The sequence below is a fragment of the Paenibacillus xylanilyticus genome, from assembly GCF_047246825.1.
GTDB classification, from domain to species: Bacteria; Bacillota; Bacilli; order Paenibacillales; family Paenibacillaceae; genus Paenibacillus; species Paenibacillus xylanilyticus_B.
This window is the reverse complement of sequence record NZ_JBFOLB010000003.1, coordinates 43,802-101,472: the sequence shown is the minus strand read 5'-3', so window position 1 is coordinate 101,472 and position 57,671 is coordinate 43,802. Positions and strand designations below refer to the sequence as shown.

Sequence of the window (57,671 nt, the reverse complement as noted above, 5' to 3'; positions counted from 1 at the left end):
CAAAAAAATATAAATTTGAAACGAAATTGTGTTCTTTTAAGTTCATCTGATTGAACGGAGGTAAACTATGGATTCAACCATTAAGAGTGGAAATTCTGGGATCACATCAATTCCTTCGCAACATACTAAGTCAAATGAGCTAGTGGGAATGCAAAAGGGAGCTACTAGAGATAACCAGTTTATTGGTGCTAGCGTGGCTGAACTGCATGAAGCTCAAGTACAGGCTCTTAAAGAACTTGAAGATGCGATGGAAGCTATTCAAGGGCCCCAAAAATCTTTGCAGATATCCATCCATGATAGGACACAGGCCATTGTAATTAAAGTAATGAATAAAGAAACTGGTGATGTTATTAGAGAAGTTCCATCAGAGAAGCTTCTAGATGTTGTTGCTAAAATGATGGAGTTAAATGGAATAATAATTGATGAAAAAGTTTAGGAGGTATATGTAATAATGGTTACACGTATAACAGGTCTAGCAAGTGGCATGGACATTGAATCAATGGTTAAGAAGTTAATGACCGCTGAGAGTGAACCTCTTAACAAAATGAATGCAACTAAACAACTGATGGAGTGGAAGCGTGAAGGGTATCGAGAAATAAGTTCAAAACTCGTGACGCTTGCTCAGACTAAGATAACTGATTTATTCTCCAAAGCTTCATCTTTGAATGCACAAACGACAAAAGTGAGTGGAAACACATCGGCTATAACAGCAAAAGCGGGGAGCACTGCAAGTGGGGTGATGGATATCAACGTTACGAATCTTGCTACCGCTGCTAAAACAGTTTCTACAGGTGCGCCTACTATGAAAAATGGAAGCACACCAAGTGACTGGGGAAGTGTAAAGCTGACTGATATTGATGGGATTTCCATCGATAGTACTACTGGAGGGACAATCACTATTGCTGGTCAACCTATTAGTGTAACTGAGTCGGATACGTTGAGCTCCCTAGTTAGCAAAATCAATGCAAATAGTAAAACAGGGGTATCTGCCGTATATGATTCGGCTTCAGGGAAAATTTCATTAACGAGCCGTTCAACAGGGTCGGCAGGTAACAGCATTTCATTTTCAGATAATAGCGGAATTTTTTCTTCATTAAATTTAACCGCGGCTTTTACTGGTGGAGATGATGCTAAGATATCAGTTAACGGTTTGGATATGACTCAGTCGTCAAATAGCTTTATGCTAAATGGGGTTGAGTTGACTCTTAATGGGGTTACTAATGGAACTGCAGTACACATTGAAGCGATAAAGGATACTGACAAAATCGTTGAGAATATTAAAGGTTTTGTGGATGCATATAATGATATTCTTGGTTCATTGAATTCGAAACTAGGTGAAGAACGTTACAGAAGTTATACCCCACTGACCAGTGAGCAAAAGAGTGAAATGTCAGAAACAGAGGTCACGCAGTGGACTGAAAAGGCAAAAAGCGGTATGCTTCGGAATGATAGTCTCATAGAGTCTACGGTGAGTCAGCTTCGGACAGCGATGATGGAAGGAGTTAAGCTCTCGACTCCGATTACTATCAATGGAGAGACGGTAGATAAAATTGATATGTCATATCTGGGTATAACTACAGGTACATGGGATACAAAAGGGAAACTAGTCTTTAACGAAGATAAGTTTAAAGCAGCCTTGGATGAAAATCCTGATATCGTAAATCAATATTTTGGTCAAAACTTTTCTTCCTCATTTTCCAACAATACGTATACTGAAACGGATGGTATTTTTGCAAGAATCAAAAAAATATCGACTGGAGCTTTGGCGAGTCTGTCTTCTACAGCAGGTACGTCTAAAGTAAGTTCCGATTTAACTACTTCATTTAATGCCAGTAGTACAATGGGAGAAACCTTGAGATTGTTAAATATTCAAATTAGTGATTTTCAAGCTAAGTTAAATAAAAAGGAAACAAACTATTACAAAAAGTTTTCGGCCATGGAGACTGCTATTAATAAATATAATAACATTTCTTCAAGTTTGTCGAGTTATATGTAAGGAGTGTGAATCGTGATTAATTCAGCTTATCAAAAGTATCAACAAACCCAGGCACAAACGGCATCCAAACCGAAGTTACTAATCATGCTATATGATGGGGCCATCCGATTTGTCCAAGCTGGAATAGAGGGAATTAGTGAACTGAATTATGAAAAGGCCAATAATAACCTTTGTAAGGCACAGGCCATTATCCACGAATTGATCTCGTCCTTAAATTTCGAATATTCCATTTCAAACGATCTTGTTCGCATTTATGAATATATGCTAGATTTATTGAAAAAATCTAACATTCAAAAACAATCCTTGTTTGCAGAGGAAGTTGTAGAGCATTTGCGTGAGTTGAGAGAAGCATGGTTTGGGGCCACCAAACAAGTCGGTGCAGGTTTTGGAGTATGAATACCGAAGACTCATCGCATGTATCTTGCTTGTTAGATAATCTGGAGTCTCTTTCTAACCAAACGGTTGCTCGTTTAGCGACAATGGAAGACGACGACTTCACCCTTTTCACGGAGCAACGTGCACAGCTAGTGGAGGCACTTGCTCCTTATCGTGAAGTTATGGATAACAATCACAAGGCCCGAATTGGAAGGATCTTAGATGATGATAAAGCAATACTTGCAAGAATGCATGCAATCAAAGAGGAAGCAGAACAATGGCTGGCAAAGCGTAATACGGGGAAGATACAACGTAATGCCTATCAACAAGTATACACAGCGGACAGTTTGTTTTTCGATAAAAAGAAATGAAAATGTATAATCTGCCGGTATACTTTAGGGTTACCGGCGTTTTTTTATTTGGTAAGCACTAAGGATAATAATGCTTCAAATATTTCATTATAGAAATGGTGGGTACTGCTTTGAGTTTGAAGGAAAGCAATTATGCTATTTTACGAGAACGTTTCTCGCATCTGAGATCTTTCGAAAAAGTCATTGAAAACACTCCGACATTTTCTGAGCCAATTGAACGTGATGAAGAATGGTTAGATGCAATTGAAAATTTAGTGGATGATGAAAAAGTCATATTTGTATATGGCTTTGAACGAGGCCTAGGCATAGCAGATTTGCTTGAACAATATCCGGATCGTTGGTTTATCGTTCATGAGCCCAATACAGAACTTTTCCAACGGGGTCTCAATGATTATGACATTACCCTAGTATTGCAGCATCCAAATCTACACTGGCTTTCCGTTGGTGAAGACCAATTACCGCTGTTATTTAATATCCTTAGTAGCTACATGCAAGATAGGTTGGTATTTATTGCGGCAAGGAAATATTTGCTTGATGAGATAGATCATCTACGTAAGATAAAAGATGATTTTGAGGAATATAGAATATCACACTTAACTAACAAATTTACAGAAGACCGTTTCAGCAGAGAATGGACTCAAAATTATTTGAATCATTTAGTAGATGCGGTTACGGTACCTAACATTGAGCAATTAGCTGGACGACTAAAAAATATTAAGACAGCGGTTGTTGTCTCGTCAGGACCTTCACTCGAAGATGATATTTCAGTTCTAAAACAATTATGCGGACATGCTTTAATAATATCTGCAGGTTCAAGTATTCAGGCTTTGCAAAAGCATGGTATTGATCCACACATTAGTGTCATAATGGATGGTCACGCTGTTAATGAGCGTATCTTTTCAAATCCTGGCACTTTAAATAGTCCTTTGTTCTTCACATCTTCTTCTTACTACCAAATCTCGGATCAGAAGAATAAAGGTAAAATTTACGGTATGTTACGTAATGATTTGGTTTCTCAGTATATGTTGGAACGTAAGGATAGCGATTGTGTTATTATTCCTACTGAGACGGTTGCGGGAACGGCAATTCAAGTTGCTGTAGTATTTGGAGTTCAGCAAATATTGTTTGTTGGCCAAGACTTATCTTTCCCGGATAAGCAGTATTATAGTTCTGGAATTGAGCATTTGTCAGTGGAAGCTCGTTCAAAACAATTAGAAACGGCATTGATTACTGTTCCAAATGTTCAAGGAGGGTTTAATCAGACGGATCGTTCCTTTCTTATTATGAAAAAAGCAATTGAAGATCTAGTAAGACAATACTCCGGTGTCGAATTTATTAATACTAGTGGACGTGGAGCAGTTATTGAAGGAGCACGCTATGTTCCGTTGGAAACCATGTTGCCGGTACTGCAAAAACAACCGATTGTTGAAAAAGGTATTGTTGAAAAGTTAATCGAGGAATACGAATCTTCTTTCCCGGTAATTAATGATCGTTTGCTTACCTTATACAGCAAGATCAGAGGAGTCTATAATGAGATTGCGGAATTACCTGAACAAATAAAGAAATTGAATTCTCAAATCTCAGATATGGAAAGATACAGTAGATCAAAACCGGCGAAAGCAGTAAAATCCTTTGAGAAAATCGGATATATGTGGGGCGATATTGCTAACAAAAGCTGGTTTTCCCCGCTTTTTGAAACGTTACTGCCAATTCAAATCTCGAATTTTGATCGTGTACTTCCGTTGATTTCTAATGAAGAGCGTTTAATTGAAAAATCTGCTCTCGTTTATAAACATCTTGGAGAGTTAGTTGGAAAAATCAAAGAACAAGTCCCGCTATTATTGGAGCGACTGGATGAGGCAAGTGAGCGTATTTCTCACAAAATAGAATCTTCTGATCGGATGAAATGAGGAATGGGCCATGTTTGAGGATAAAATCATACTCGTTACTGGAGGCACTGGTTCCATTGGTAGCGAAATCGTACGTATGCTGTTAAAGGAAAATCCAAGGGCTATACGAATCTATAGCCGTGACGAAAGTAAGCAATTTGCCATGCAACATGAACTTCGGGGGTTTTCTAACATTCGATATCTGATTGGAGATATTCGGGATAAACAGCGCTTAAGTTATGCTATGGAAGGTGTGGACTTTATCTTTCATGCTGCAGCACTGAAACATGTGCCTGCTTGTGAATATAATCCGATGGAAGCAGTTAAAACCAATGTGGTTGGAGTACAAAATATAATAGAGGCAGCACTGGAGAATGACGTTCAAAAAGTAATATCCATAAGTACAGATAAAGTTGTTAATCCTACTAATACAATGGGGGCAACAAAACTTTTATCTGAGCGATTAATATCCGCTGCCAACTTCTATAAAGGTAATAAACCTACAATATTCTCCTGTGTACGTTTTGGGAATGTTATGGGATCACGCGGCTCTGTTATTCCCTTGTTTCGAGAGCAAATTCAAAAAGGTAAAAGTGTCTCGGTAACACACCATGAGATGACACGTTTTATGATGTCTATTCCTCAGGCTGCAGAGCTGGTATTAAATGCAGCACGTTTATCCCAAGGTGGGGAAGTATTTGTTTTAAAAATGCCGATATTGAAAATCACTGATCTCGCTGAATGTTTAGTTGAATCATTTGAACAGGCAACAGGCAAAAGCTATGAGGCAACGATTGAAGAGGTTGGTGTGCGTCCTGGGGAAAAACTCTACGAAGAACTTATGACCCTAGATGAAGCAGAGAGAGCAGTGGAAAATACTAGTATGTATATTATACCAACTGTTTTTGATACTAAACGCCTAAACTATGAAGGATTTGTTCCGGCACTTCACCAGGAATACTCATCCCACACTGCACCAAGACTTCATAAGGAAGATCTGCGTGAATTACTTGAAGCAAATGGACTTGGTTTTGGGGGAGAAAATTGAAAGATGAAGAAGAGAATATCTGATTGTTTAGCCATTATTCCTGCCCGTGGAGTATCGAAAGGGTTACCAGGTAAAAATATTCGATTAATGAATGGGAAGCCTATGATTGTGTATACAATTGAAGCTGCATTTAAGAGTGGCTGTGTTAATGAAGTGGTCGTTTCAACTGATTCTGAAGAAATTGCAAAGGTGGCCCGTGAAGCCGGGGCTTCTGTACCTTTCTTACGTCCAACTGAGCTGGCTTCCGATGAAGCAAAAAGTATTGATGTTATAAAACATGCGGTTGCTTATTATGAGCGCGAATTAGAGCTCTCGTTTGATTCAATTTTGCTTTTACAGCCGACCTCTCCATTAAGGAATGCAAAGGATATCTTAGATGCCTATAAGGAATTTGTTTCCCATGATGCTGACTCGTTACAAAGTGTGACTTCTGCTCAGACACATCCATATTTGTTGCGATGTATCGATGAACATGGAAAGCTATCTTCCTATGTCAAGGCTGTTTCACATTTAAGGCGACAAGAACTGGAGAAGTTGTACGAGTTGAATGGAGCAGTGTATTTTATGAAACGTGATCTGTTGATGGAACAAAATCTGATAGTAGGTGAAAATAATTTGGGGTTTATCATGCCCAAAGAACGTTCGATTGACATAGACGATATTTGGGATTTCCGCTTGGCGGAGTTTGCTATGAAAGAATTTGAAAGAAAGGACGGCCAGAAAGGAGAAGAAGAATGGCAATAAATCAGTTGTTTAAATCTAAGGACCAACCGTATTTCTATGTTATTGCTGAAGTTGGAGTGAATCACAACGGTTCTCTTGAGCTAGCGTTGGAGTGTATTGACAAGGCAGTTGAAGCTGGAGCGGATGCAGTTAAGTTCCAAACTTTTGTCAGTGAAAATTTGGTCACTCGTGGTGCAAACAAGGCGGAATATCAAGAGAAAAACACAACGTCATCAGAAAGTCAGTTAGAAATGCTCAAAAAGCTGGAATTGAAATTTGAGGATTTTCGGTTATTGCAACACTATTGTATAGAAAAAGGAATTGATTTTCTATCAACGCCTTTTGATGAGCAAAGCGCAGCTTTTCTGGATTCTATAGAGGTGCAGGCTTTCAAAGTCGGTTCCGGTGATATGAACAATATTCCGTTTTTGCATCAACTTAATTCTTATCGTCGCCCAATACTATTGTCAACGGGCATGGCGAATTTAGAAGAGATTAAGGAAGCTCTCGTGGCAATCCCAGATTGTCAGGTTGCTCTCCTGCATTGTACCTCTGATTATCCTGCACCGCTTGTAGATGTGAATTTGGCTGCAATACAGACATTGCGAGATAAGTTTAACCAAGTAACAGGGTATTCCGATCATACAGAAGGCATAGAGATTTCTCTTGCAGCTGCTGCATTTGGGGCACAAGTGATTGAAAAGCATTTCACCCTAGATCGTCAACTTTCTGGACCAGATCACAAAGCATCGCTGGAACCTTATGAACTATCCAGACTTGTTAAGGCTCTGAGAGGGCTACAGTTGGCTTGGGGGGATGGAAATAAGCGTTGTATGCCGTCTGAGGTGAATACACGTGTTGTCGCTCGTAAGAGTATAGTTGCCGCACGGAATATTCCGTCGGGAAAAGTTTTAGAGAAAGCAGACTTAACTATTAAACGACCTGGAACGGGTCTTGCACCGAAATGTTATTATGAACTGCTAGGACAAACTGCGACACGAGAAATTGAAGAGGAAGAACTGCTTAGTTGGGACGATGTAAAATGAAGAAAATCATGGTTGTGACAGGCACGCGTGCCGACTATGGTATCTATCATCCGGTAATAGAACGTATTCAAGCTGATGAAGAACTGGAACTTTTAATTCTCGCCACTGGAATGCATTTATCGCCACAATACGGCTGTACTATTGAGCAGATTGAGCGAGACGGTTTTACTGTGAATTTTCGGGTGGATTCACTTCTTCATGGCGGGACTCATGGAAATATGGCCCGATCAATTGCTATGGGAATTTTAGGGATGACACAAACCTTTGAGCAGAGCAGGCCTGATGTGGTGTTGTTACTAGGTGACCGTGGAGAGATGCTCGCGGCCGCGATCGCTGCGACGCACTTGAATATTTTGGTCGCTCATTTGCATGGAGGAGAAGTATCTGGAACGATCGACGAATCTGTCCGCCACTCAATCAGCAAGCTGGCTCATCTGCATCTTCCGGCTACTCAAGGTAGTGCTGTGCGATTACGGCGTATGGGTGAAGATGAATGGAGAGTACATGTGGTTGGCGCACCTCGGATCGAGACGATTCGTCGAGAGAAATTGCCGGATATAGAGCAAGTCTTAACACGATATGAACTGAAAGGCATTGGTGAATATTCACTCTTTATTTATCATCCTGTCACGACAGAGGTAACGGCTGTTCATGAGCTGGAAAAAATGATTCTTGTTCTTTTGCAACACAGTCAACATGTTATTGCGGTTAGACCAAATGCTGATGCAGGCACTGAACAGATCGCTTCGGTATATGAGAGATTAAACCAGTATCCAAACTTAACCACAGTCACAAGTTTTGCACCGCTGGACTATTTGACACTTTTACGACATACACAGGTGTTGGTGGGTAATTCTTCATCAGGAATCATCGAAGCAGCGTCATTCGGGATACCGGTAATTAATATAGGAAGCCGACAAGCAGGACGGGAGCGTTCTGCAAATACAGTTGATATTGAAGAAAGTGCAACGGCATTAAGTCAGGCATTGGTACAAATAAGTTCTCAGTTATTTGTCGAGAATTTAGAGAACTTACACAATGTATACGAGTATCCAGGGACATCAGATCATATTGTACGATTGTTAAAGGAGACTCCCTCAAACAGAGAATGGATTCAAAAGACTATTTCCTACTGAGAAAGAAGGAATAGATGACATGAGTATAATCATATTCGGAACCGGTGGGCATGCCAAAGTTGTATTGGATGCAGTTAATGCTGCTCAACATGAGGTATGTGGTGTGGTCGACGATCGTTGGTCTTTACCTGTCTGGCGTGATGTTCCGCATCTAGGTAGTCGTTTAACGTTACCCAACATCGTCGCTATGCATACGGACGCAGCTTGGATCGTGGCGATTGGAGATGCTGAAATTCGTCGCCAAGTGGCCACCCAGTTGGAAAGCTTGGGGGCTGTATTTGCTACGCTGATCCATCCAACAGCTATAATTGGAACGGGAGTACAGGTAGGAAGTGGCAGTGTTGTGATGGCAGGAGCCATCTTGCAAGCGGATGTACAGGTTGGTCGCCATACTATTATTAATACGTCATCGACGGTCGATCATGATTGCCGAATTGCCGACTATGTACACTTGTCTCCTGGCGTCCGTCTAGCGGGAAATGTTTGTGTAGAAGAGGCCACACACCTTGGAATTGGGGCATGTTCCATTCCTGGTGTACGAATAGGACGATATAGCACAGTAGGTGCTGGCGCGGTTGTGATTGAAGATATTCCTTCTCATGTCGTTGCAGTAGGATGTCCCGCCAAAATCGTAAAGTGGAAGGAGAAGAACGATGCGGACTAAGCGTATTTATTTGGCCTCTCCGCATATGGGAGGGGGAGAGCAACGTTACATTCAAGAAGCCTTTGATACGAATTGGATCGCTCCTTTGGGGGCTAATGTTGATGAATTCGAGAAAATTGTGGCCAATTATGTAGGAGCAGCTGGGGCTGTAGCACTTAATTCCGGTACAGCTGCAATTCATTTAGCATTACGTTTATTAGGGGTGGGGCAAGGAGATTTAGTGCTGTGTTCCTCACTCACTTTCATTGCTAGTGCCAACCCTATTCTTTATCAGGGTGCGATACCGATCTTTATTGACTCGGAGCCAAACAGCTGGAACATGTCGCCACAAGCATTGGAGCGAGCACTATCTAATTATACTGCTATAGGTCAGAGGCCAAAAGCTGTTATAGTTGTCAATTTGTATGGACAGAGTGCTGATTATGAATCGCTCATGAAAATCTGTCAAAAGTACGAAGTTCCGATTGTTGAAGATGCTGCTGAATCGCTTGGGGCTTCTCACCAAGGTCGCAAGAGTGGTACATTTGGGGAATTTGGAATTTTTTCATTTAATGGTAATAAGATTATCACAACCTCTGGTGGTGGAATGCTTGTCTCCGAAGACAAAGTAGCACTCGAGAAAGCTAGATTTTGGGCTACACAGGCAAGAGATCAGGCGCGGCATTATCAACACAGTGAAATAGGCTATAACTATCGTATGAGCAATGTACTAGCGGGTATCGGTCGAGGGCAGATGGAGGTATTGGAGGAACGCATCTCACGTAAAAGAGAAATAAGGAATCGGTATGCTACAGAGCTCAATTCAATTACCGGAGTCACCGTAATTGGCGAAAAGCCCACTGGTCGTTCAACACATTGGCTCTCGGTAATGACAATAGATCCTAAGTTATGCGAAATATATCCAGATAAGATTATAAAAGCTCTTGCAGATCAGAATATTGAATCTCGTCCTATTTGGAAACCACTTCATATGCAACCGATTTTTAAGAATAATGTTTATTTCACTCATGATGAAGGTGAGGATGTGTCAGCTCGTATTTTTTTACAAGGGCTTTGTTTACCATCAGATACGAAGATGACTGATGAAGACATAGATTTAGTGCTTCAAATTGTACAATCAACGTTGAATGGAAAAGAAAAGTACAAAAGTGTGTTGAATTAGTTGTTATTTTTCGAGGTTAGTTGCATTTATAAGAATATAGCAGGTTTTTGGGACGTTTTATGAAATATATTCAGGGGTGATGATCATTTTAGGTGAATCTACAATTATAATTTTTAAAGGCCAGAGCCAGTATGACGTATTAAGACACTTTGCGGATGACCTTGGTGATGGATTTCTTCAATATGGTTACAACGTTGAATTCATTGATTTGCTGAATAGTGATTGGGACAAAAAATTAACCGATGTACTTAACGGTCAGAAAAATATTCTGTTTTTCCTAGGTATGAATGGAGTCGGTGTGGATGTTAAAAGTGGGCAAACTTCATTGTACGATTATTTAGATATCCCATTCGTTGCTTATTTTGTAGATGATCCGCTTCATCAGTATCCGAGAATCTTGCCAAATGTCAAAAATATTATATATGCTTTTATTGATAGAGAACATATCGAATTTGTGAACCAATATATGAATGTAAAAAACACCAAAGCATTCATCCCTCACGGTTGTAAGCCAATGAACATTAACACCCCTGATATGGGAGAAAGGGATATTGATGTTTTGGTTCCAGGCTCTTTCTCTCATCCTGAAGCCATAAGAAGTGAGTGGGATAAGTTAGGTGCAATAGCTTCTGGTCTGTTAAACAATATTGCAGAGGAAGTATATGCGAATCGGAGTAAACCGTTAATGGACTCTGCTAAATATGTTTTGGAACGTAACCATATTGAGTTAGATTTGTCGAATACTAAACTTTTTAATTTGTTGGCAAAGGTAGATTTGTACGTTCGTTCACGTATGCGAAATGAATTGGTATCTTCCTTGACTGACTATAATGTATTATTGTGTGGTAATGGATGGGAAAATGGATCGTTTGCAGAAAATATAAAGATATCCAAAGCTATTCCCTTTGAAGAAATTCCTCAATTGATGTCTAGATCGAAAATAGTACTGACTGTTTTGCCGTTGTTTTTGTACGGTGCTCATGAACGTGTATTTACAGCAATGTCAGCAGGATCAGTTGCACTTGTTAACAAGAACAATTATTTCGAAGAACACTTTGTTAATGGGAATGAACTTGTATATTTTGATTCCCAAAATGAAAATTTACACACCATTGTGGGAGATTTGCTGAGAAATCCTGAAAAAATGAATGCCATATCGACAGCAGGTATACAGAAGGCGAAATTAGATCACCAGTGGAGCAATCGTGCTGGGGAAATTTTGAAAACATATTTCATTCATAAGTCAGTAAACTGACTTAATAACGCCATTTTTCTACAAAATAATACCAATAAAACATTTTCTTTACCAATTGACAATGGATAAGTCTGGATGGTATAGTCTGAATTGTGGGCTAAGGTCTTGGCCAGAGCTTCACTTCATTTGATGACGAAGGGAATGTTAGTGCATGCAAGGTAAAGTAAAATGGTTCAACGCAGAAAAAGGTTACGGTTTCATTGAGACTGAAGATGGCGGCGATGTATTCGTACACTTCTCCGCAATTCAATCCGAAGGCTTCAAAACTTTGGAAGAAGGTCAATCCGTAGAATTCGACATCGTCGAAGGCGCACGTGGACCTCAAGCCGCTAACGTAATCAAATTATAATCATCCGGACAATCCGACCTACATATATGGTTAGATGGTTACCAATTGAATTATCGCTAGCAATAGACTCCGGTTTTCCGGGGTCTTTTTTTGTTTTTCTAATAGATTCATTTTAAGATATTACATAATAGATTGAGGAAAGAGGAAAACGGTTAATTACTTCTTCAAGCGCCCTATATCAACATCATGTAAATACAGAATTTCGCCTAAATATGATGAAATATCGCGAAATATGGCGTTACGCGTAGGTGGGCAGATGTGACTTGAACAGATGTCATGATTCGGTCACCGGGAGTTTTTACATGGCGCTTACATTCGTGTTATAATGAAGTGGCAAAGGAAAAGGAGGAGTGCCCTATGAATTTAAGTATTCGAGGTCAACAAATCGAGGTTACCGATGCTTTGAAAGATTATGTCGACAAAAAGTTGAGTAGACTCGAGAAGTATTTCGATGCACCCCTTAACTCTGACGGTGCTGTTACATTGAGCACGACGAGAGGCTTGCATACGGTTGAGGTGACGATCCCTTTGAAAGGCATTGTGCTCCGTGCCGAAGATGAGAGCGATGATATGTACGCTTCCATTGACGCCGTGGTGGACAAGTTGGAACGTCAGATCCGTAAACACAAAACGAAAGTTAACCGGAAGTTCCGCCAGGAAGGCAGCTTGAAAACGCTCTTCGTTGAAGATCCGACAGGTACAGTAGCTACTGCTGAACTGGATGTGGATACAGATGACGATGATTTTGAAGTGGTACGGACGAAACGGTTTATGTTGAAACCGATGGACGTGGAAGAGGCAATCCTCCAAATGAACATGGTCGGCCACAATTTCTTCGTATTCTCCAACATTGAGAATGAAGAAGTCAGTGTCGTGTACAAACGGAACGATGGGAAATATGGTTTGATCGAGCAAGGTTAATCGCCTTGAAAGATGGAACTCTGAACCCTTAAGTTGAAAATGAGTACTTACGATTACAATAACGACAGGACACTTCGTTTCCTGAATGAATTAAACGATTAAACTAAACAAGAGCTTCCATCCTTTAGGGTGGGGCTCTTTTCTGCATAAATAAAAGCTGGAAAAAAATTATGGAAGCAAGTTGATGAAACTATTTCCCATACCGCTGCGTCTAATAAATAGTAAGAAATCGAATGACTTTTCACGAAAAAGGATAAATATTTACACGCCTACAGCGTAATTCGTGAAGACTCAGGAATAGATTCGATAAGCTGAGAGTTGGTTCCAAATTTACCACTAACATTTTCTTATTCTAACCATATGATCTGAAAATATAGCAGTGAAAGAGAAGGCTTCCGCTAACGGCTATGATTTTTTGCACTTAAACGTGTACGAAGGGGCTTCGGAAGTTCAAAGAAGTGTGCCGCGGCGTGTTGCGGCGACCCTTACAAACTGTTACAATTTATGCAAGAGAATCATTGTCCTGATGAGGAATTGTCAACGAATGATCGTAATCATAATCAATGACAGGCACAGCACCATGAACATGATTCGTAAGGTTTGGATTAGCCCTTATATACGAGGAGTGAATCCTGTGAATATCGAATCAGCTTCATGAGTAACCCTGGGCAAGCCTGGAGTTGATTCATCCATATTAATGTTTTATATCGTTTGTCACCCCCGGGCAAGTGGATGTACATCCATCCGATGGTGTCGCATGGCGGCAGCAGGGGGTCTATTCTGTTTTGCACGAAAGGGGTATACCATGCTAGGACTTGTCAAAAAGATCTTCGGCGACATGAACGAACGTGATGTTAAACGTCTGATGAAGACGGTCGATGTGATCAATAAACTGGAACCACAATTTCAGGCGTTGTCTGATGAGCAGCTGAAAGCCAAAACCGAGGAATTCCGTGCCCGTATCGAAAAAGGGGAAACAACGGATGAGCTTCTGCCAGAAGCATTCGCAACGGTACGTGAAGCATCTCGCCGTGTTCTGGGCAAACGTCACTATGACGTACAGATGCTTGGTGGTATTGCTTTGCATGAGGGCCGCATCTCCGAGATGAAAACAGGTGAAGGTAAAACCCTGGTAGGAACCCTCCCGGTTTACCTGAATGCGTTGATGTCCAAAGGGGTACACGTCGTTACGGTCAATGATTATTTGGCACAGCGTGACAGCCAGGAAATGGGACAAATCTACGAATTCCTGGGCATGACGGTCGGGGTCAACCTGAGCGGTATGGATCATGCGCTGAAACAGCATGCATATGCTTGCGATATTACGTACGGAACGAATAATGAATTCGGCTTTGACTACCTGCGTGACAACATGGTGCTGTACAAAGAGCAAATGGTACAACGTCCATTGTTCTTCTGTATCATTGACGAAGTGGATTCCATCCTGGTCGATGAGGCTCGTACGCCTTTGATCATTTCGGGACAAGCACAGAAGTCGACGGATATGTACTATGCTGCAGACCGTTTCGTGAAACGTCTGACACCGGAAGAAGATTTTACAGTTGATATCAAAGTGAAATCCGTTGCCCTGACTGAAGGCGGTGTGGCTAAGGCGGAGAAAGCATTTGGCATTGAAAACTTGTATGATCACGCCAATGTTACCCTTAACCATCACATCGTACAGGCGCTGAAAGCAAATGTAATTATGCGTCGTGACGTCGACTACGTAGTCAGCGAAGAAGAAGTCATGATCGTCGATGAATTTACGGGCCGTTTGATGGCTGGACGTCGTTATAGCGATGGTTTGCACCAGGCGATTGAAGCGAAGGAAGGCATCGAGGTACAGAACGAGAGCATGACGCTGGCGACGATTACATTCCAGAACTATTTCCGGATGTACCGCAAGCTTGCGGGAATGACAGGTACAGCGAAAACCGAGGAAGAAGAGTTTAAGAAAATCTACGGTCTCGAAGTATTACAAATTCCAACCAACCGTCCGAACAAACGGGATGATATGGCGGATGTCGTATATAAGAGCATTGATGGCAAGTTTAAAGCAGTAGTTGAAGAGATCGTGGAACGCCACAGCAAAAACCAACCGGTTCTGGTGGGTACGGTGTCGATCGAGAATTCCGAGCGCCTTTCCGACATGTTGAAACGCCGTGGTGTCAAACACCAGGTACTGAATGCCAAGTACCATGCGGAAGAAGCAGAAATTATCTCAGGTGCTGGTCAAGCAGGTGCGGTAACGATCGCAACCAACATGGCTGGACGGGGTACGGATATTATCTTGGGTGAAGGCGTAGCCGAAGTGGGCGGTCTTCATATCATTGGTACAGAGCGTCACGAATCACGCCGGATTGATAACCAGCTGCGTGGACGTGCAGGACGTCAGGGTGACCCGGGTTCAACTCAATTCTATCTGTCACTTGGCGATGAGCTGATGAGACGTTTCGGTGCAGACAATGTACTGAACATGATGGAGCGTCTTGGCTTCGAAGAGGACCAACCGATTGAGAGCCGGATGATTACCCGTGCGGTTGAGTCTGCACAGAAACGTGTTGAAGGAAATAACTTTGACGTACGTAAAGTCGTTCTTCAATATGATGATGTCATGAACCAACAACGTGAAATTATTTATAAACAGCGCCGCGAAGTGCTTGAATCCGAAAATATCAAACAGATCGTTATGGATATGATTAAACCTTCCATTGAACGCATTGTTGAAGCACACTGCAGTGACGATATTCCAGAGAACTGGGAACTGCAGGAAGTGGCAGACTACATGAACAGCAAATTGCTGGATGATGGTGCGATCACCAAAGACGAGCTGTGGGGCAAGGAAGCCGAAGAAATCATCGAGTACCTGTTTGATAAAGTGCAGAAAAAGTACAATGCACGTGAAGAGCGTATCGGTGAAGAAATGGTTCGTGAGTTTGAGAAAGTCGTTGTGCTTCGTGCAGTCGACAGCAAATGGATGGACCACATTGATGCGATGGATCAACTGCGTCAAGGTATCCACCTTCGTGCATACGGCGGTACAGATCCACTTCGTGAGTACCAATTTGAAGGCTTCGAAATGTTCCATCAGATGATTGCTTCGATCCAGGAAGAAGTGGCAACTTATGTAATGAGAGCCCAAATCGAGAGCAATCAGGAACGTCAAGCCGTAGTGGAAGAGAGTCAAATCTCAACGAGTGGTGAACCCGCTGAGAAGCGTCCGGTAAAAGTCTCCGACCAAATTGGCCGCAATGACCCTTGTCCATGCGGCAGCGGCAAAAAGTATAAACACTGCCACGGCCAAGAATAGTTAAACGACTTTTCTTTTACGCCATATAGAATACATGAACGGCTCCTTGCAGCCGGGCATTTCAAATGATCAAATGAAGGATGCATAACCGGTGATTGGTGCATAGTTATAACTATGTGACCATGATCGAGGTGAAGAGAATTGCTGTTGTAACAGTAATCTCAGGCGCCGAGGTGAAGCATCTGACACTCGATCTGGCGAAGTGCCCGGTTTGCGGGGAGCTTATCTTAATGAAAAGAGGAATTGCACATGATTGATCCAAGCGTGAAGCAGGACCTGCGTGAAATAGGCAAGAAACTAACAAACCTTAGGGGGTCTCTTTGACTTAGATCTCAAGCAGGAAATGATTGAGAACTTTGAAGAGAAGATGTCCGCTCCGGATTTCTGGGACGATAATGAGAAAGCACAATCGGTCATTGCCGAGATGAACGCGGTTAAGGGATCTGTTGATCAATACGCGAAGCTGCAGCAAGATTATGACGATGCCCTGATGATGGTTGAACTGGCTGATGAAGAAGGCGACGAAGATCTGGCCGCCGAGGTTGGCAGCAGCGTCACAGCGATTGTAAGCAAGCTTGAGGAATTTGAACTTCAGCTCCTTCTAAACCAGCCCTACGATAAAATGAATGCCATTCTCGAGCTTCACCCGGGTGCAGGTGGTACCGAGTCACAGGACTGGGGACAGATGCTTCTGCGGATGTACACCCGCTGGGCCGAGAAGCGAGGCTTCAAGGTAGAGGTTCTGGATTATCTGCCTGGTGATGAAGCAGGAATCAAGAGTGTCACGCTATCCATTAAGGGACATAATGCTTACGGTTACCTAAAAGCGGAGAAGGGTGTCCATCGATTGGTGCGGATCTCTCCTTTTGACTCTTCGGGCCGTAGACATACGTCCTTCGTATCCTGTGATGTTGTTCCAGAGATCGATGACACGGTTGAAGTAGACATTCGGACAGAGGATCTCAAGATTGACACGTATCGTGCGAGTGGTGCGGGTGGACAGCATATCAATACCACCGACTCTGCCGTGCGGATTACACACATCCCTACAGGGGTCGTGGTAACGTGTCAGAACGAGCGTTCACAGATCAAGAACCGTGAGCGTGCGATGACAATGCTTCGTTCCAAATTGTATGAGCGTAAAATTGAAGAGCAAAAACAACAGCTGGATGAAATCCGAGGCGATCAGTCGGATATTTCATGGGGAAGCCAGATTCGCTCCTATGTATTCCATCCCTATAGTATGGTAAAGGATCACCGTACGAGCGTAGAGACAGGAAATACAGGTGCAGTTATGGACGGCGACCTCGATGCATTCATCGACGGTTATTTGCGCAGCCAGATTAAAGTAGAGACCGAGTAATCAAAGTTCCTGTATGGACCGGATACGTGTAGGCGTATGCTGGTGTATACAGGGGCTTTTTTTTGAGCCCAAATAGGGTAGAGAAATCAGCAACTTATCAGTCACATAAAAGGAGAGCACGACGACATGCAGCAGCAACAGCATTTAATTCCTAACCGCAAAAAGCGGGTAAACACCCTCATCCCCCTGAACGGGCCTTGGAGAAACGTAGTGGATACGGTATCCATTATTCTGGGTTCGTTTCTGATCGCGGTAGCCTTTAACTTATTTTTATTACCTAATCAGATTGCTTCAGGCGGGGTATCCGGGCTGTCTATTCTCGGAAAAGAGTGGCTGGGGCTAGAACCCGCATATACGCAGTGGGCCATTAACATTCCGCTTCTTATCGCAGGCTTTCTACTCATCGGTAAACAGTATGGCATCCGTTCGGTGCTAGGCAGTATTGTGCTGCCCCTGTTTGTTTATCTGACGAAAGACTGGGCTATTCCAACGACGAATCCATTGCTCGGATCCCTGTATGGAGGTATAGGTGTGGGTCTGGGGATCGGGATTGTATACCGGGGAAGAGGTTCAACCGGGGGGATGAGTATTCTCGCCAGAATCGTACAGAAATACAGTGGACTGAGTTACTCGCTTTGCGTAGTAATCATGGATGCTACCGTCATTATTATGGCTGCTTTTGTATTGTCATTGGAACAGTCACTTTATGCACTGATTGGATTGTACGTTACCGGGAAAGTGATCGATGCCGTGGAGATGGGACTTGGCTACTCCAAGGTTGCCTACATTATCTCCAATAAGACGGAGCCGATCACCAAAGTCATTCTTGCGGATCTGGATCGTGGATTAACGAAGCTGGAGGCAAAGGGTGGTTACACGGACGATCAGCGTACCGTATTGATGGTGGTCGTTGGACAAAATGAAGTGCCGAGACTGAAAGCACTGATTCGGTCCGTGGACCCGGGTGCTTTTGTCATTATCAGTAATGCGCACGAAGTGCTCGGTGAAGGTTTTAAACGAGAAGAGGTCTAATCACGTTTTTTCTATGGGCCATCTATAAATTAAAAAAAGCAGGGATCCATTCCAGCCAAACCTGGCGGAGGATGTCCCTGCTTTTTTATGAAGTTACAACTATTTGAATTTACCCTAATTACAAAATCGGAGACAGCAAGCGGGAGATTGCTTCTTTGAAACGAATCTTCAGGCTGCGCTTGTTGTATTCCTCCTGCGTCATCTCTCGGGAAACCTTAAGGTCATGCTCGAACGTTTCGACCAATGCCGTGGCAATTTCCTCATCATACATAAAGGCATTCACCTCAAAATTCAGGCGGAAGCTGCGGTAATCAATATTGGCAGTACCCACCGATGCGACCATGCTGTCAATGATGAGTGTTTTGGCATGAATAAAGCCATTATCGTATATAAATACTTTCGCGCCGACTTTTAACAACTCACCAATGTAAGACAGCGTAGCCCAGTATACGAAGGCGTGATCCGGTTTATTTGGAATCATGATACGCACATCTATACCTGACAGGCACGCGAGACGTATGGCTTCGAATACACTAGCATCCGGGATAAAGTAAGGCGTCTGAATCATGATGGAATGTTTGGCTCCATTAATCATCTTCAGATAACTGTTCTTGATGTGTTCCGTCTCTGCATCCGGTCCGCTGGAGACAATCTGCATCGCCGTCGTACCTGTACCCTCAATATGCGGAAAATGCTCAGGAACATAAGGGGTATCATGCTGCTTGGAGGCTTCATTCCAGTCCAGTAGAAAACGGGTCTGGAGAGCATGAACCGCATTTCCCTGAATACGCAGATGGGTATCGCGCCAATAACCGAACTTGGAATTCAAACCGAGATACTCATCGCCCACATTAAATCCACCGGTATAACCCAGATTACCATCAATGATGACGATCTTACGGTGGTTGCGGTAGTTCATGCGCAGGTTAATCAGACTGAATTTGGATGGGAAAAAGATTTCAACCAAACCGCCTGCTTCGCGCAATTCTTTGAAAAAGCGTTTCGATACCCGCCGCGATCCAAGCGCGTCGTAGAGCAGACGAACTTTGATGCCTTCCCGCGCTTTGCGGATCAGGGCATCGCGAATTTTTTTACCCAGCCGGTCGCCTCGGTAAATGTAGTATTGCACGTGAACATGATCCTGAGCCGCTTCGATATCATCAAGTAACCGCTGGAATTTGTCTGTTCCATCCGTGATGATCTCTACCGCATTGTCTTCCGTCAGGAGAGCGCCGTTCTGCTTCAGATTCATGTAGATCATGTCCTGACTGCTTTCCGTCGCTTGGTTGCGGAATGGTGTCCGATTGTCATGCAGCTGTTCCAACTGGGCCGCTATGCGTTCTTCCAAACCGAGTTTCTTTCTCTCTTTCCATTGGAACAGCCGGTAGCGGGTCAGATTCTGACCTGTTAGTAGATAAAGTACGAACCCAAGCACAGGAATAAAGTTCAAGACGAGCAGCCACGCCCAGGATGCGCTGGCATCCTTGCGTTCGAAGAACACGACTGCCGCAGCGAAGATAATATTCAGGCCCAGGAGTACCATAAGTAAAATGGATTCGATATGCACTGTAGTCCCCCATGTCTCATAATGACCATCGTGAACCCATTCATAAACCCTTCCTCGTGTAGAATTGTTATGAATAAGACCTTGGTATGTAATGTTTCCTATAAAACGTATTTTAGCAGAAGTATTCGGGTTCGTCCGCAGATATTGGAAAAGATATGTTCGGGATTGCCAAGAATCCATGTGAATTTGATGGTAGAGTGTTGTATTTATATAACTAGAGTCGTATAATAATACACAAATATGCATAGAAGCGACGGAATTACCGTGTGAAGGCCGTTTGATGGCATGAACATCGTATAAGCAGCGCATACAACAGGATTGGGGGAGCGAGAGTGAGTAACAAATTAAAAGTGGCAATTGTCGGTTCCACCGGCTATGGCGGGGTGGAGCTGATTCGTTTTTTTCAGAACCATCCGCAGGTTGAAATCACTTCGGTGATCTCTTCATCCAGCAGCGGCGAGTCCATCGCAGATGGATTCCCGCATTTGACGGACGTGATTCGCAGGCCACTGGATGGTGTAGTTCCAGCGAAGATTGCAGAGCGTGCAGATTTGGTATTCACAGCTACCCCATCCGGAGTAAGCGCCAAGCTCGTTCCAAGCCTGCTCGAAGCAGGGCTTAAGGTGATTGATCTGTCTGGCGACTTCAGACTGAAGGATGGAACGGTGTATGAAGAGTGGTATAAACACCCGGCTCCACCGAGTGAGTTGCTGGAACAAGCGGTGTATGGCATGGCTGAGGTGTACGGAGATGAAGTGAAGGGCAGAAACTTTATTTCCAATCCAGGCTGTTACCCAACAGCTACACTTCTTGGACTTATTCCTGCGGTAGAAGCGGGATGGATTGATCCATCCACCATTATCATTGATGCCAAATCCGGCGTATCCGGTGCAGGACGGGGAACCAGCCTGACGAATCATTATGCAGAGATGAACGAGAATTTCAAAGCCTATAAACTCAACAAACATCAACATATACCTGAGATTGAGCAAGTACTCGGCAATATTACCGGCAGTCCGGTAACGGTGACGTTCACCACACAACTTGTGCCAATGACACGTGGGATCATGAGTACGATGTATGCCAGTCTGGTGGGGGAACACAGTGATCGTGACTTGGTGGATCTGTATCGTAAGTATTATGAGAATCGACCTTTCGTACGCGTACGTGAACCGGGAATTTGGCCTTCTACCAAAGAAGTGCAAGGATCGAACTATTGTGATATCGGATTTGCGGTTGACCCGAGAACAGGACGTTTAACCATTATTTCAGTCATCGACAACCTGGTGAAGGGTGCTTCCGGGCAAGCGATTCAAAATATGAACCTGATGATGGGATGGGAGGAGAACCTCGGGCTGAACATGACGCCGGTATATCCGTAAGGAATGGCGATCGGAGGAGCGTGCAGACGCGAGTCCGGAACCATTGCGAGGATCATCGGATTCAGGATAAGCAGGCGGTCAATCGGCATGCAGCCGAACGCACACGGGGGATAACATATGGGAACAAATGTGAAGGAACAGGCTTACACCGTAGTGAAGAACGGAACGATTGTAACCCCGCGCGGGTTCGCGGCTGGCGGACTTCATTGCGGGTTGAAAAAAACATCACGCAACGACATCGGAGCAATCCGTTGTGAAGTGCCAGCCACGGCAGCAGCCGTATATACGACTAATGTATTTCAAGCAGCGCCATTGAAAGTCACCCGTGAGAGCTTGAGCAATGGACGCCTTCAAGCGGTCGTCGTAAACAGCGGTAACGCAAATGCCTGTACCGGCCAGCAGGGCGAAAAAGATGCATATGCCATGCGTTCGGCCGCTGCACGTGAACTTGGCGTGGCTGAAGAGGATGTTGCTGTGGCTTCGACAGGTGTGATCGGTGAGTTATTGAAAATGGATGCGGTACACTCGGGCATCAGCGCATTGCCCGCAAGTTTGGGGCAGGAAGCAAACGAAGCGGAGCAATTTTCCCAGGCGATTCTGACGACCGATTTGGTGAAAAAGGAAGCCTGCGTATCTGTCGTTGTAAACGGCAAGACGGTCACCATTGCTGGTGCGGCCAAGGGATCAGGCATGATACATCCCAATATGGCAACCATGCTCGCATTTATGACGAGTGATGCAGTTATTGGGGCAGAGGCGTTGCAGCGCCTGCTGCGTCAGGCGACCAACCATACATTTAACATGATTACCGTGGATGGAGATACCAGCACGAACGACATGCTCGTAGCGATGTCCAGTGGTATGGCGGGGAACGAGGAACTGACCGTGGAGCATCCGGACTGGGAAGCTTTTGCAGCAGGATTCACCTATGTGTGCGAAGTGCTGGCCAAAGCGATTGCACGTGATGGTGAAGGGGCAACGAAGCTGGTAGAGGTGCAGGTTACGGGTGCGGTGAGTGATGAATCGGCACAGGCCATTGCGAAAACGGTCATTGGTTCCAGCTTGGTGAAATCAGCCATGTTTGGTGCTGACGCGAACTGGGGACGGATCATTGCAGCCGTGGGGCGTGCAGGACAGCCAGTAAATCCGGACACCGTTGATATTCGACTGGGAGACATCTCGGTACTTGCGCAGTCCCGTCCGGTGGTGTTCGACGAAGAAGCAGCTCTGGCATATCTGCAGACGGATACCGTTCGCATTGTGGTGGATCTGCACCACGGCGAAGGAACGGCTACAGCCTGGGGCTGTGACCTGACGTATGACTATGTACGAATCAACGCGGCATACCGCACTTAATGAACTATCTTGTTTTATTCAATGTTAAATATTGTGATTTTACATGTAACGGAGAGGGCAGGACCAATCTGTAGAAGCGAAGCGTTCGCGTTTATCCCCGGATTTTACCCTTTAAAAAGGGATCAAAAAATCTGGGGATAACAGCGATCGGAAGATGGTGCTGCAATCGGAGTGGCAAATGTAAAAGGTTTGATTTTATATAGAATAAAAATACGAAAGGAGTGCTCCTCATGAATTCAACATTACAGAATAAGAGTGCCGGAATGGAAAAAGGTGCGGAGAAGCAGACGTTTGTAATGAAATGCGGAGGCAGCACACTAGCGGCATTGCCTGAATCCTTTTTTGCGGATTTGCGTGACCTGCAGTCCCAGGGGACTCAGCCAGTCATCGTGCATGGCGGAGGCCCGGCAATATCGGACAATCTGGCGAAGCTGGGCATCGAAACCGAGTTTGTAAATGGATTGCGCAAAACGACGGAACCCGTGCTGGATGTCGTGGAGATGGTACTGGCCGGAAGCATCAACAAACAGATCGTCCGTTTGATCCAAAGTGTTGGTGGACGTGCGCTCGGCTTGTCCGGCGTGGACGGTGGCCTAATTCAGGCCAAACCGGTTTCTAACCATGCAGAGATCGGCTGGGTTGGCGACGTGACGGGTGTCCAAGCGGAAATTATTCAAGGCATTGTGAATATGGGGTATATGCCTGTAATCGCCCCGGTAGGCGTGGATGCGACCGGACAGCGGTATAACATCAACGCAGATACAGCAGCAGGAGCGGTAGCTTCCCATCTCGGCGTGAGCCGGATGATTGTCGTGACCGATGTGCCTGGAATCATGAAAACCGTTAACGGCCAGAAAAAAGTATTGCCATCCGTCTCCGTACAGGAGATCGAGGACATGATCCAGACCGGAGAAATCTACGGCGGTATGATCCCAAAAGTACGCGCAGCCATTGCGTGTATTCATGGCAAAGTACGCGAAGTTATCATCGTAGACGGCAGCGAACCACAGATCCTGAGCCGTGTGCTTCAGGGCGAAACGATCGGAACCCGAATTATCCGCATGCAATAAAAAGTGGACTTTAATAACAGACAGATTAATATTCTGTACGGATTTATATATAAGTAGATTTGAGCGTTACACGGAAACGGAGAGTGCAGAACCAATCTGTAGAAGCGCAAGCGTTCGCGTTTATCCCCGGATTTTAACCTTTAAAAAGTGGGTTAAAAATTCCGGGGATAACAGCGATCGGAAGATGGTACTGCAATCGGAGTGGCCTCGTGTTAAGTAGGATTGGCTTATATAGGAGTACCAGTGTACTTACAAAAAGGAACAGGAGCGTGAAAGGTGATGGCAAAAGGCATTGAACAGCCAGGTTCTGGCACAGCAGTAGCGGGAGCAGCAGCAACAGGTGCAGCGGCACAGACGGAGAGCTCTCTTTTCCAAACGTATGCACGATATCCAATCAGTTTGGTCAAGGGTAAAGGCAGCTGGTTGTGGGATGATCAGGGCAACCGTTATCTCGACTTCATGTGCGGACTCGCTGTAACGAGCCTTGGTCATGCACCGGAGAAAGTCGGAGCCAAGCTGAAAGCTCAGATCGATGAGCTGTGGCATGTCTCCAACCTGTTCCAAATTCCGGGTCAGGAGAAAGCAGCGGAATTGCTGACAGCCAATACATGTGCCGATGCCGTGTTCTTCTGCAATAGTGGTGCGGAAGCCAATGAGGCAGCCATTAAGGTAGCTCGCCGTTATCACCAGAAGGTGAAGGGGACAGACCGTTATGAAGTGATTACATTTGCCCAGTCCTTCCATGGACGGACACTTGCTACGCTGACAGCCACAGGGCAGGCTAAGGTAAAAGAAGGATTTTTGCCACTCCCAGCCGGATTCGTGACGGTTCCCTTGCATGATACAGCAGCGCTGGAAGCGGCAATCGGTCCCAAGACAGCCGCGATTATGCTGGAAATGGTTCAGGCCGAGGGTGGTGTATATCCGGTCGAACCGGAATTCGTTAAGCATGTACGGAAATTGTGTGACGAGCATGGCCTTTTGTTGATCGTGGACGAAGTACAGACCGGAATGGGACGTACAGGCAAACTGTTTGCCCATGAACACTATGGCATCGAGCCAGACGTTTTCACGGTAGCCAAAGGGATTGGTAGTGGCTTCCCGGTAGGAGCGATGCTGGGTAAAGGTTTCCTGCGGGATGCGTTTACCCCGGGCAGCCATGCAACGACATTCGGGGGTACGCCGCTTGCTTCTTCCGTGGTGATTGCCACGATTGAAACGATGCTGGAAGATCGCCTGCCTGAGCGCGCTGCTGAGATGGGGGATTATCTGATGAGCTCCCTGCGGAACCGTTTGGCAGGCAATTCATTTGTGAAGGAAGTTCGCGGATTGGGACTGCTGGTCGGAATCGAATGTGCAGAACCGGTGGGTGACATCGTACTGGCTGGACAGAAACGTGGCATCTTGTTCGTTAACGCAGGGCCGAATGTTATTCGTCTGCTTCCGAATCTGTATGTGAGCAAGGAAGAGATCGACGAGGCTGTATCCCTGGTGGCGGCGCTGATTGAAGAGCACGTAGCAGCTAAGAAGGCCTAATACGTTCTGACAAATGAAAAACATGCTGCTCTTGGGGCCTTTCATGGCCCCGAGCAGAACAAGATGATGAATCCCTGCAGCCGCGCGGAGAACCAACGGAAGATGGGGTTGAGCAATAGCCTGGTGAGCATGCGCTCCTGCTGCTCTCTTCTGCCTGAGCGGGTGCAGGGAACCGGAAATAAGGAGGACAACATTCATATGACAACACAACAAACGGAGAAAATCCAGAAGGTCGATCTTAGAGGCCGCGATTTTATTGAGTTTACGGACTACACAGCCGAAGAAATCCGCTACTTGCTGGATCTGGCGATTGAGATCAAAGGCAAGCAAAAAAGTGGCGTACCTTATCAGCCGCTGAAAGGCAAAACGATCGGACTGATTTTCGAAAAATCATCCACGCGTACACGTGTATCCTTTGAAGTAGGCATGTTCCAGCTGGGTGGGCACGCGCTCTTCCTGAGCAAGAACGATATCCAGCTTGGACGCGGGGAAACGACTCATGATACGGCCAAAGTATTGACCCGCTACCTGGATGGCATTATGATCCGTACCTTTGGGCACCATAATGTGACTGAATTGGCGGAGCATGCCGATATCCCGGTGATTAACGGTCTTAGCGATGCTGCTCATCCGTGTCAGGTGCTGGCAGACTTCCAAACGGTGTTGGAGCACAAAGGCAAACTGGCTGGCCTGAAAATGGCTTATGTCGGAGATGGTAATAACATGGCACACTCCCTCATGCTGGGTGCAGCGAAGATGGGAATGCATGTTGCTGTAGCGACGCCAGAAGGTTATGAGCCAGACAGCGCAGTGGTAGAGCAAGCACGCACCATCGCACAGGAAAGCGGTTCTCAGGTGACTGTGACGTACAGTGCGCAGGAAGCCGTGAAGGATGCAGATATCGTCTATACCGATGTATGGGCAAGCATGGGATTTGAAGAGGAGCAAAAGATTCGTGAGCAGGCATTTGCCGCGTATCAGGTAGATGAGGAACTGATGAAAGGCGCGAAGCCGGATTACATGTTCCTGCATTGCCTCCCTGCACACCGTGGAGAAGAAGTGAGTGCGGGTGTGATCGATGGACCGAACTCCCTGATCTTTGATCAGGCGGAGAACCGGCTGCATGCACAAAAAGCCTTGATGGCCGCGTTAATGAGCGAATAGCCGCTGTTTGTCTAAATGAGTTGATTTTAGGCGCAGGGTTAGCGATGATAGATAAAAGTGTATAGTAACTGAAACTGGGGAGGACCAACGAACATGGCTAAGGAAAAAATCGTACTCGCGTATTCCGGCGGGTTGGACACATCTGTAATTTTGAAATGGTTGAAAGAAACCTATGATGCGGAGATTATCGCATTTACTGCGGATATCGGACAAAAGGATGAGCTGGACGGCTTGGAAGAAAAAGCACTCGCTACGGGCGCTTCCAAAGTGTACATCGACGATCTGCGCGATGAGTTCGCGAAAGATTTCATCTACCCGATGTTCCAGGCGGGAGCTCTGTATGAAGGACAATACCTGCTCGGTACAAGTATCGCTCGTCCGTTGATCGCTAAACGCATGGTTGACATCGCTCGTGCAGAAGGGGCTACAGCGATTGCTCACGGCGCTACGGGTAAAGGAAATGACCAAGTTCGTTTCGAGTTGAACGCAGCTGCGCTGACACCTGACATTCAAGTGATTGCGCCTTGGCGTTTGGAAGAATTCCGCAACCAGTTCCCAGGACGTGCCGAGATGATTGCTTACGCAGAGAAACATGGTATTCCGGTAACTGCATCGGCAGCTAAACCGTACTCGACCGACCGTAACCTGCTGCATATCAGCTATGAGAGCGGCGTGCTCGAAGATCCTTGGTTCGATCCAAGCACGGACGAGAACAAAGACATGTTCCTGCTGAGCAATGCACCGGAAGATGCACCGGATCAAGCGGAATATGTTGAACTGGAATTCGAACAAGGCAACTGCGTAGCACTGAATGGCGAGCGTTTGAGCCCTCTGCAAGTGATGGAACAACTGAACGAGCTGGGTGGCAAACACGGGATTGGCCGTGTCGACATGGTCGAGAACCGTTTTGTCGGCATGAAGAGCCGTGGCGTGTACGAGACACCGGGTGGAACGATCCTGTTCACAGCACATCGTAAAATGGAATCCATCACCATGGACCGTGAAGTCATGAACCTGCGTGACAGCCTTATTACGCGTTACAGCACACTCGTTTACAACGGCTTCTGGTTCGCACCGGAACGTCTGGCATTGCAAGCGCTGGTGAGCGAAAGCCAGAAAAACGTAACAGGTACCGTACGTGTGAAACTGTACAAAGGCAACATCATTGGCGCAGGCGTGAAAAGCCCTGTCAGTCTGTACAACCCGGACATTGCTACCATGGAAGCTGACCCAACACAAGCGTATGATCAAGGGGATGCAACCGGCTTTATCCGCCTGAACGCACTCCGTCTGAAAGTCAATTCCGGCGTGGAACAAAACAAAAACTAATTCATTTTAAAATAGAGCTTATCAATACCATACAACTATACAAGGCAGGCCGTTCTTGCACATCGGGCAGGGGCGGCTTTGTCCATGAGCGAAAGGGGAGAACTCACCGTGAGCAAGCTGTGGGGAGGACGTTTTACCAAACAAACCAATCATCTGGTTGAGGAATATACGGCGTCAATCAACTTTGACAAAGCTTTGGCAGAGGAAGACATTCAGGGCAGTCTCGCCCATGTAACCATGCTGGGCAAATGCGGCATTCTGCCTGCAGAAGATGTGGAGACGATCAAGGAAGGCCTGATTACGGTACTGCACAAAATCCGTGCGGGCGAAGTGGAATTCTCCGTTTCGGATGAAGACATCCACATGAACATCGAGAAAAACCTGATTGAAACGATTGGCCCTGTCGGCGGCAAATTACATACAGGTCGCAGCCGGAATGACCAGGTGGCAACGGACATGCACTTGTACCTGCGTGAGCGTGTGGTTGGTTTTGTCGGCATGCTGCATGCGCTGCAGGAAGCTTTGATCGGACAGGCAAAAGACAACCTCGATACGATTGTACCAGGGTATACCCATCTTCAACGTGCGCAACCGATCCTGTTCGCTCATCACCTGATGGCGTATGTTTCCATGTTCCAACGGGATGCTGAACGTCTTATGGACAGCTACAAACGCATTAACGTTCTTCCGTTGGGTGCAGGTGCACTCGCGGGCACTACGTTCCCGATTGATCGCCATTTTGTGGCGGAACAGCTGGGTTTCGACGGTGTGTATGAAAACAGTCTGGATGCGGTTAGTGACCGTGACTTCATCGTTGAATTTCTGGCAGCAGCTTCCCTGATCATGACTCACTTGTCCCGTCTGAGTGAAGAGCTGGTGCTGTGGAGCAGTACGGAGTTTGGTTTCGTTGAATTGGACGATGCGTTCTGCACAGGCAGCAGCATTATGCCGCAGAAGAAAAATCCGGACGTTCCCGAGCTGGTTCGTGGTAAAACCGGACGTGTATACGGCAACCTGATCGGTTTGCTGACTGTACTGAAGTCTCTTCCACTCGCCTACAACAAAGACATGCAGGAAGACAAGGAAGGCATGTTCGATACGGTGGCTACGCTGGAAGGCGCACTGCAGTTGTTCGCTCCGATGATTGCGACGATGAAAGTAAACAAGGATCGGATGCGTCAAGCGGTAAACCAGGACTTCTCCAATGCTACGGATATTGCCGATTTCCTTGTAGGCGAAGGTTTGCCTTTCCGTCAGGCGCATGAAGTGATCGGTAAAACGGTGCTGTACTGTATCCAGAACGGCAAGTATTTGCTGGATCTGACGATCGATGAGTTCCGTCAGTTCTCTCCGCTGTTCGATGAACGCATCTATGACGTGCTGCAGCCGGAAGCGGTTGTGAACGCGCGTAATGTGTATGGCGGCACAGCTTCCGGTCAAGTGGCAGAGGCTATCGGACGCAGTGAAAAGGTGCTGGAGATTACGGAGCAGTGGATTACAAACCGCGGCTAAGCCGCGGTTGCTATATGAATACAAAGCGATACAATGCAAAAGCAGACCAGAGAGGGACTTCCTCTGTGGTCTGCTTTTTTTGCTGTTTCCTCATAAAATTTGAAATTGAACTTATCCATTACTCAATTCGAAATGAATCATGGTTCCATTTATAAGGCGTTCCTCTTTATTTCCGTTCAGGCAGAGGCAGCCAGTTCAATACATTTTGAATCTTGGCATCCCAATAGGCCCAGTCATGGCCACCTGGTTCTTCTTCATACGTCAGTTGGAAATCGGTCTGTGCGCAAGCTTGGCGGAAGGACTGATTATCCTCATACAGGAAATCTTCCGTTCCGCAACATTGATAGAGCAGAGGCCGTTGACCTTGGCTTTCTTTTAACAAATGAATCAGATCGTTCTCGGTGCCTGCTACCTGTGGTCCGAAAATTCGTTGCAGCTCGGCCTGCTGCAGCGCTGATGATGCGTTTCTGTCCATATGTGCAGCCATATCGAGCGCCCCCGATAAACTTGCTGCCGCGGCATATTGTTCCGGTTTGCGCAGAGCCAATTTGAAAGCTCCATAACCACCCATGGACAAGCCGGCAACATAGTTATCTTCGCGTTTGGCAGACAGCGGGAAGAAGGAACGCGCCAGCGCAGGCAGCTCTTCACTGATGAATGTCCAGTAACGTCCGCCTTCAGCCATATCCGTATAGAAGCTGCGGTGCACCTGCGGCATGACAACAGCAATTCCGAGGTTGGCTACATATCGTTCAATGGAGGTCCGGCGCAGCCAGATGGAATCATCATCGGATAAACCATGCAGCAAATACAGCGTAGGATGCAGTCCCTTACCCGAGACGTTGTCCATTCCGATCTGAGTATGGGTCTGTTGTGGCAGAATAACATGCATGCTCGTGCTGAGTCCAAGCGCGTCGGAATAAAAATCACATTTAATCAGTGCCATATCTCAAAAGTAACCCCTTTCATAATTCCATTCGCAAAAACGTTCATACCCGGTCTGAAATGAAAGGTTATGAACCTGCAATGGTTCCTTAGTGTCTATCACACAGGTTATACCCAAAACCCGTTCATTGCAATAACAACATCCATTGGAGGAAAACTAAAGGATCCACAATTCAGGCAGCTGCTACAAAGGGATTCATTTTGGAATGGATCGGAATGAAAGCCCGTAATTCATCCACACTTCACAACGTAACAATGTTATGTTACACTGTTTTCAACATAAAGGGGGACCATATATGACAGAAGACTTGATCTCCAAGAAAGACTTGCTGGACCTTACCGGTATTTCCTACGGCCAGTTATACCGCTGGAAGCGGAAAAACCTCATTCCGGAAGAATGGTTTATTCGGAAGTCTTCGTACACAGGGCAGGAAACCTTTTTTCCAAAACAGCAGATCCTGCCGCGAATTGACAAGATCCTCAACATGAAGGATGGATTGTCTCTGGATGAGCTGGCAGACGTGTTTTCGCCCACATTGGGTGAAGTGGAAATGTCTGCTCAGCAATTAATAGACCGAAACATTGTTTCATTGTCTTCGCTTGAACTGGTTAGAGAGGCAGGACGGGAACAGCCCATTTACGCATTGGAGCAAATCATGATGCTCTATGTACTTGAAAAGCTGCTATTGAGCGGGGATATCACCCGTCAGGAAGGCTCCTTGCTGATTGATGTCATGTCTGAGCATTACTACCGTTTCGCGAGCAGAGCAAGTGAACTATTGCTTATTCGCAAGATGGGTGTGCCGACATTCATGCTGGTAACGGCAGGAACGGAGCTTTATTTTGACAACGGTGTGAAGGTGGTTCTCAGGCAGCCGATGGGGACGTATATGGAAGAGTTAAAACTCAAATTGGGATAAGGAGAGGATCATAGATGGAAGAACGGAATTTGCGCAATGATCTGAACGTAGCAGGTATGAGCCAAACGGCAGGCGGGAATTTTCACCGGGTATCCATTGATGGCATGGCCAAGGTAAACGGTAACCTGGATTGTACCTCCCTAAATGTGAATGGCACATTGAAGATGCAAGGAGCTTTAAGCGCAGAAAGTGCAACGATTAACGGCATGTGTACGCTGAACGGCCCCTTGATCAGTTCCCGTGTTCGTGTGGATGGCATGTCAACCATTAACGGAAACCTCAATAGCCCAGAACTTGAAGTTAACGGGAAGTGCACCGTACGTGGACGGGTGGATGGGGAACGAATCGATATCGGCGGCATGATCGATATTGAAGGCGATGTTCAATGCGAGTCCCTGAACGTACAGGGCAATATTAGAATCAGTGGCTTCCTGAATGCAGGAACGGTAGAGATCAGGCTTCATACCTCTTCTTCGGCCAAAGAGATTGGCGGGGAACGCATTGATATTCGCCGCAGGGAACAAAGCGGTTTTTGGAAAAGCATTGGTCTGGGCGGAACACCCTCATTTAAGACATCCCTGATCGAAGGAGATGAAATTGTGCTGGAAGATACCCAGGCGGATATTGTTCGCGGCAGTAAGGTGCATATCGGTCGTGGCTGTAATATCAGGCTGGTCGAATATTCGGGTGAGCTCGAGGTGGATCAGGATGCGAAGGTGGGCAGCAGTCAGCGGATGTAGACTTGATAGGGCGAGAAAGGAATGTGACCGACGTGAATAACCATTTTGGTAGTCCATTGGATAAGAAAAACGACATCAGCATTATCGGTGAAGGTAGCTCCGCTGGCGGTGTGTACGACAAGGTCAAGGTCGTGGGGGATTCCTCGTTTAATGACAATCTGTTTTGTGATCAATTCAAATGTACGGGGACATCGGTCATTTATGGATCGCTTGAATCAACAGATATTAAAATTACGGGAACCCTTACCTTGACAGAGCGAGCTCCTGTCCATGAAGGTGAGGGTGGAAACCCTGTATCTGGTGTGCATGCAAAAGCTGAAAAGATGAAAGTAGTAGGTGAGATTCATCTATCAGGTGATTGTCAGGCGGAAAATTTCAAGCTGAATGGTCGTTTTACGATTGCTGGTATGCTCAGCGCAGAGCAAATGACCATTAGAGTCATGGGTCCATCCGAGGTCAGGGAAATAGGTGGTTCGATCATTTCGGTGAAGAGTGGCCGGGGAAAACTGCTGGAAGGTTTGTTTACTGGTAACAAACCCATTCTTACGGCAAACCTGATTGAAGGCGACGAAATAGAATTAGAGAACACGGTAGCCGAGGTTGTCCGAGGGGATAAAATAAAAATTGGCCCAGGCTGCCGGATTGGTACAGTGGAGTACAACTCCTCCTTGCAAATCCATTCACAATCGGAAGTTTTGATCCAGCGCAATCGGTCCTTGGACTGATTAATGACTGCAGCTTTTCGGATATACTATTTCAGTCATATGAATAGAGCGTGAATGGAGAGATTGAGTACAATGGTTGCACGTAAAAACAATATTGGATTGGTGCTGGCAGGGCTGCTGCTCAGCATACTGATGGCTTCGATGGACAACACCATCGTGGCAACGGCGATGGGGGATATCGTCGGCAAGTTGGGTGGACTCGACAAGTTTGTTTGGGTTACCTCAGCGTACATGGTAGCCGAGATGGCAGGTATGCCGATCTTCGGTAAATTATCCGACATGTACGGACGGAAGAAGTTTTTTGTATTCGGTATTATCGTGTTTATGCTTGGATCGGCGTTATGTGGAACAGCCACATCCATTGTGGAATTGACCATGTACAGAGCGATCCAGGGGATTGGTGCAGGTGCATTGGTTCCGATTGCCTTTACCATCATGTTTGACGTGGTTGCACCAGAGGCACGGGGGAAATTGGGCGGATTGTTTGGAGCCGTGTTTGGGTTGTCCAGCGTATTTGGACCGCTGCTGGGTGCTTACATTACGCAGTATGCCACGTGGGAATGGGTCTTTTATATCAACCTGCCGCTTGGTCTGATTGCGTTTGTATTTATTGCGTTTTTCTACAAGGAATCTCATCAGCATCAATCCCAGCAGATCGACTGGCTGGGCGCAGTGACGCTGATTGGTGCGGTGGTCTGTCTCATCTTTGGACTTGAACTGGGCGGCAAAACATATGCCTGGAACTCGTGGCAGATCCTCGGTTTGTTTGCCGGATTTGTAGTGCTGACGCTGCTTTTCCTGTGGGCAGAATCGAGAGCAAAGGAACCGATCATCTCTTTCGGCATGTTCCGCAATCGGGTGTACTGGTCCAGTAATGTCATTGCCATGTTCAGTGGTGCGGCATTTATTACGGCATCGGTATATATTCCGATTTTCATTCAGGGCGTGCTCGGCGGCAAAGCAACCAATTCCGGTCTCGTTTTGCTGCCCATGATGCTGGGGTCTGTCGTAACCGCCTCAATGGGTGGGGTGCTGATGACCAAGATTAAATATCGGAATATTATGATCCCGACGCTGGCGCTGCTGGTTCTCGGTCTTGGCCTATTAACCACACTGGATGCAGATTCGTCCCTCTGGACAATTCGCGTATTTATGGTGTTGGTTGGTCTGGGTGTCGGAGCTTCGTTCTCCGTGCTCAGCAATGCGGCCATGAACGCGTTTGAACCGCAAAGACGCGGAGCTGCGAGCTCCACACTTAACTTTTTGCGGTCACTCGGGATGACCATGGGGATTACGATCTTTGGGATTGTACAGAGCCAGGTATTTACGCGCAAAATGAACGATGCCCTGGCCGGATCTGCTGCTGAAGCAGGCGGGGCGGGAGCTGGAGTTCCAGCGGGCGGTATGCCTGAGGGCTTGAATCTGAGCGATCCACATGCCTTGCTTTCACCAGAGCTTAGACAGGCGATTCCGCCTCAGGTGCTGGAGGCAATCACTCAGGCGTTGTCTTCTTCCATTGTGCAGCTGTTTGCCTGGGCTGCCATACCGGCCGCACTGGCCCTAATTGCTGCCTTCTTTATGGGAAAAGACAAGATGGTTATAGGCGAAGAGCAGGGAGAGTATACAGCAGGGCACTAAATGAAAAACCAAAGACACACCGTTCTGTTTCCATTATGGATAACAGAGGTGTGTCTTTTTTTATTTCTATGGATCATTATGGCTGTTTGGTATCACTTACGCCGTCCTCTACAACCGAATTCTCCTGCGGATCTGGCAGACTGCTGTGTCCAGAGCGGGCAATAAGGCGATTCTGTGCTTTGTACGTATCCCGCGTAATGGTTTTGGACTCTACCACTTTGCCGTCCACCTTTTTGATGCGTACGGTTTCCACAATATAACCGGGCTGCCCGTTCTGCAAAACCTGCTGGGCACCATCCGGCAGCACATTGCTGGATACATATTTCACGGGGGCACTTAACGTTTCGATCGTATGGGATTCCAGCGCGTAACTGACGTTCTCGGGAAAGGTGCCAAAAAATTTGACGGTCAACTGCTTGTTCTTCACTTCGGCATGGATCAGCAATGATTTGCCGGTATTGTTCTTGAACCTGAAATTGATTGCGCCGGAGGCAAAGGTGGCATCCAGCCCTTTCGGCAGATATTTGACGGGAATGGAATGGTTGCGCCGCTCGACAATATCGAGTCCGGTTAACAAGGCTGCATTATAGACTGTACTGGACACCTGGCATATGCCTCCGCCAATACCAGGGGTAAGACGCCCGCTGACAATGACCGGAGCTTCGCGGAAGCCATATTCCTTCTCGGCATGGCGAATGATCTTTTCGTAATCGAACATGCCTCCAGGCTCCAAAATCATGCCGTTCACGGATTGTGCTGCTGCACTGACATTATGTATGCGTCCTTCCGTGCTGCTGCCTAGCCCTGTGGAGAATTGGATGATCTTCCGCTCGATGCCTTCCTTGCGCAGAGAATCTACCGTTACTTCAGGCTGCTCTGTGTACAGCGGCAGCTGGATTATCAGCGAGGCAGGCTTGGCATCAAGATCCAGCATGGTGAAGTCATGCGGAAGCTTCGCCAGCATCTGGTTTGCAAGCTCATCCCAGGCGATCCGCCGGGCGCCCTTCTCGGGGATGTACTGGATCTTGTCGTTTGCGGTGATTCGCCGGACAGCGTCCGCGGGTGTGCCGAAGGTTTCTTTTTCCCAGGCAGGACTCAGTCTTGTTCTTAGCGGTTGGGTGTCATACAGCTGCTCGAGTGACCATTCCTCACCAAAATGATAACGGGCATACGCGCGTTCCCACACGTTTCCTTCCTCCAGCTGATGTACTGCGGACCGAAAGGCGTTGGCACTGTAACCTGCACCGGCTTCGCTGGCTGTCATGTTCAGCGTCAGGGATGCAGGCTCATCCACCTCCAGCGTGACAGGCCAGTCCTCCAGCTTTTTCAAACGTTCATCCAGTCCCATCAGCACTTCGCTCCGATTCATTCCTCCGACCTGCCAGCCGCCAACCTGTACCTTGCCGGGCAAAGCGGGTTGGTTCACATACATATACAGCAATCCATAGGAAGCGGAGCCGATGAAGAGGATCGAGAACACCATAATGACGGCCAAATGTATTTTTTTCATATCCGTACGCTCCTTTATACTTCTGATGTTCCGCATTTCGTAACACTTTCTATATATATGATCCAATGGAGGAAAACTTTCGGGTACTCAATAGGTAACAAATTTGTTACAATATATTTGTTATGCGTCCATTCATGAGGATCGAAAAAAGGATAAAATGGATTGCTCCTGATGAAATTCAGGTCTTTTTAAAGGAATTGCCGGGATTGTGTCGAAATGATAATGGCTAACTATGTGAGCAGGAAGTGATGATGTGATAGAAATGCAGGACGTGTGGAAGACCTACGCCAATGGGACCCACGCATTACAAGGGGTGTCGGTGAAGATCGACCGCAATGAATTTGTGTATATCGTCGGTCCATCCGGCGCTGGTAAATCAACATTTATGAAATTGATGTACAGGGAAGAAGTTCCGACCAAAGGACAAATATCCATCAATGGATTTAATATCGGTAAATTGAAACCACGTAAAATTCCTTATGTGCGCCGTAACATTGGCGTTGTGTTTCAGGATTTCCGCCTTTTGCCCAAGATGACGGCTTTTGAGAACGTGGCTTTTGCCATGGAGGTTATTGAGGCGCCGAAGCGTCACATCAAGAAACGGGTAATGGAAGTGCTCGATCTGGTGGGACTGCGCAGCAAGGCGAATCGTGAACCTTCGCAATTGTCAGGCGGGGAACAGCAGCGTATTGCCATCGCACGGGCGATCGTGAACAATCCGTCGGTTATTATCGCGGACGAGCCTACAGGAAACCTCGATCCGGAGACATCATGGGGCATTATGCAGCTGCTGGACGAGATTAATTTCCGGGGAACGACGATTGTCATGGCAACCCATAACAAGGATATCGTAAATACGATGCGTAAACGGGTTATTGCCATTGAACGTGGACAGATTGTGCGGGATCAGATGAGAGGGGAATACGGTTATGAATTTTAGTACTCTCTTGCGCCATATGCGGGAGGGATTCAAAAACGTATTCCGCAATGGCTGGATGTCTGTGGCATCCATCATGTCGATCATCGTGTCACTGCTGATCCTTGGTGTATTCATGCTGCTGGTGCTGAATGTGAATTCCATGGCCAATCAGGTGGACAGTCAGGTAGAGATCAGTACGTTTCTGGAGCTGAATGTGGATGAGAGCCTGCGCAATACGCTGCAGCAGGAGATCAGTGCAATGCCGGAAGTGAGTGAGATTCGCTTTGTTTCCAAGGAAGAGGGACTCAAGGAGTTCCGTGAACGTCTTGGCGAAAGTGCCAATAACGTGCTTGACGGTTTCGATGTGGATAATAATCCGCTGCCGGAGACGATTGAAGTTGAGGTCATTGAACCGGAAACCGTCACTTTTGTGGCGCAAAAAATTGAAGCATTGAACGAAAAACACCCGGAGAAGCCCATCATGAAAGTGAACTACGGCAAGGAAACGGTGGATGTACTGTTCAAATTTACACGACTTGTCCGGAATATCGGATTTATTTTTGTCGGGGGACTGGCACTGATGTCCATGTTCCTGATCTCGAATACGATTCGCGTAACGATTCTTGCCCGTCGCCGGGAGATCGGCATCATGAAGCTGGTCGGTGCCACCAACACATTCATTCGCTGGCCTTTCTTTATCGAAGGTGCACTCATTGGATTTATCGGTTCAGTGATTACGGTAGCCGTACTGTTCTTCGGTTACAGCCGCCTGCTGGCTACCATTGGTCAGGATGTATTCATGCAAATGCTTAATTTGATTCCGCTCAGCGACATTTGGTTGCTGTTTGGTATCCTCTTGATCGGACTCGGTGTGCTGGTTGGTATTTTGGGAAGTACACTGTCCATTCGCAAATCGCTTAATGTTTAATAATTTCATCCATGGAAATGCAAAAATTGTCGAATTAGAATGGCAAAGCAGGTTCACAATTGGACTCTGTTTGACGATATGTAGGGAAGACGCACTCTTTATACGATTGAAGAAAGCATAGAACATGATGTTCACCACCTGTGCAGGTTGCTTTCTTGTGAATTCATAGGATGGGGGATCACCATTTTGAAAAAAACAGCTTCGCTGCTGGCCTTCACTTTATTGGCCGGTTTGACGCTTCAACCTTCGGACGGATATGCCAAGAGTAGCATTAGCGATATAGACCAACAGATTCAACAGCTGGAGAGCAAGGCGGCTGCGGCCAAACAGGAACAGAAAAAGGCAGCTGCCAACAAGAAGCAAGCTCAGCACTACAAGAACAAAACCAATGCTTATCTGAAGGTTGTCATGGAGCAGATCAATGTTGTCAGCGATGAACTGGCGAACGTTTCATTGGAAATCGAGAATACGGAAGAGAATCTTCGCACAACGAAAAAAGATTTGCAGGCCGCAGAGGAGCGTATCGTTGCAAGGGAGAAACTGCTTGAATCCCGTGTACGTCTGATGTATACGGATGGTGCGGTATCCTATCTGGATGTGTTACTGTCTTCAACAAGCTTCTCGGATTTCCTGACGCGTGCAGATTCACTGAAAACCATTGTGGATCAGGACCAGCATCTGCTGGATGAGCACAAAAAGGACAAGCAGCTCGTTGTCGACAAAAAGGCTGAGCTGGACAAGCAGTATGCTGAAGCCAAGAGCCTGTATGCACAAAAGAAACAACGCAAGGCACAGTTAAATGAAAAGGAACAGGAGAAGCAAGTGCTTCTGGCTTCCTATGATGCTAAAATTGAAGAGTCGGAAGAGCTGACGCAGGAGCAGGAAGATGTGTTGATTCAGATCGCCAGCAAGCGTTCAACCCTGCTGCAGGAGAAAAATAAACTGCGTGAGCAGCAGGCGGCAGCCGCTGCCAAAGCCAAAGCAGCCGCTGCAGCTAAGGCAGCAGCAGCAGCGAAGGCGCCGACCAAAGTCAGCACAGGCAGCAGTGAGGCCACGTATTCAGCGGGGAATGGCATTTTCTCCAAACCTGTATCCGGTGGACGTATTTCTTCTCCATTTGGACGCCGTACACACCCTATTACGGGGGAAGTGGGAAAAATGCATAATGGTGTTGATTTCGCTGTTCCAACGGGCACATCGGTTCATGCTGCATCGGGTGGTATCGTAATCATGGCTGAGTGGTACAGTGGATATGGCTACACCGTTATCGTAGACCATGGTGGCGGTCTATGGACATTGTATGGTCATCTGCGTGAAGGCGGATTTAAGGTGAGCAAGGGAGATACGGTCAGCAAAGGCGATTTAATTGCCGAATCTGGCAATACAGGCAATTCAACAGGACCTCACTTGCACTTTGAAGTTCGGGATAATGGTACGGCAGTGAACCCGATGAACTATCTATAATGGTTTGACCGCAAGGGAATGGAATAAACATATTCCGTACAAGCTAGACATATACTAAGCTGGCATGTTCAGGGAATGGATTCAGGAAAGCAATGGAATCTGACACGCTTCAAAACTAAAGGCGGTGAGCAAACGGATGATGAAGAAGAGATCGGCGCTACTGCTTGCCATTGTAGCCCTTCTTGGAGGGAGCCTGCTTACGCTGGTACTGATGAGTTATCCAGGCATGGCCAATCAGACCACTTCGGGTGAAGGCCTGCTGGCCAGTGTAACCGGCAATACGCAGCAGAAGAACGATTTGAAGAAGATTGAAACCGCAATGGATTTGATCTCAAGCAACTACTATAAAGATGTGGACCAGACCAAATTGATCGATGGTGCGATCAACGGTATGATGGAATCCCTTGGAGATCCGTATTCCAACTACATGGGACAGGAAACAGCTGCCCAGTTCGAGGAATCCATTGAAGGTTCCTTTACCGGAATTGGGGCCGAGGTATCCTCACAGGACGGAAACGTCGTTGTTGTTTCCCCGATCAAAGGATCACCTGCCGAGAAAGCGGGTATTCGAGCCAAAGACATGATCATGTCTGTAAATGGAGAATCCCTGCAAGGCATGGAATTAAACAAGGCTGTCAACAAAATCAGGGGTCCAAAAGGCAGTGAAGCCAAGGTACAGGTGAAACGTGCCGGATCCACGGAGTTGATTGAATTTACCATTGTGCGTGATGATATTGATCTGGAGACCGTATACGCTCATATGGAGGATAACGGTGTAGGTGTCATTACCATCACCCAATTCTCACTGAACACTGGAGATCGCTTCAAGGAAGAGCTGGCGAATCTGGAGAAGCAGAACATGAAGGGTTTGGTCATTGATGTGCGTAATGACCCGGGCGGCGTGCTGCAAGTGGTTATCGATATTGCCGAGCAGTTTGTTCCAAAAGGCAAAGTGATCGTGCAGGTCGAGGACAAAAACGGCAAACGTGAGCAGAGCAAATCGAATGGTTCCAGCAAGTCGTATCCCATCACTGTACTGATGAACAAAGGAAGCGCGAGTGCGTCGGAAATTTTGGCTGGTGCATTGCAGCAGTCTGCAGGCGCAACGCTGGTTGGAGAAAATTCCTTTGGTAAAGGTACCGTACAGACGAGTTATGACAAGCAAATGGGTGACGGCAGCCTGCTGAAAATCACCATTGCCAAATGGCTGACTCCGAATGGGGACTGGATTCATGAAAAAGGCATCAAACCGGATATTGCGGTAAACCAGCCGGATTACTTCTCGGTGGCACCGATCAATAAAGAGAAATTACCTTTGAAATATGACAGTAATAGCACGGATGTGAAAAGTGCGCAGACGATGCTGAGAGGACTTGAATTTGAGCCGGATCGTGTGGATGGATACTATGACCAGAAGACGGAAGAGGCGGTCAAGGCATTCCAGAAGCAGAAAGGCATTGAGGCAACAGGCCAGATTGACGAGAAAACCGCTGAATCATTGGAAGCGGCTCTGATTGAACGCATTGCCAATCCTCAATATGATGCACAGCTGAAGCGCGCGATCGAAAATGTCTCGAAGGATATATCGACTGCCGTGTCGAAGCCATAAAGAAGGCTGATATTCAGCCTTCTTTTTTTCTGAACCGGCTGAAGGAGAGGGGTGACGGGCCACAATGGAATGGGCTTGGCCGTGGTTAACGACATTAGGGGAAGCATTGTTGCAGTTGTTTACTCAGCCGTTTTATTATATTGCGGTAATTCTGATTGCACTTATCTATCATCGTCAATTATTACAGGAACGCAGGTTATTCCATGTTCGTCTGCAGAGTTCAATTACTCAGACCATTCGTGCTTTACTGGGAGGAATAGTCATTGGTGTCATCGCCTCGGTGGTATCCATTTTTCTCGGGGCACATCTTACACTCGGCAGCGTGATCTGCATATGGGCCGCGACATTATTTCTGTCATTGTTCCGTATTCGATATCTGTGCTTTGCATACGCGGCAGGGCTGCTTGGCGTATTACAGTTCGCGCTGAATCTGGCCTCAGGGTGGCAGCCGACGGGGTGGCTTGGCAGCGTAACGGAGGCATTGCGTGCGTTGGACATGCCTGCCTTACTGGTACTGGCTGCATTGCTGCACCTCGGTGAGGCTATGCTGGTTCGCTTGCAAGGGGTAACCATGGCTTCGCCATTGCTCTTCGAAGGCAAGCGGGGCAAACTGGTCGGAGGATACCAGCTGCAGCATTTCTGGCCCATCCCGCTGCTGATTCTGGTCCCGGTAACGGGGAGCGGAGCGGAGCTCGCCTGGAGTCCGCTTTTGAGCGCAGGCAATGGTTACATGCTGTTTGCACTACCAATCATGCTTGGATTTGGTGAAGTTACACAGAGCATGCTTCCAGGGCAGAAAGTACAGATTTCGGCAAAACGGTTGCTGCTTTACGGGACTAGCCTCCTTGTGCTCAGTCTCCTGGCAGCTTGGTGGTCCCCGCTTATGGTGGTTGCTGCTCTGGCAGCATTTATCGGACATGAATTCCTGGTGTGGTACAGCGGGTTTGAGGAACAGCATCGCAGTCCGGTGTTTGTTCATCCGGCACACGGCCTGAAAGTACTTGGAATCATTCCGGACAGCCCTGCGGCAGAACTGGGAATTGAAGCAGGAGAGACGTTGTACAAGGTGAATGGCGTGATGGTTCATTCACCTGAAGAGCTGCATCGTGCCCTGCGGATGAATCCGGCCTTTTGCAAACTGGAAGTTCGCAATCATCAGGGTGAGAGCAAGTTTATGCAGCGGGCCATCTATGAAGGTGAGCATCATCAGCTCGGTGTCATTATGGCTCCGGATAATCATGAAGTTTGGGCGGTGCAGCTGCGTCCGTTATCCCTGGTTCATCTCATCACACTCAAGTTGTTTGCCCGTCGAAAAAATAATCGCAAGGACGAGGCTCCGCTGGCTCTGCCAGCTCCTGCGGTGAGTGAACAAGGATCGGTAGAAATGTAATAAGTAAAGGGTACTCCACCGCTTGAACAAGCGAGGGCGTACCCTTTTTGTTATTTTTTTAACATAAAGATGGCAATTTGCGTTCGATCACGCAAGTGTAGTTTACCGAGAATTTCGGTGACATAGTTTTTGACTGTACCCTCGCTCAGGAATAGTTTGGCGGCAATCTCCTTGTTGGACAGCCCCTCTGATATCGCCTCTGCAACAGCAAGTTCCGTTCGGGTTAGCCCATAAGACTCAAGGGATTCATGTGCCTGGGGAGCTGCAGCGGGACGAAGCAGACCCGCCAGCTTGCGGGCAATATCAGGGTGAATCAACATATCGCCGTTATGTACCGTCTTGATCCCCTGAATGATTCGGTCCGGGGGCACATTTTTGAGCAAATAACCGCTGGCCCCATTTTGCAGAGCCTGGACAATATACTCGTCATCGTCAAATGTCGTCAGCATCAGCACCTGCACGTCAGGGAAACGGGATTTAATGAGCCGAGTACCTTCGACACCATCACAGTCCGGCATCCGGATATCCATCAGTACAACGTCGGCAGTGGTTCCTGCCTCGAGCAGTTCGATCGCCTCACGTCCATTTGAAGCTGTACCTACAACGGTAATGCCGGGATCAAGTCCAATCAGTACCTTGAGACTCTCGCGGATAAAGGAATCATCATCTGCGAGGATCAACCCGATGGACTGGACCTGATCTGCATCCTGGTTGTTACTTTGTTCATTTTGTTCTGACATTAGCACAATCACTTCCTTTTTCAGATCAAATCCACTTTATTCGTAATTGGCAGGCGTGTAATGACTGTGTAGGGATAAGCTGATCGGATCTCCAGCTGACCTCCAATGGACTCTGTACGCAAACGCATCCCTTCGTGCCCCATACCCAGTTTGGTTGACTCTGCTGCTGCGCTCCGGCTGATCTGTGTTCCCGCGTGCTGTCCCTTGGTGGACGGTTGGCTCCGGATCTCCCCATCATTGCTGACCGTCATGCAGACTTCGCGCTCACCAAATGCCATTTCCACCGTAATCGTACTTGCGTTTCCGTGTCTCAGGGCATTCGTCAGGGCTTCTTTGGCATTTTTATATAATACGATCTGCATGCTCGGATACAGCACACGGGATGGACCGTGGACTTCATAACTGGTCTTCACACCGGTTTCCCTACCCACTTCCTCCAGGAGATGATCCAGTGCATAGGCATCGGATACATAGGAATTAGGCCGCAACTTGTGAAGAGTGGTGCGCATATCCTCCATACTTGCCGCCAATTGATCGCGGATCTGTCTTACCATTTCCGTACCCTGTTCGTTGTCCAGAGGGAGGGTCAACAGGGCAGCCTCGGACATCATTTTGGTGCGAATCAGGCGGTGCCCGATCTCGTCGTGGAGCTGCCTTGAAATTCGGGTACGCTCTTCCGCCTGAGCGACTCCTTCAAGCTGCTTGGTAAACAGCAGCAGCTGTGCACGTGCGTCCTGAAGCTCGTAATGTTTACTGCGAAGCTCGTCATATACCTGTTCCAGCTGTCCGCGGCTGCTCGCTGTTCTGGAACCCTGCCAGGAAAGTGCGGCGGTGAGGATCAGGGTCAGGTTACCGACAACCTTTCCGGCTGCCTCTTCATCGAATGGAGCTCCAGGCTGTGTTTGGATGGGGTGAATTGCGGTAAGCCACGGAACCACCTCCTGTGGTGGAGCAAAATGCCAATGTAACGCGATATTGCTGGCGATAAGCTGAACTCCAAGTATCAGCCAGCGCGCGGTTCCTTCTAATCTATACATATACACATAGAGCAAGGATGAGGAGAGAAACAACATAAAGGGACCGTATAAGGCAATCAGCCAACAGCTCCAGAGTATTTCGATCAAAACGAGCATCAAATGCCCAGCACCAGGACGGGCGAAGTCTTTGCAGACGGCCAGTCCGATAGCAATAATGACATACAGAGTATATAGATCATCGCGATCCAAAGGTACCATCAACAGGTACAGAACAGCTGGAACGAGAATTAAACCGTATTGCAGTAAACGCATCGGCATGGGTAAGAACATCCTTTTATTTTGAAGTGGATTGGAAAATTCCCGGTAATGCATCCCTGATTATATCACAGCCTGCTTTCCGAGCAGGAGATGACTTAAGTCACCTTCATCTTATGACCTTTCGTACCTTCGTAAAATGGTTTGATTCGTTACAATACAGATATGAAATCCGGCGTCACACCGCTGGAGTGGAAGAGGAGCGTATAAGCGATGGCTATTCTTGAAATGGATCATGTCGTAAAACGGTACGGCAGCAAGCTTTCGGTGGATCATTTGAACCTGATTGTGGAGAAAGGCGAGATTTTTGGACTGCTGGGACCGAATGGAGCAGGCAAAAGCACAACCATCAGCATGATTGCCGGTCTTCTCGGCATCGACCAGGGTGAAATTCTGCTTAATGGCATCTCGGTCAAGGAGCGGCCCCTTGAAGTCAAACGCAGGATCGGATTGGTGCCGCAGGATCTGGCCCTCTATGAAACGATGACTGCTGCGGAGAATGTCACTTTTTTTGCCCGGCTGTACGGACTGCGCGGTAAACTGCTGAAGGAAAGGGTGCAGGAGTCGCTCGAATTTGTAGGATTGCAGGACAAAGCGAAAGATACTCCTTCTACCTTCTCCGGCGGGATGAAACGTCGGCTGAACATCGCGTGTGCCATTATGCATCGGCCGGATCTGATCATTATGGACGAACCAACGGTGGGCATTGACCCCCAGTCGCGGAATCACATCCTGGAATCGGTACGTACACTCAATAAAATGGGATCAACCATCATCTATACAAGCCATTACATGGAGGAAGTTGCGGCGATCAGTAACCGGGTAGCGATTATGGATCAGGGACACATTATTGCCTGTGGTACCGAAGCGGAGCTGAGAGAGCGGGTCGCATCCGAGGAAAAAATAGTGCTTACTACTTCGGGAATTGGACCCGGTGCCGTGGAGGAATTGAAGCTTCACCCTCGTGTACATGCGGTAGAAGTGACAGGAGATATATTAACCGTTACGCTGCCTTCGGCACAGCAGGATCTGCAGGATATCCTTTTCATATGCAGTAAACATGAAATGGCCATTCAGTCGCTCAAGGTCGAAGAGCCGGATCTGGAAACCCTGTTCCTCAATCTGACCGGGCGCACGCTGCGGGACTAGGGGGTGGCTGTGATGAAGATTTGGCATATTTGCATCTTTGAACTAAGGCGGATATTGAAAATTCGATCCGTTCTGCTGAACCTGTTTATTCTGCCGCTGCTGTTGATCTTTATATTGGGGACTGCGTTATCGAGTACGATGGGAACGGGGAAGGACAATGTTCCGGACCAGGTGAGAGTGGGCGTTATCCAGACGGGTTCGAACTCGGTTTCAGATTCAGATTCGATCAGTGAAGCCTTGAATACATTTGTGAAGACCCCGGCAGTAGCCGAAATGATGAAGGTGCAGCACATGTCTACAGAGGAAGAGGCCGTACGTGCGCTAAGGCAAGGTGAACTCGATTTTGCAGTCTTGGTCCCATCGGACCTGGAACAGCGGATGATGCAGGGGGAAGAGGCCAAACTGCAATGGATTCTGGGGAAAGATAGTACGTTGAATATTGTAGGAGAGACGCTGTTTACGCGCTTCACGGATGAACTGAATAGGCATATTGCAGTAGCAGAGGTATTGGGACCGGAAGCGAGTACTGCCGTGGCGTCCAGCCCTGATGTGGGCTCGGGGAATATGTCTTATATTAACGTCAGTAATCCTGGGACAGCGGATACCTCATACAGTGCCTCTCAATATTATGCGGCATCCATGCTGGCCATGTTCATGTTGTATTCAGGCATGACGACAAGCAATAGTCTTTTTAGTGAGCGGGACAAAAAAACCTTAACCCGCCTGCAGGCAGCTCCCCTGGGCAACGGTGTCATTTTTGCAGGGAAAATTGCAGGCAACAGCCTGCTTGCCTTCATACAGGCGATGATCATCGTTCTGATGACCTATTGGTTATACGGTGTGAATTGGGGGACACATCCCTGGCTGATCGTTCTGATCTGTGTGCTGATCACCATTGCCTCGATGACAATCGGAGTCATTGTGGCTCTTGTGAGCAAAAGTTCGACCTCCGCAAGTGCGCTGATGCAAGGCATCATCATTGCCATGACGTTTATTAGCGGCGGGTTCACGCCGATTGCCATTGATTTTGTACAGCGGATTAGCGAATTCACGGTGAATCATTGGGCGCTGCAAAGTTTCCTGCGAATGATGCTGGACGCATCGATGAGCGAAATTATGCACAACATCGTCATGCTCGGTGTAGTGAGTGCCGTCTTGCTTGCTATCGCAGCTGTGATCTACAGGAAGGTGGGATACCGCTATGAATAGTCTGCATATTGCCTGGTTAATGATCAGACGTACAATAGGACGCAAACGGGGATTCATCGCGTTCCTGCTGCTTCCCTGTCTTGTTGTCACGGGCGCGGTTGCGTTATTTGGGAGCGAACAGGCCACACGAGCAGTCATCCCTTATGTAAACGAGGATCAAGGGGCGGCGGGAGCATGGATCGTGGATGAACTCGCCAATAAGGAAGAATATCTGCTCAAGTCCATGAAGAATGAGGCAGAACTGAGGGAAGCCATTACCCGGCAGAAGGGGAATTCAGGTATCATCATTCCAGCTCACTATACGGATGAGCTGCTGCAAGGCAAGCAGGTTCAAGTTGAGCTGGTTGAACTGCGTGTCAGTGAGAGTTCCTATACCCTGCGGGCTGCAGTTGAAGGGATGGCTGCCGGACTGCATCAGTCGGCAAGGGTTGTACTTGGGGCAACCAGCACTGCTTCAGATGAAGGGGGAGCGCCGGATCCCTTGGTGAAACAAGATAAATTCGAACAGCTGCTGCAAAAAACAAACGAACATCGAATCTCCGGTGAAGCTACCGATCTGCAGATGTATCCCAAACCGGGACTGAACAACGTGACCGGATTTACGATCATGTTCATGATGGGTTTGCTGACGAGCGCCGTAGCCGTCATTATGGAAGACCGCAGGCAGCGCACAATGGCCAGAGTGTACACGGCTCCAGTCCGGGCATATGAAATTGCCCTTGGCAATTTCCTGGGCAGCTTTGCAATCGGTATGATCCAGATTGTGCTTGTACTGGGGATTAGCCGCGGGCTGCTGCATTATGATGCAGGTATTCCGTTTGGCGTACACTTCCTCATCCTGGCTGCCTTTATGCTGGTCTCCATGGGCATTGCGAGTACAGTTGCCGGATTGATCCGTGAATCCAAAAATGCAAACATGCTGAACTCGCTCATAATCACGCCTACCTGCATGATTGGAGGATGCTTCTGGCCGCTGTCGATTATGCCGGACTATATGCAAAAGCTGGCGAACTTTGTCCCGCAGAAATGGACGATTCAGGCCGTCGAGACGATCTCTGCAGGAGGCACGTTAGCCGACATCAGGCTGCCGCTGCTTATTCTGTGTGGTATGGCTGCCATTTTGCTGACTGTTGGATCCGTCATTCTTCGTCCGAACCAGCCTGGTGTGGATGCATAGATTGTTGAGTTATACTGCGACAAGTCAGGGTGGGTTCATTTAATCAATAGAAAGACTTCCAAAAATTCCGAACGGCCGGGTGCACATTTGTGTATCCGGTTTTAGGGCTGTTATCAGGTAAGGAAGGTGCCAAGGGTCTGATTCGTGATGCCTGCTTTTGGGTAAATCAGTGAAGTTATACCTATGTCCTCGGGTTGTTGATGTATGATAAATTGTTCGGTAAGGAGTTAATCAGAATGGGCCCACCTTTATGCCGGATTGGTATATGGCAGCATATAACAAGGCTTGTGGGACTGTCCTGCGCCATTATGGATGTTGAACAGAAAGAGGGTAATTACTTCATGACCATCATCGGTATTGATCTGGGAACAACGAACAGCCTGGTATCCTGCTGGGCTAACGGAGAATCCGTTATTATTCCAAATGCACTCGGCAACCGTCTGACGCCCTCGGTCGTCAGTGTCGACGACAACGGTGAGATGCTCGTGGGTGAAGTGGCCAAAGAACGGCTGATTACACACCCCGAGCGCACAGCTTCTGTCTTCAAAAGGTACATGGGAACCGGGCGAACGTTCCATTTGGGTACATATCATTTTTTGCCGGAAGAGTTGTCGGCCTTTATATTGAAATCGCTGAAGGCGGATGCTGAAGCCTACCTGGGGGAGTCCGTGACCGAAGCGGTTATTAGCGTGCCCGCGTACTTCAATGATGCCCAGCGCAAGGCTACACAGCGAGCAGGAGAATTGGCTGGCCTCAAGGTAGAGCGCTTGCTCAGCGAGCCAACAGCAGCGGCCATAGCGTACGGTCTGCATCAGCAGCAGCCGGAAACGAAATTTCTCGTATTTGATCTGGGTGGCGGTACATTTGATGTATCCGTCCTGGAACTGTTTGATCAAATTATGGAAGTGAAATCGGTCGCCGGAGATAACTTTTTGGGTGGCGAGGATTTTACGCGACTACTTGTGGACTTGTTTGCCGAACAGCATCAAATAGAGCAAGATACGCTGTCAAGCAAGGCACAGTCAGCCCTTTGGAAGCAGGCGGAATCATGCAAACGCGCACTGGTCGATGGGCGTGAAGGAATGATGTCCCTAACACTGGAAGAAGGAGTACGGGAACTTCGCGTTGACCGTGCAAAATTTGATCAGGCGGCGAAGCCATTATTGGCACGATTGCAAAAACCGGTCGAGCGTGCACTGCGCGATGCTTCCGTCAAATTGAACGAGCTGGATGCCGTTATCCTTGTTGGCGGGGCTACGCGCATGCCGCTTATTTATTCGTTTACAGGCAAATTGTTTGGCAGACTGCCTGCGAATCATCTGCATCCGGATGAGGCTGTTGCCCTCGGTGTTGGTATCCAGGCAGCAATGAAGGAACGTCATGCCGATCTGGAGGAAGTAATCCTGACGGACGTGTGTCCGTACACGCTGGGGACGTCTGTATCGATGTCCCTTGGCAACGGACGATTCGAATCAGGGATGTTTGCTCCAATCATTGAACGGAACACGGTTATTCCCGTTAGTAAAGTGGAGCGATATTATACGATGCACAACAATCAGACATCGATTACTGCGGATATTTATCAGGGGGAGAGCCGTCTGGCGAAAAACAATGTCAAGCTGGGGGAACTGACGATCTCGGTACCGCCTGCACCGGCAGGGCAACAGGCCGTGGACATCCGTTTCACGTATGATATTAACGGCATCCTGGAAGTCGAAGTGACTTCCGTGGAGACAGGAGAGAAGAAGGTAGCGATTATTCAGGGCAAGGAAAGCGACCTGTCCAAAGAGGAAATTGCCGAGCGATTCAGAGCGCTGGAGGCCATCAAGATCCATCCGCGGGATCGGATGGAGAACCGTCTGCTATTGGCTCGCGGAGAACGGATGTATGAAGAATCACTCGCAGAGTACCGTACAATTATTGCCGAAGTCATGCTGCAGTTCGAGGAGACGCTCAAACGTCAGGATGACCGTGAAATCAGGAAAGAAGCAGAGAAGCTGAAGGAAGTGCTGGATCAAATTGAAAGAGTGCGGGAGTGATACGTGAATGGACATCTGGACAAGATTGGGACTTGAACCGACGCAGGATACAGGAGCCATCAGACGCGCGTATGCGAAGCAGCTCCGGAGTACACATCCGGAAGACGATCCGGAGGGATTCCAGCAATTGCGTTCGGCTTACGAGCAGGCCCTGAAGGCTGCGAAAGAACCGCTGCGGGATCAGGAGCTGCTTGCGGCACAGGAAGATCCACACGCACAGAGACGGCTCGATCCGGAAACATCCTCTGTTCAGATGGAGGGCCCTCTGCAGGAATCTGCTTCCGGGTCGGAAGATGGTCCAGTATACTTTACCGTTGATCACTGGGATGCTCCTGTTGAGACGGCAGCAACTTCGCTTCAGGATACAGAAGCAGTGGATGATACCGTACGATTGTTTGAACGGGCAAGTTATATTGTAGAGGATGTTTTCAAACGCTCCGATTCGGCCGTATGGGAGGACTGGCTGCAGAGCGAGGAACTGTGGCAGCTGGATGTGAAATTTTATGCGGGAACGGAACTGCTGCGTATGCTGTTTGAACGCCCTTTTTTACCGAAAACCATCTGGGGCCGATTGGATGACTTTTTTGGCTGGACCGAACAGCGGGAAGAGTTGAAAGAGGTGCTTCCGGAGGAGATCGCAGAGTACCCTGGCCTGGAACTGGGGCGTCCGTGGGAGCTGCGTTATGATACGTTTGATCCGGGAAGGGACGTGGACTATGAGACCTTCATTCGCCTGCGGGATACGGCATTTCAGCTGATGCTGCAAGGAGACGTTGCCGATGCCGGAGTTCATATTGATGCAGGGATGGCACTGTATCCTGATGATCCGGATCTGATACGTCTGGCAGCCAAATTTCGCTTGTGGAACAAGGAGGAAGACGCAGCTCTGCTATTGTTTGAACGGCTGGCTGCACTGGAGCCAGATGCAGTGGATGGACTGCTGCATAGCGCAAGATTGCTGCATGCCGCCGGACAAAAGGAACAGGCAGAACAGCTGTACCGCAAGGTGCTGGAGCAAGAACCTCACCAACTGGATGCATTGAATGGATTGGCCTTGTTCTATCAGGAGCAGGGTGAACTGGATACAGCGCTGACCATGGTTGAGCAGATTGTAGCGCTGCATCCACATGATGTGGAGATGCAGATTACGCTGCTGGAGCTGAAACGGAAACGGGTTGAGCAAAAGATCAGAGCGGCTGAGCAGGAAGCGGATGCGGTCGTTCGTCGCAGGATGCAGCGTGAAGCTGCCGAGGGGTATGCTGAACTGTGGAACGATGAGCAGCTTGTTCAGTATCTCGGTGAAATTAATGTAAACGAGGAGTTGGATGCGGCCTTATATCTGCTCTGGGCCCAGGGCTTGGTTCGAATAGGCAAAGGCGAGGAAGGGATTGAAGCCCTTCAGTATGCTGAGGCTGCTGCGAGCAGGGAAGGGACCAGCAGCTTTTCGATATTGCTTGAACGGGGACAACTGCATTTGCGCTTGGATAATAATACGGCTGCCATACAGGATCTGGGCCGAGCAGTGGAACTGGAACCGTCCCATGCGGAGGCCAGACATCTGCTGGCGAGTGCTTACCAGAGAGAAGATCAGCTTGAGCCTGCCATTGAACTATCAGGTCAGGCGATTGAACTGAACTCTGAACCGTATGAATATTATTCGCTGCGGGCACTTTGCTATTTTAGAATGGGTCGTTATGAAGAAGCGCTCACCGACTATGAGATCGTTGTGGTTAAGGAGCCTGATTTTGCCAATGCCTGGTACCGGAAAGGGTTTGCGCATCTGAAACTGGGGCAGTATACCGAAGCTGTGCATTCTCTTGAAACCTCTGTGGCTTATGAGCATGAATCCGTCATTTATTATTATCTGGCCATTGCGCGAGCGAGGCTGGGTGAGATGGAACAGGCACTGGAGGACATTCGCCAGTTTCGCAGCGAGGACCCGGAGGATCAGGACGGTCCGTTAATTGAAGGAGATATACTGCGTTTACAAGGGCAGATGTTTCAGGCACACAATACATACGTCAATGGTCTACACGAACATCCCAACGTATATGAGCTTGCCAAAATGGCTGTCGTTTGCATTATGGAGTCTGATATCCAGGAGAAGGATACGCACTTGAACAAGCTGGCAGAGATGATGTCCAACATGGAGTCAGTCGAAACATGGGGTCTGCTGTTCATTGCAAGATATCTGGTGGAAATCAAAGATTGGGGAAGTGTCCGCGCTTATGTTGAAGCCTATGTGGACGGGGAAGAACCTGGGGATATCGATCCGCACATCTGGCTGTATTCCGGGATTGCAGCCTATCATGCAGGGGATATGGATATGGCTGTTCTTGAACTGGGCAAAGCCTATGGCGCAGGCCTGCGAGGGGATGTGTGCAGTGTGCTGAGCATGGTGTATTACGATAAGAATGAATGGGATCAGGCTCTTGCCTATGCTGAAGAGGCTCTTCACAGTCAGTCCAATCATCCGGATTATGTTGTTCGTCGTCATGCGATTGCAGCTCGTGCTGCAGAACGAGGATTTTCCTTTTTGAAAAAACTTCGCAAATCCAAGCCGGCGCATGAGCTGTGGCCTTCGACTGTACCCCTTCAGTATCTGATGCCAGACGACGTTATCGACTTACACTTTATATAGGGAGGAGGGCGAGAACATGGGAGAGGACAGAGGAGCGGCCCGGACTGTGCGGGGGATTACGGATAAACAGTTGTGGTTTCGGGGTATGAGCGCCATCATGGACGAGATGAATGGACTGGATATGCGCAACAATTATGAGCATGATGAGGACGAGGAAGAAAGGAATCGATTCCGTACTTCTCTGGAAGAAGAATGGCGTATTCATAACAGGGAAGAGCTCCTGTCGGCTTTGGAATGGATCCGGGAAGGCGGACATCGGATTGCGTTTGAACGAATGAGAACTTTTATGAATGCCTTGTCGGAAGCCAATCAATGGAAGTGCATTCACTCCCTTAATCCGGAAACTGGCCGATATCATGAGTATCTGGTGGTCAAAACGTACATGTACAAACTGCCTCCTGCCGGCATCGCAGCCTGGGATTGGGGAAGATACGCGAACTTGTGCCGCAAAAGTGCTTATGTCGGTTTTATCACTGAGGTGGAAGCTGAACAATTGATGTTGCAGGCTGCCCTTGAAGCGCAATCGGCTTATTCTTCGTGGAAAGAGTACGCGGTCGCCTTCTTGGCAGGCAGGCTGTACTGGTTGGAACAAACGGCCGAGCCGCTGGTTCAGCGCCAGGTGAATTATGTGCGTAATTTGTTTGCTCAATCGAACAGCATCTATAATAAGGTAGACTGGTATCTCCCGCTGCAGTAAAATAGAAACACAAAAGCACGTTCTACTGAATTCGGTTCAGCAGGAACGTGCTTTTTTGCGAGGAAACAGGATACCTCATCGTTTGAAGAATAGGACGTTTAGGGTTGCAGTTGACGCAGGACGGTAATTTCCACCCGGCGGTTTTTTTGCCTGCCGGCTGCAGTGGAGTTATCACCGGTAGGACGTGTGTCCGCATACCCGGCATACTGAAAGCCGTCAGGGTCCAGGTTCTCTTTGTCCAGAAAAAAGCGCAGTACAGACAGCGCGCGTTCGCCGGAAAGCTCCCAGTTGTCTTTATATGAAGAGTTGGCCCCGACAGGTACGTTATCGGTATGACCTTCGATACTGACAATAGTGCTCAGATCACGGAACAGACTCGCAAGTTTGCTCAGTGTGGGTGCAGCATCGCTTTTGAGGGCGGCCTGTCCTTGATCAAACAGAAAGCGATCACTAAGTGTGATGGATATTCCCTGTGGATTGTCTGCGACAAAAATCTGATTTTCCAGGTTATTATCCTCGATATACCGGGTAATCACATTGAACAGATTCTGCAGCTCTTCCTCCTGGGATCGAAACTGCTCTTCCCGTTCCGTCAGCGGCTGATCTTCGCCCTCAGGAGTTGCTGCATCCTCACCCTGAGTTTCGCTTGGAGGAACCTCGGTAATCGTTTGTCCTGCTGTTTCATCCATGCCGTTACCGAGTTCAAGAATGGAATCTGATTGATTAAATGTATTTTGGAGTGATTGGGTAACTACATCGTATTTCCCGGAATCCAAGTTGCTCATGGCGTACATGATTACAAAAAAGATCAGCAGCAACGTAATGAGATCGGCATAGGTAATCATCCAGCGATCCCGATGATCGCCAGGTTCACGTTTACCGCGCCTTCTATTGCGCCGACTCATCCAATCCCTCCTTCGCTACGGGACGTGAGATTTGACGATGGGTGAGCGTGAAGGACTCCAGTCGTTTGCGTACGAGATGAGGGTTCTCTCCATTCTGGATGGCGAGCACACCTTCAAGCAGCATCTCCATCATCTGGATGTCTTCGGCACTCCGTGATTTAATTTTGGATGCAATGGGCAAAAAGATAAGATTGGCACTGGCTACCCCGTATAAGGTGGCAGTAAAAGCTACAGCGATGGCTGGGCCCAGTCCGGTAGGATCTGTCAGGCTGCCTAGAACCTGAATAAGTCCCATGACCGTACCGATGATACCCATCGTTGGAGCGTAACCTCCAGCGGATTCAAAAATTTTGGCATAACCTTCATGCTTTTGTTCCACCGAATCGATCTCCAGCTCCATGATCTGACGAATCACATCCTGATCGGTGCCATCGACAACCATCTGGATGCCGTCTTTCAGAAAAGGATGCGGATGATCCATCACCTGGCGTTCCAATGCAAGCACGCCTGAGCGGCGGGCAATCGAAGACATGTCCACTAATTCTTTCATCCATTTTTTTGGATCATTGTCATTACGTCCAAAGGCCATGCGCAGTGCAGCCGGAATGGTACGCAGCCGATGAGCCGGGAAACTGGCCACCACTGCAGCAATTGTTCCACCAAATACAATCAGAGCAGCCGTTTTTTGCAGCAGGCCGGACAATTGGCCGCCTTCCCACAAAAAACCGCTAATCACTGCGGCAATCCCGGCTATGATGCCGATAAGTGTCGCAATATCCATAAATTAACCCACTCCTGTCTTTACTTCACGTTTGCATCACATGTACGAACGAGGTATAATTATACGGGAACAAATATTCCTATTACTATAAGTTTTCCCATATTAAAATTCGGGGAACTTCGACAATATATAGTGACTATTATTTTAGACGATAGGGTGAGATACGGCAATGAGCGATATTATAATGAGCGACAAAACGTTCGAGATCGAGTCCGAGTTTTCTCCCCAAGGTGACCAGCCTGCTGCCATAGAAGAACTGGTGCAGGGTGTTCAGGAAGGGAAAAGATATCAGACGCTGCTGGGTGCAACAGGAACAGGTAAGACGTTCACAATTGCGCAGACTATTGCCAAGCTGCAACGTCCCACGCTGATTATTGCCCACAATAAAACGCTGGCAGCACAGCTTGCGAGTGAGTTCAAGGAATTCTTTCCAAACAACATGGTTGAGTATTTTGTCAGTTACTACGATTACTATCAGCCAGAAGCATATATTCCGTCTTCCGATACGTACATCGAGAAGGATTCAAGCATCAACGAGGAAATTGACAAGCTGCGTCACGCTGCGACCAGTTCATTGTTTGAACGCCGTGATGTCATTATTGTAGCGAGTGTATCCTGTATCTACGGTTTGGGATCGCCGCATGATTACTCCAGCATGTTGCTGTCACTGCGCGTAGGCATGGAGAAGCCGCGCAATCAGATCTTGTCCCGTCTGGTAGAGATTCAATATCAGCGGAATGATATCAACTTTGTGCGGGGCACGTTCCGTGTGCGTGGCGACGTTGTTGAGATTTTCCCGGCATCCAAGGGTGAACACGCGATTCGGGTGGAGCTTTTTGGAGACGAGATTGAGAAGATTACGGAAATTGATGTGTTAACCGGAGAACTGATCGGTGAGCGCGATCATATTGCCATCTTCCCGGCATCTCACTTCGTAACCCAGGAAGAAACGATGCGGGTCGCACTCGTCAACATTGAGCGTGAACTGGAAGAGCGACTTGAAGTGCTGCGCGAACAGGGCAAACTGCTGGAGGCACAGCGACTGGAGCAGCGTACGCGCTATGATATCGAGATGATGAAGGAAGTTGGATTTTGTTCAGGGATCGAGAACTATTCCGGACCGCTGACATTCCGTGAACGTGGCGATACACCGTATACCCTGCTGGATTACTTCCCGGATGACATGTTAATCGTGGTCGATGAGTCTCATGTAACCCTTCCACAGATCCGAGCGATGTATAACGGTGACCAAGCGCGGAAGACAGTTCTGGTAGATCACGGTTTCCGTCTGCCATCTGCACTGGATAACCGTCCGCTGAAATTCGAAGAGTTCGAAGAGAAGATGAATCAGATTATCTATGTATCGGCAACACCAGGACCTTACGAGATTGAGCATACGGATACGATGGTGCAGCAGATCATTCGTCCAACCGGTCTGCTTGATCCGATTATTGAGCTTCGCCCAACGAAGGGTCAGATTGATGATCTGATTGGTGAGATTAATGATCGGATTGCGAAGGATGAACGTGTACTCATCACGACGCTGACGAAGAAAATGTCCGAGGATCTGACCGATTATCTGAAGGAAATCGGAATCAAGGTGCGTTATCTGCACTCCGAGATCAAGACATTGGAACGTATGGCGATCCTGCGTGATCTACGGCTGGGAACATTCCATGTGCTGATCGGTATCAACTTGCTAAGAGAAGGCTTGGATTTGCCGGAAGTTTCGCTTGTTGCGATTTTGGATGCCGATAAGGAAGGATTCCTTCGCTCTGAACGTTCACTGATCCAAACGATCGGTCGGGCAGCGCGGAACAGCGATGGCCGAGTTATTCTGTACGGCGACAAAGTGACCGATTCGATGGACAAAGCGATGAAGGAAACGGAACGCCGTCGTGAGATTCAAATTGCATATAACGAGAAGCATGGAATTACTCCACAGACGATTCGCAAAAAAGTGCGTGATGTGATTGAGGCCACCAAGGTTGCCGAATCCAAAAACGAGTATCTTACAGGCGCTGCCGAGAAGATGTCGAAGAAGGAACGCCAGTCGCTTATTCAGCGTCTTGAGGCTGAGATGAAAGATGCCGCCAAGAACCTGCAGTTTGAGCGTGCGGCTGAACTTCGCGATGCTTTGCTGGAGTTACGCGCAGAGTAAGTTGATAAATAGATATGCAACAAGAGAACGGCCAGACGGCCGTTCTCTTGTTGAGTAAAGAACCAGCAATCATTGACCGATAATTAGACATGTTGAAAATCTGTAATCAGGTCTATACTGGTAGAAAAGTTGAAATTGGTTAAAAGGTTTATAGGGAAAGTATTTGGAAGTCGTGTACTCGGGAGCCGAGCCAGGGCAATGGCGACTTACCGCGAGCGAGGCGAAGCCGTGAGCGTCCCGGTGTTCAAGGGGAGCCGAGCCAAAGGCAATGGCGACCTACCGCGAACGAGGCGGAGCCGTGAGCGCCCTGGTGTTCAAGGGGAGCCGAGCCAAGGGCAATGGCGACTTACCGCGAGCAAGGCGAAGCCGTGAGCGTCCCGGTGTTAAGGGGAGCCGAGCCAGGGCAATGGCGACTTACCGCGAGCGAGGCGAAGCCGTGAGCGTCCCGGTGTTAAGGGAAGCCGAGCCAAAGGCAATGGCGACCTACCGCGAACGAGGCGGAGCCGTGAGCGCCCTGGTGTTCAAGGGGAGCCGAG

Annotated in this window: 49 protein-coding genes; 42 read left to right on the top strand and 7 right to left on the bottom strand. The window is 47.6% G+C overall.

Features of this window, described 5'->3' with window-relative positions; all coding sequences use genetic code 11:
* Positions 1–67: 67 nt before the first annotated feature.
* The 18 genes from AB3N00_RS19895 (at position 68) to AB3N00_RS19810 (ending at position 18,640) form a co-directional block, all read left to right on the top strand.
* A complete protein-coding gene (locus tag AB3N00_RS19895) occupies positions 68–436 on the top strand; it encodes a flagellar protein FlaG (protein WP_413036147.1) in 369 nt (122 codons plus the stop codon).
* A gap of 15 nt (positions 437–451) precedes the next feature.
* Positions 452–1,996, top strand: a complete 1,545-nt coding sequence (gene fliD / locus AB3N00_RS19890) for a flagellar filament capping protein FliD (RefSeq protein ID WP_413036146.1) — start codon at positions 452–454, stop codon at positions 1,994–1,996.
* 12 nt (positions 1,997–2,008) lie between these two features.
* Positions 2,009–2,392 carry a flagellar export chaperone FliS gene (gene fliS, locus AB3N00_RS19885; protein ID WP_413036145.1) on the top strand — a complete coding sequence of 128 codons (384 nt, stop codon included), beginning with the start codon at positions 2,009–2,011 and terminating at the stop codon, positions 2,390–2,392.
* Positions 2,389–2,742 (top strand): hypothetical protein, encoded by a 354-nt coding sequence (locus tag AB3N00_RS19880; protein WP_413036144.1) that lies wholly within the window; start codon positions 2,389–2,391, stop codon positions 2,740–2,742. Before fliS ends, AB3N00_RS19880 begins: the two co-directional genes overlap by 4 nt.
* A gap of 110 nt (positions 2,743–2,852) precedes the next feature.
* Positions 2,853–4,652: a motility associated factor glycosyltransferase family protein gene (locus AB3N00_RS19875; protein ID WP_413036143.1), complete on the top strand. Its 1,800-nt coding sequence runs from the start codon at positions 2,853–2,855 to the stop codon at positions 4,650–4,652.
* A gap of 10 nt (positions 4,653–4,662) precedes the next feature.
* A complete protein-coding gene (locus tag AB3N00_RS19870) occupies positions 4,663–5,679 on the top strand; it encodes a UDP-N-acetylglucosamine 4,6-dehydratase family protein (RefSeq protein WP_413036142.1) in 1,017 nt (338 codons plus the stop codon).
* Positions 5,680–5,682: 3 nt separating this feature from the next.
* Positions 5,683–6,423, top strand: a complete 741-nt coding sequence (locus AB3N00_RS19865; RefSeq protein ID WP_413036141.1) for a cytidylyltransferase domain-containing protein — start codon at positions 5,683–5,685, stop codon at positions 6,421–6,423.
* Positions 6,420–7,448 carry an N-acetylneuraminate synthase gene (gene neuB / locus AB3N00_RS19860; RefSeq protein ID WP_413036593.1) on the top strand — a complete coding sequence of 343 codons (1,029 nt, stop codon included), beginning with the start codon at positions 6,420–6,422 and terminating at the stop codon, positions 7,446–7,448. The genes AB3N00_RS19865 and neuB overlap by 4 nt, the downstream gene beginning before the upstream one ends.
* Positions 7,445–8,584: a UDP-N-acetylglucosamine 2-epimerase gene (gene neuC / locus AB3N00_RS19855; RefSeq protein WP_413036140.1), complete on the top strand. Its 1,140-nt coding sequence runs from the start codon at positions 7,445–7,447 to the stop codon at positions 8,582–8,584. The genes neuB and neuC overlap by 4 nt, the downstream gene beginning before the upstream one ends.
* Positions 8,585–8,603: 19 nt before the next feature.
* Positions 8,604–9,248: an acetyltransferase gene (locus AB3N00_RS19850; RefSeq protein WP_413036139.1), complete on the top strand. Its 645-nt coding sequence runs from the start codon at positions 8,604–8,606 to the stop codon at positions 9,246–9,248.
* Positions 9,238–10,410 carry a DegT/DnrJ/EryC1/StrS family aminotransferase gene (locus AB3N00_RS19845; protein WP_413036138.1) on the top strand — a complete coding sequence of 391 codons (1,173 nt, stop codon included), beginning with the start codon at positions 9,238–9,240 and terminating at the stop codon, positions 10,408–10,410. The genes AB3N00_RS19850 and AB3N00_RS19845 overlap by 11 nt, the downstream gene beginning before the upstream one ends.
* 79 nt (positions 10,411–10,489) lie before the next feature.
* The gene (locus tag AB3N00_RS19840) at positions 10,490–11,665 is read left to right on the top strand and encodes a glycosyltransferase (RefSeq protein ID WP_413036592.1); all 1,176 of its coding nucleotides are present in this window, start codon (positions 10,490–10,492) and stop codon (positions 11,663–11,665) included.
* 151 nt (positions 11,666–11,816) lie between these two features.
* The gene (locus AB3N00_RS19835; RefSeq protein ID WP_024631599.1) at positions 11,817–12,014 is read left to right on the top strand and encodes a cold shock domain-containing protein; all 198 of its coding nucleotides are present in this window, start codon (positions 11,817–11,819) and stop codon (positions 12,012–12,014) included.
* 357 nt (positions 12,015–12,371) lie between these two features.
* Positions 12,372–12,935: a ribosome hibernation-promoting factor, HPF/YfiA family gene (gene hpf, locus AB3N00_RS19830; RefSeq protein WP_095291396.1), complete on the top strand. Its 564-nt coding sequence runs from the start codon at positions 12,372–12,374 to the stop codon at positions 12,933–12,935.
* Positions 12,936–13,740: 805 nt separating this feature from the next.
* The gene (gene secA / locus AB3N00_RS19825; protein ID WP_193723489.1) at positions 13,741–16,245 is read left to right on the top strand and encodes a preprotein translocase subunit SecA; all 2,505 of its coding nucleotides are present in this window, start codon (positions 13,741–13,743) and stop codon (positions 16,243–16,245) included.
* A gap of 95 nt (positions 16,246–16,340) precedes the next feature.
* Positions 16,341–16,502, top strand: coding sequence for a hypothetical protein (locus tag AB3N00_RS19820; protein ID WP_413036137.1), 162 nt, complete (start codon positions 16,341–16,343; stop codon positions 16,500–16,502).
* Positions 16,495–17,608 (top strand): peptide chain release factor 2 gene (gene prfB / locus AB3N00_RS19815; protein ID WP_337033151.1). Its coding sequence is split into 2 segments (ribosomal slippage): positions 16,495–16,566 and positions 16,568–17,608, totalling 1,113 coding nucleotides; the frame shifts between segments, so codons are not numbered across the junction. The genes AB3N00_RS19820 and prfB overlap by 8 nt, the downstream gene beginning before the upstream one ends.
* Before the next feature lie 126 nt (positions 17,609–17,734).
* Positions 17,735–18,640 carry a YitT family protein gene (locus AB3N00_RS19810; RefSeq protein WP_413036136.1) on the top strand — a complete coding sequence of 302 codons (906 nt, stop codon included), beginning with the start codon at positions 17,735–17,737 and terminating at the stop codon, positions 18,638–18,640.
* 118 nt (positions 18,641–18,758) lie between these two features.
* On the opposite strand, the gene cls is transcribed toward AB3N00_RS19810, so the two are convergent.
* A complete protein-coding gene (gene cls / locus AB3N00_RS19805; protein WP_413036135.1) occupies positions 18,759–20,207 on the bottom strand; it encodes a cardiolipin synthase in 1,449 nt (482 codons plus the stop codon).
* A gap of 332 nt (positions 20,208–20,539) precedes the next feature.
* Between cls and argC the strand changes: the two genes are divergently transcribed.
* The 7 genes from argC (at position 20,540) to argH (ending at position 29,556) form a co-directional block, all read left to right on the top strand.
* Positions 20,540–21,589 carry an N-acetyl-gamma-glutamyl-phosphate reductase gene (argC, locus tag AB3N00_RS19800; protein WP_413036134.1) on the top strand — a complete coding sequence of 350 codons (1,050 nt, stop codon included), beginning with the start codon at positions 20,540–20,542 and terminating at the stop codon, positions 21,587–21,589.
* 117 nt (positions 21,590–21,706) lie between these two features.
* Positions 21,707–22,945 carry a bifunctional glutamate N-acetyltransferase/amino-acid acetyltransferase ArgJ gene (gene argJ, locus AB3N00_RS19795; protein WP_413036133.1) on the top strand — a complete coding sequence of 413 codons (1,239 nt, stop codon included), beginning with the start codon at positions 21,707–21,709 and terminating at the stop codon, positions 22,943–22,945.
* A 230-nt stretch (positions 22,946–23,175) separates the two neighbouring features.
* Entirely contained in the window at positions 23,176–24,015 is an 840-nt protein-coding gene (gene argB / locus AB3N00_RS19790) for an acetylglutamate kinase (protein WP_413036132.1), read from the top strand.
* 279 nt (positions 24,016–24,294) lie between these two features.
* Positions 24,295–25,551: an aspartate aminotransferase family protein gene (locus AB3N00_RS19785; RefSeq protein WP_413036131.1), complete on the top strand. Its 1,257-nt coding sequence runs from the start codon at positions 24,295–24,297 to the stop codon at positions 25,549–25,551.
* Positions 25,552–25,749: 198 nt separating this feature from the next.
* Complete coding sequence (gene argF / locus AB3N00_RS19780; RefSeq protein ID WP_413036130.1) at positions 25,750–26,715, top strand: ornithine carbamoyltransferase; 966 nt, start codon at positions 25,750–25,752, stop codon at positions 26,713–26,715.
* Positions 26,716–26,808: 93 nt separating this feature from the next.
* Positions 26,809–28,044 (top strand): argininosuccinate synthase, encoded by a 1,236-nt coding sequence (locus tag AB3N00_RS19775; RefSeq protein WP_175394711.1) that lies wholly within the window; start codon positions 26,809–26,811, stop codon positions 28,042–28,044.
* Positions 28,045–28,152: 108 nt separating this feature from the next.
* The gene (gene argH, locus AB3N00_RS19770; RefSeq protein ID WP_175394751.1) at positions 28,153–29,556 is read left to right on the top strand and encodes an argininosuccinate lyase; all 1,404 of its coding nucleotides are present in this window, start codon (positions 28,153–28,155) and stop codon (positions 29,554–29,556) included.
* A 166-nt stretch (positions 29,557–29,722) separates the two neighbouring features.
* Here the strand turns inward: argH and AB3N00_RS19765 are convergent, their stop codons facing one another.
* Positions 29,723–30,502, bottom strand: a complete 780-nt coding sequence (locus tag AB3N00_RS19765; protein ID WP_413036129.1) for an alpha/beta hydrolase — start codon at positions 30,500–30,502, stop codon at positions 29,723–29,725.
* 295 nt (positions 30,503–30,797) lie between these two features.
* Between AB3N00_RS19765 and AB3N00_RS19760 the strand changes: the two genes are divergently transcribed.
* From AB3N00_RS19760 to AB3N00_RS19745, 4 genes are all read left to right on the top strand, one after another.
* A complete protein-coding gene (locus AB3N00_RS19760; protein WP_413036128.1) occupies positions 30,798–31,421 on the top strand; it encodes a YhbD family protein in 624 nt (207 codons plus the stop codon).
* Between the two features lie 14 nt (positions 31,422–31,435).
* On the top strand, positions 31,436–32,161 hold the full coding sequence (locus AB3N00_RS19755) for a polymer-forming cytoskeletal protein (protein ID WP_413036127.1): 726 nt from the start codon (positions 31,436–31,438) through the stop codon (positions 32,159–32,161).
* A gap of 32 nt (positions 32,162–32,193) precedes the next feature.
* The gene (locus AB3N00_RS19750; RefSeq protein WP_413036126.1) at positions 32,194–32,886 is read left to right on the top strand and encodes a hypothetical protein; all 693 of its coding nucleotides are present in this window, start codon (positions 32,194–32,196) and stop codon (positions 32,884–32,886) included.
* A gap of 72 nt (positions 32,887–32,958) precedes the next feature.
* Complete coding sequence (locus AB3N00_RS19745; protein WP_413036591.1) at positions 32,959–34,524, top strand: MDR family MFS transporter; 1,566 nt, start codon at positions 32,959–32,961, stop codon at positions 34,522–34,524.
* A 76-nt stretch (positions 34,525–34,600) separates the two neighbouring features.
* Here AB3N00_RS19745 and AB3N00_RS19740 read toward each other — a convergent pair whose 3' ends face one another.
* Entirely contained in the window at positions 34,601–36,034 is a 1,434-nt protein-coding gene (locus tag AB3N00_RS19740; RefSeq protein ID WP_413036125.1) for a VanW family protein, read from the bottom strand.
* A 253-nt stretch (positions 36,035–36,287) separates the two neighbouring features.
* Between AB3N00_RS19740 and ftsE the strand changes: the two genes are divergently transcribed.
* From ftsE to AB3N00_RS19715, 5 genes are all read left to right on the top strand, one after another.
* On the top strand, positions 36,288–36,974 hold the full coding sequence (gene ftsE, locus AB3N00_RS19735) for a cell division ATP-binding protein FtsE (protein ID WP_056693908.1): 687 nt from the start codon (positions 36,288–36,290) through the stop codon (positions 36,972–36,974).
* Positions 36,964–37,881 (top strand): permease-like cell division protein FtsX, encoded by a 918-nt coding sequence (gene ftsX / locus AB3N00_RS19730; protein ID WP_413036124.1) that lies wholly within the window; start codon positions 36,964–36,966, stop codon positions 37,879–37,881. Before ftsE ends, ftsX begins: the two co-directional genes overlap by 11 nt.
* Positions 37,882–38,067: 186 nt before the next feature.
* On the top strand, positions 38,068–39,345 hold the full coding sequence (locus tag AB3N00_RS19725) for a murein hydrolase activator EnvC family protein (RefSeq protein WP_413036123.1): 1,278 nt from the start codon (positions 38,068–38,070) through the stop codon (positions 39,343–39,345).
* Between the two features lie 136 nt (positions 39,346–39,481).
* Positions 39,482–40,954: a S41 family peptidase gene (locus AB3N00_RS19720; protein ID WP_413036590.1), complete on the top strand. Its 1,473-nt coding sequence runs from the start codon at positions 39,482–39,484 to the stop codon at positions 40,952–40,954.
* A 64-nt stretch (positions 40,955–41,018) separates the two neighbouring features.
* Positions 41,019–42,344 carry a PDZ domain-containing protein gene (locus tag AB3N00_RS19715; protein ID WP_413036122.1) on the top strand — a complete coding sequence of 442 codons (1,326 nt, stop codon included), beginning with the start codon at positions 41,019–41,021 and terminating at the stop codon, positions 42,342–42,344.
* 50 nt (positions 42,345–42,394) lie between these two features.
* Here the strand turns inward: AB3N00_RS19715 and AB3N00_RS19710 are convergent, their stop codons facing one another.
* Both AB3N00_RS19710 and AB3N00_RS19705 read right to left on the bottom strand, forming a co-directional pair.
* On the bottom strand, positions 42,395–43,084 hold the full coding sequence (locus AB3N00_RS19710) for a response regulator transcription factor (protein ID WP_413036121.1): 690 nt from the start codon (positions 43,082–43,084) through the stop codon (positions 42,395–42,397).
* A 20-nt stretch (positions 43,085–43,104) separates the two neighbouring features.
* Positions 43,105–44,379, bottom strand: a complete 1,275-nt coding sequence (locus tag AB3N00_RS19705; protein ID WP_413036120.1) for a sensor histidine kinase — start codon at positions 44,377–44,379, stop codon at positions 43,105–43,107.
* A gap of 210 nt (positions 44,380–44,589) precedes the next feature.
* Between AB3N00_RS19705 and AB3N00_RS19700 the strand changes: the two genes are divergently transcribed.
* The 6 genes from AB3N00_RS19700 to AB3N00_RS19675 all read left to right on the top strand — a co-directional run bounded on the left by AB3N00_RS19700 (position 44,590) and on the right by AB3N00_RS19675 (position 53,288).
* Positions 44,590–45,525: an ABC transporter ATP-binding protein gene (locus AB3N00_RS19700; RefSeq protein ID WP_413036119.1), complete on the top strand. Its 936-nt coding sequence runs from the start codon at positions 44,590–44,592 to the stop codon at positions 45,523–45,525.
* Positions 45,526–45,537: 12 nt separating this feature from the next.
* Complete coding sequence (locus tag AB3N00_RS19695; protein WP_413036118.1) at positions 45,538–46,734, top strand: ABC transporter permease; 1,197 nt, start codon at positions 45,538–45,540, stop codon at positions 46,732–46,734.
* Positions 46,727–47,911 (top strand): ABC transporter permease, encoded by a 1,185-nt coding sequence (locus AB3N00_RS19690; RefSeq protein ID WP_413036117.1) that lies wholly within the window; start codon positions 46,727–46,729, stop codon positions 47,909–47,911. The genes AB3N00_RS19695 and AB3N00_RS19690 overlap by 8 nt, the downstream gene beginning before the upstream one ends.
* 341 nt (positions 47,912–48,252) lie before the next feature.
* A complete protein-coding gene (locus tag AB3N00_RS19685; RefSeq protein ID WP_413036589.1) occupies positions 48,253–49,950 on the top strand; it encodes a molecular chaperone HscC in 1,698 nt (565 codons plus the stop codon).
* 7 nt (positions 49,951–49,957) lie between these two features.
* Entirely contained in the window at positions 49,958–52,591 is a 2,634-nt protein-coding gene (locus AB3N00_RS19680; RefSeq protein WP_413036116.1) for a tetratricopeptide repeat protein, read from the top strand.
* A gap of 16 nt (positions 52,592–52,607) precedes the next feature.
* On the top strand, positions 52,608–53,288 hold the full coding sequence (locus AB3N00_RS19675) for a DUF1266 domain-containing protein (protein ID WP_413036115.1): 681 nt from the start codon (positions 52,608–52,610) through the stop codon (positions 53,286–53,288).
* A gap of 98 nt (positions 53,289–53,386) precedes the next feature.
* On the opposite strand, the gene AB3N00_RS19670 is transcribed toward AB3N00_RS19675, so the two are convergent.
* Both AB3N00_RS19670 and AB3N00_RS19665 read right to left on the bottom strand, forming a co-directional pair.
* Entirely contained in the window at positions 53,387–54,193 is an 807-nt protein-coding gene (locus AB3N00_RS19670; protein ID WP_413036114.1) for a flagellar motor protein MotB, read from the bottom strand.
* On the bottom strand, positions 54,177–54,974 hold the full coding sequence (locus AB3N00_RS19665; RefSeq protein ID WP_413036113.1) for a flagellar motor protein: 798 nt from the start codon (positions 54,972–54,974) through the stop codon (positions 54,177–54,179). The genes AB3N00_RS19670 and AB3N00_RS19665 overlap by 17 nt, the downstream gene beginning before the upstream one ends.
* A gap of 169 nt (positions 54,975–55,143) precedes the next feature.
* Between AB3N00_RS19665 and uvrB the strand changes: the two genes are divergently transcribed.
* Both uvrB and AB3N00_RS19655 read left to right on the top strand, forming a co-directional pair.
* Positions 55,144–57,135, top strand: a complete 1,992-nt coding sequence (gene uvrB, locus AB3N00_RS19660; RefSeq protein ID WP_153980105.1) for an excinuclease ABC subunit UvrB — start codon at positions 55,144–55,146, stop codon at positions 57,133–57,135.
* Between the two features lie 129 nt (positions 57,136–57,264).
* The gene (locus AB3N00_RS19655) at positions 57,265–57,507 is read left to right on the top strand and encodes a hypothetical protein (protein WP_413036112.1); all 243 of its coding nucleotides are present in this window, start codon (positions 57,265–57,267) and stop codon (positions 57,505–57,507) included.
* The last annotated feature ends 164 nt before the right edge of the window (positions 57,508–57,671 follow it).

Excerpts from the sequence above, each read along its gene's own strand:
- neuC (WP_413036140.1), top strand. The coding sequence starts at position 7,445 with ATGAAGAAAATCATGGTTGTGACAGGCACGCGTGCCGACTATGGTATC.
- AB3N00_RS19765 (WP_413036129.1), bottom strand. The coding sequence starts at position 30,502 with ATGGCACTGATTAAATGTGATTTTTATTCCGACGCGCTTGGACTCAGC.
- AB3N00_RS19760 (WP_413036128.1), top strand. The coding sequence starts at position 30,798 with ATGACAGAAGACTTGATCTCCAAGAAAGACTTGCTGGACCTTACCGGT.
- AB3N00_RS19895 (WP_413036147.1), top strand. The coding sequence starts at position 68 with ATGGATTCAACCATTAAGAGTGGAAATTCTGGGATCACATCAATTCCT.
- AB3N00_RS19870 (WP_413036142.1), top strand. The coding sequence starts at position 4,663 with ATGTTTGAGGATAAAATCATACTCGTTACTGGAGGCACTGGTTCCATT.
- AB3N00_RS19695 (WP_413036118.1), top strand. The coding sequence starts at position 45,538 with ATGAAGATTTGGCATATTTGCATCTTTGAACTAAGGCGGATATTGAAA.
- AB3N00_RS19705 (WP_413036120.1), bottom strand. The coding sequence starts at position 44,379 with ATGCCGATGCGTTTACTGCAATACGGTTTAATTCTCGTTCCAGCTGTT.
- AB3N00_RS19680 (WP_413036116.1), top strand. The coding sequence starts at position 49,958 with ATGGACATCTGGACAAGATTGGGACTTGAACCGACGCAGGATACAGGA.
- AB3N00_RS19675 (WP_413036115.1), top strand. The coding sequence starts at position 52,608 with ATGGGAGAGGACAGAGGAGCGGCCCGGACTGTGCGGGGGATTACGGAT.
- AB3N00_RS19710 (WP_413036121.1), bottom strand. The coding sequence starts at position 43,084 with ATGTCAGAACAAAATGAACAAAGTAACAACCAGGATGCAGATCAGGTC.
- argJ (WP_413036133.1), top strand. The coding sequence starts at position 21,707 with ATGGGAACAAATGTGAAGGAACAGGCTTACACCGTAGTGAAGAACGGA.
- AB3N00_RS19665 (WP_413036113.1), bottom strand. The coding sequence starts at position 54,974 with ATGGATATTGCGACACTTATCGGCATCATAGCCGGGATTGCCGCAGTG.
- ftsX (WP_413036124.1), top strand. The coding sequence starts at position 36,964 with ATGAATTTTAGTACTCTCTTGCGCCATATGCGGGAGGGATTCAAAAAC.
- AB3N00_RS19865 (WP_413036141.1), top strand. The coding sequence starts at position 5,683 with ATGAAGAAGAGAATATCTGATTGTTTAGCCATTATTCCTGCCCGTGGA.
- AB3N00_RS19880 (WP_413036144.1), top strand. The coding sequence starts at position 2,389 with ATGAATACCGAAGACTCATCGCATGTATCTTGCTTGTTAGATAATCTG.
- AB3N00_RS19850 (WP_413036139.1), top strand. The coding sequence starts at position 8,604 with ATGAGTATAATCATATTCGGAACCGGTGGGCATGCCAAAGTTGTATTG.
- argB (WP_413036132.1), top strand. The coding sequence starts at position 23,176 with ATGAATTCAACATTACAGAATAAGAGTGCCGGAATGGAAAAAGGTGCG.
- AB3N00_RS19745 (WP_413036591.1), top strand. The coding sequence starts at position 32,959 with ATGGTTGCACGTAAAAACAATATTGGATTGGTGCTGGCAGGGCTGCTG.
- AB3N00_RS19720 (WP_413036590.1), top strand. The coding sequence starts at position 39,482 with ATGATGAAGAAGAGATCGGCGCTACTGCTTGCCATTGTAGCCCTTCTT.
- AB3N00_RS19740 (WP_413036125.1), bottom strand. The coding sequence starts at position 36,034 with ATGAAAAAAATACATTTGGCCGTCATTATGGTGTTCTCGATCCTCTTC.
- AB3N00_RS19785 (WP_413036131.1), top strand. The coding sequence starts at position 24,295 with ATGGCAAAAGGCATTGAACAGCCAGGTTCTGGCACAGCAGTAGCGGGA.
- AB3N00_RS19840 (WP_413036592.1), top strand. The coding sequence starts at position 10,490 with ATGATCATTTTAGGTGAATCTACAATTATAATTTTTAAAGGCCAGAGC.
- hpf (WP_095291396.1), top strand. The coding sequence starts at position 12,372 with ATGAATTTAAGTATTCGAGGTCAACAAATCGAGGTTACCGATGCTTTG.
- AB3N00_RS19690 (WP_413036117.1), top strand. The coding sequence starts at position 46,727 with ATGAATAGTCTGCATATTGCCTGGTTAATGATCAGACGTACAATAGGA.
- AB3N00_RS19700 (WP_413036119.1), top strand. The coding sequence starts at position 44,590 with ATGGCTATTCTTGAAATGGATCATGTCGTAAAACGGTACGGCAGCAAG.
- AB3N00_RS19755 (WP_413036127.1), top strand. The coding sequence starts at position 31,436 with ATGGAAGAACGGAATTTGCGCAATGATCTGAACGTAGCAGGTATGAGC.
- AB3N00_RS19835 (WP_024631599.1), top strand. The coding sequence starts at position 11,817 with ATGCAAGGTAAAGTAAAATGGTTCAACGCAGAAAAAGGTTACGGTTTC.
- uvrB (WP_153980105.1), top strand. The coding sequence starts at position 55,144 with ATGAGCGATATTATAATGAGCGACAAAACGTTCGAGATCGAGTCCGAG.
- AB3N00_RS19670 (WP_413036114.1), bottom strand. The coding sequence starts at position 54,193 with ATGAGTCGGCGCAATAGAAGGCGCGGTAAACGTGAACCTGGCGATCAT.
- AB3N00_RS19685 (WP_413036589.1), top strand. The coding sequence starts at position 48,253 with ATGACCATCATCGGTATTGATCTGGGAACAACGAACAGCCTGGTATCC.
- fliD (WP_413036146.1), top strand. The coding sequence starts at position 452 with ATGGTTACACGTATAACAGGTCTAGCAAGTGGCATGGACATTGAATCA.
- argF (WP_413036130.1), top strand. The coding sequence starts at position 25,750 with ATGACAACACAACAAACGGAGAAAATCCAGAAGGTCGATCTTAGAGGC.
- secA (WP_193723489.1), top strand. The coding sequence starts at position 13,741 with ATGCTAGGACTTGTCAAAAAGATCTTCGGCGACATGAACGAACGTGAT.
- AB3N00_RS19715 (WP_413036122.1), top strand. The coding sequence starts at position 41,019 with ATGGAATGGGCTTGGCCGTGGTTAACGACATTAGGGGAAGCATTGTTG.
- AB3N00_RS19775 (WP_175394711.1), top strand. The coding sequence starts at position 26,809 with ATGGCTAAGGAAAAAATCGTACTCGCGTATTCCGGCGGGTTGGACACA.
- AB3N00_RS19845 (WP_413036138.1), top strand. The coding sequence starts at position 9,238 with ATGCGGACTAAGCGTATTTATTTGGCCTCTCCGCATATGGGAGGGGGA.
- AB3N00_RS19810 (WP_413036136.1), top strand. The coding sequence starts at position 17,735 with ATGCAGCAGCAACAGCATTTAATTCCTAACCGCAAAAAGCGGGTAAAC.